Genomic DNA, 56,203 nt, shown 5'->3' on the forward strand with positions numbered 1-56,203 from the left:
TACTGCAGGGGGGACCCTGTGGGAGAGTAGGACGCCGCCGAACTCCTTTTGTGAGAAGCCCCGTGCCCTTGTGGCACGGGGCTTTTCTGCGTTCACGACTTCTTGTGTTACCCCTGTGCGCCCGCCGCCGACGGCGGCGGGTAAGGTCAGGGGGCATCATTGGCACGTTCTTCACACAGGAGGCCCCCGGGTGGAGGTCCAGGAGACTCGGGTTCAGACGGACCGGGTACTCACCATCCCCAACATCCTCAGCATGGCTCGCCTTGTCGGGGTTCCGCTTTTCCTGTGGCTGATTCTTCGCCCTGAGTTCGGCGGGCCCAAGAGCGATGGCTGGGCACTGCTGGTGCTGATGCTCAGCGGGGTCAGTGACTATCTCGACGGCAAGCTCGCCCGCCGGTGGAACCAGATCAGCAGCCTCGGCCGGCTCCTGGACCCGGCAGCGGACCGTCTCTACATCCTTTCCACCCTCGTCGGCCTGACCTGGCGGGAGATCCTGCCGCTCTGGCTCACCGCGGCACTTCTGGCCCGCGAGCTGATGCTCCTCGTGATGGTGGGAATCCTCCGCCGTCACGGCTATCCGCCGCCCCAGGTGAACTTCCTGGGGAAGGCTGCCACGTTCAACCTGATGTACGCGTTCCCCTTGTTGCTGCTCAGCGACGGAAGTGGTTGGCTGGCATCGCTGGCCGCTGTTTTCGGATGGGCGTTCGCAGGTTGGGGTACAACGCTCTATTGGTGGGCAGGGATCCTCTATGTGGTTCAGGTCCGCCGGCTGGTCAAGGCGGATGCAGTAGCCGATTGAGCTCGTTGATGCGGTGCCGCGCAGTGTGGCCGGCCCGCCGCTGATGACCCGGATGGTGCCCCGACGGGCGAAGTCGGCCAAACCGTCGTCTCTTCAAGGAGGACGTTTCCGACATGAAGGCCGTCGTGATGGCTGGCGGCGAAGGCACTCGTCTTCGCCCCATGACCTCAAGCATGCCCAAGCCGCTCCTGCCCGTCGCCAATCGGCCGATCATGGAGCATGTGCTTCGGCTGCTCAAGCGGCACGGGCTGAATGAGACCGTCGTAACGGTCCAGTTTCTCGCCTCGTTGGTCAAGAACTACTTCGGGGACGGCGAAGAGCTAGGGATGGAGCTCAGCTACGCCAACGAGGAGAAACCGCTCGGCACTGCGGGGAGCGTGAAGAATGCCGAGGAAGCGCTGAAGGACGACACCTTCCTCGTCATTTCCGGTGATGCGCTCACCGACTTCGATCTCACTGATCTCATCGCCTTCCACAAGGAAAAGGGCGGGCTGGTGACGGTGTGCCTGACCCGCGTGCCGAATCCTCTGGAATTCGGCATCACCATTGTCGACGAGGCGGGCCAGGTCGAACGTTTCCTGGAGAAGCCCACTTGGGGTCAGGTCTTCTCGGACACCGTCAATACGGGCATCTATGTCATGGAGCCCGAGGTGTTCGACTATGTCGAGGCCGACGTCTCGGTGGACTGGTCCGGAGATGTCTTCCCGCAGCTCATGAAGGAGGGCAAGCCCATCTACGGCTATATCGCCGAGGGCTACTGGGAGGACGTCGGCACCCATGAGAGCTATGTGAAGGCCCAGGCCGACGTCCTTGAGCGCAAGGTCGACGTGGAGATCGACGGTTTCGAGATCTCGCCGGGTGTATGGGTCGCGGAAGGCGCGGAAGTACATCCCGACGCGGTATTGCGGGGCCCCCTCTACATCGGGGACTACGCAAAGGTCGAAGCCGGAGTGGAGATTCGCGAGCACACGGTCATCGGGTCCAACGTGGTCGTCAAGAGCGGGGCTTTTCTGCACAAAGCTGTGGTGCACGACAACGTCTACATCGGCCAGCACAGCAACCTGCGCGGATGCGTGATCGGTAAGAACACCGACGTCATGCGGGCCGCCCGCATCGAGGACGGTGCGGTGATCGGGGACGAGTGTCTGATCGGTGAGGAATCGATCATTCAGGGGAATGTCCGCGTCTACCCGTTCAAGACCATCGAGGCCGGCGCCTTCGTCAACACCTCGGTGATCTGGGAGTCGCGCGGACAGGCCCATCTGTTCGGGGCCCGCGGTGTGTCCGGGATCCTGAACGTCGAGATCACGCCGGAGCTGGCGGTGCGGCTCGCCGGGGCGTATGCCACAACCCTCAAGAAGGGCTCGACGGTCACCACCGCGCGTGATCACTCCCGCGGTGCCCGTGCGCTGAAGAGAGCGGTGATCTCGGCGCTTCAGGCCAGTGCCATCGACGTACGGGACCTGGAGAACGTACCGATGCCCGTCGCGCGCCAGCAGACCGCGCGGGGCAGCGCCGGCGGCATCATGATCCGTACGTCTCCCGGCGTGCCCGATTCGGTCGACATCATGTTCTTCGACGAGCGGGGCGCGGACCTCTCGCAGGCGCGCCAGCGGAAGCTGGACCGGGTCTACGCGCGCCAGGAATACCGCCGGGCTTTTCCCGGGGAGATCGGGGATCTGTACTTCCCGTCCAGCGTCTTCGATTCGTACACCGGATCATTGCTGCGGAACGTGGACACCACCGGGATCGCCGACGCGGGTCTCAAAGTCGTCGTCGACGCCTCCAACGGCAGCGCCGGGCTTGTTCTGCCCAGCCTGTTGGGACGACTCGGCGTGGATTCGTTGACCATCAATCCCGGGCTCGACGAATCACGGCCCACCGAATCCGCCGACACCCGGCGGTCCGGGCTGGTGCGGCTGGGCGAAATCGTCTCCTCGGCCCGGGCCGCGTTCGGTGTGCGGTTCGATCCGGTCGGCGAGCGGCTCTCCCTGGTCGACGAACGGGGCAGGATCGTGGAGGACGACCGGGCGCTCCTGGTGATGCTCGACCTGGTGGCCGCCGAGCGGCGCAGTGGGCGGGTGGCGCTGCCGGTGACCACGACACGGGTCGCCGAGCAGGTCGCGGCGTACCACGGCACGCAGGTCGAATGGACGACGACGTCGCCCGACGATCTGACGCGCGTGGGGCGTGAGGAAGGCACCATCTTCGGTGGAGACGGCCGGGGCGGCTTCATCGTTCCCGAATTCAGCAGTGTGTTCGACGGATCCGCCGCCTTCGTGCGACTCCTCGGGCTCGTCGCCAGGACCCAGCTCACTCTCAGCCAGATCGACGCCCGCATTCCCCGTGCCCATGTCCTGCGCCGTGATCTGGCCACGCCCTGGGCGGTCAAGGGCATGGTCATGCGCCGGGTCGTGGAGGCCGCCGGGGACCGCAGCGTCGATACGACGGACGGTGTGCGGGTCGTCGAGGCCGATGGGCGATGGGTGATGGTGCTTCCGGACCCGGCCGAGGCGGTCACCCATTTGTGGGCCGAGGGCCCGGACGACGCCTCCGCGCAGGCATTGTTGGACGAGTGGGCCGCGGTCGTGGACAGCGCAGGTCACTGAGGGTTCCAGGGGTGTGCCCGGCGGCGTCGCTCGACGCCTTCGGGCACACCGGTGGGGCCATTCGGCGGTAGCAGTGGCGACGTGCGACGATGTGCGGCATGTCGCAGCAGCCCCCCGATCGGAGTACCGCCTCTGCCCCTGCGCGCCCCGACGCGTCCATGTCGCTGCTGACCAATGTGATGGACCACAGCCTGGACGACGGGTACGCCGAGGCGTCGGCGCGTCGCACGGCCGACGGAAGCGCGGGACTGCCCCGCACGCTCAAGGCGAAACTCGGCCTCGCCGCCTGTCTGGTGCTCGCTGCCCTGGTCGTCACGCTCGGGGCCGCGCAGGCGCGCGTCTCCGCGCCGGTCCTCGCCAAGGAGCGCGAGGAGCTGATCGACCGTATCGACGGCGAGACGTCGGCGGCGGACGACCTTGAAGTGGAGGTCGACAAGCTCCGGGACGATGTGGGCAGTCGGCAGCGCAAGGCGTTGGAGAAGCACGGCGGGGACCAGGGGGAGCTGGTGGCGCTGCTCGCCGGGGCGACGCCGGTGGAGGGGCCCGGCGTGAAACTCGTCGTCGACGATGCCAAGGACACCGACCAGGGCGGCGGCGGGCCGAGGGAGACCAGCGGATTCTCCGACACCGGGCGGGTTCGCGACCGGGACCTGCAGCGGGTCGTCAACGGCCTGTGGCAGTCCGGTGCGGAAGCGATCGCGATCAATGGGCAGCGTCTGACGGCCCTGTCGGCGATCCGCGCGGCCGGCGACGCCATACTGGTCGACAACAGACCGCTCGTGCCGCCGTACACGGTACTGGCGGTGGGGGACGGGAAGTCGTTGAGCAGAGAATTTCAGGACAGTGCCGACGGCCAGTATCTGCAGGCGCTCAAGGACACCTTCGACATCCGGACGGGCATGTCCGTCCAGGAGAAGGTGAGCCTGCCGGTCGCGCCGAGCCTGATCGTACGTACAGCAGAGCCTTACAAGGCCGCAGACACCGGCAGTGGTGCGGCAGAGACAGGGAAGGGCACATCGTGATCGCCGTACTGGGCCTCGTCGTGGGAGTCGTGGTCGGACTGTTGGTCCGGCCCGAGGTGCCGGCGGTGGTCGAGCCTTATCTTCCGATCGCCGTCGTGGCTGCTCTCGACGCAGTCTTCGGTGGTCTGCGGGCCATGCTCGACGGCATCTTCGTCGACAAAGTGTTCGTCGTGTCGTTCCTGTCGAACGTCGTCGTGGCCGCTTTGATCGTGTTCCTGGGCGACAAGCTGGGCGTCGGTGCGCAGCTTTCCACCGGCGTGGTGGTCGTGCTCGGGATCCGGATCTTCTCCAACGCCGCGGCCATCCGCCGGCACGTCTTCCGGGCCTGAGGCGTATGAGCAACGAAGAACTTCCCAGCGGCGAGGAGCGCCCCGGCGAGCGGCCGGCCGACCCTGTCAAGGAGCTCACAGGCCGTCAGCGGCTGATCGCCGGACTCTGGCCGCTGCGGGTGACCCGGGCCCAACTCGTCGTCGCGCTGCTGCTGTTCGTCCTCGGTCTCGGGCTGGCCATTCAGGTCCGCTCGACCAGCGACAACAGCGCGCTGCGAGGTGCCCGCCAGGAGGACCTGGTCCGTATTCTCGACGAGCTGGACGACCGTACGCAGCGTCTGGAGGACGAGAAGCAGCGTCTCGACGCTCAGCGCACGGAGCTGGAGAACAGCTCCGACCAGGCTGAGGAGGCGCGTAAGCAGACGGTGGAGAAGGAACGGCAACTCGGGGTCCTCGCCGGTACCGTGGCAGCTCACGGGCCCGGGATCACCCTCACCGTCAACGACCCGGGGAACGGGGTCAAGGCGGACATGCTGCTGGACGCGCTTCAGGAGCTGCGTGCGGCGGGTGCCGAGGCGATCGAGGTCAACGGCGTCAGAGTGGTTGCCAACACGTACTTCTCCGGTGACGGCGGCAAGGTCAAGGTCGACGGCCGTAAGATCACCGCGCCGTACGAATTCAAGGTGATCGGCAAGCCCCAGGATCTGGAGCCGGCACTGAACATTCCCGGCGGTGTGGTGCAGACGCTGGAGAAGGAGCAGGCCACCGTGCATGTGGAGCAGGCCGACGACATCGCCGTGGACGTCTTGCGACCGGCGAAGCAGCCTGACTACGCTCGGTCGTCGTCCCCGTGAAGCCGCGGAGCAGAGGGGGCGACGGATACGGGCAGGAGGTTGCGGGGGGTCGCCGCATCGTAATCGTGGTGCGTGGTGGAAACTGTCGAGTGGATACGGACGTTGTTCAGATGTCCGGGTCGGCAGGTGTGTTCATTCAGGGTTCGTCCTGCCCCACGGGCGGGTCTATTTCGGTCAAGGGGAATCGCCCGTGAAGTTGTTTGGGAAGTTGTTCGGCAAGAGCGCTCGCGATGAGGCTGCCCGCCATCGCGCACCGCGTCATGGCCAGGCAGACGAGCAGGGTGCGGAGCGCCCGCTCTTCCGCGATCAGATGTCGGGTTCGGGCAGTGACAATTCGGGCGCTTCCGGCGCGTCGTCTGTTGACCCTGCCGGTGCCGGCCGCATAGGTTCCGGAGAACCGTCAACCTCAGGTACGGGTGGAGGGTTCACCCCGAGGCAGGAGGGTTCGTCCATGCCGGTCTGTACGAGGTGCGGGCATCGCAACGCCGAGGCCAGTCGTTTCTGCTCCAACTGCGGTGCGCCGCTGAGGGGTGGAATTCCCGAGCGTGCCTCGGAGACGACCTCGACCATCTCCATCTCCGGCCTAGAGGCGTACGAGGCGGAGGCCACCGGGCAGACGCTCCTGCCGTCGCTCTCGCCCGAGGCGCAGGCCGCCGTCGACGCTCTCCCGCTCGGCTCGGCGCTCCTCGTGGTGCGGCGTGGTCCGAACTCCGGCAGCCGCTTCCTGCTGGACGGCGAGCTGACCACGGCCGGCCGTCACCCGCAGAGCGACATCTTCCTCGACGACGTGACGGTGTCGAGGCGGCATGTGGAGTTCCGCAGGGAGCCCGACGGCAGCTTCACGGTCGGGGATGTGGGCAGCCTGAACGGCACCTACGTCAACCGTGAGCGCATCGACTCCGTCGCGCTGTCCAACGGCGACGAAGTGCAGATCGGCAAGTACCGGCTGGTCTTCTACGCGAGCCAGCGGGGCATCTGACCCGTCAGGGAAGGTCCATGCTGAGAACACCGACGGGCGGTGCCGGTCACGGCACCGCCACCGCCGACGACCGCCCGATGAGCATCGGCACGGTGCTCCTGCAGCTGCGGGACGAGTTTCCCGAGGTCACGATCTCCAAGATTCGCTTCCTGGAGGCCGAAGGGCTCGTCGAGCCGCAGAGGACTCCCTCCGGTTACCGCAAGTTCCGTGCGGCCGATGTGGAGCGGCTCGCCCAGGTGCTGCGTATGCAGCGGGACCACTACCTCCCGCTGAAGGTCATCCGCGAGCATCTGGACGCGCTCGCCCGGGGCGAGCAGTCCGCCCTGCCGTCCGGAGGTGGCCCCCGGGACCTGGCCGACGGCGGCTGGGACGCGGAGTCCGGGCGGGCGACCGCGGCCCGGATCGGCCGTGCCGAGCTGCTTGCGGTGACGGAGGTCACCGAGAGTGACCTGGATGAGTGGGAATCGTACGGTCTGGTCACTCCCGGTGCCGAGGGCGGTTACGACGCCGAGATGGTCACGGTGGCCAAGCTTGTGGCGGATCTGGGCCGATTCGGTCTGGAACCCCGTCACCTCCGCGCCATCCGGGCAGCCGCGGATCGCGAGGCGGGGCTCATCGAGCAGGTGGTCGCACCCTTGCGCCGGCACCGGAATCCGCAGACCAGAGCACATGCGGAGGCCACCGCGAGGGAGCTTGCCGAGCTGTCCGTACGGCTTCATTCGGCCCTTGTGCAGACCGCTCTGCGGGTCCGGCTCCACTGATCTCGTCGGTGCCCGACTACCCAAACCTGCCGAGCACGTCCTAGGGTTGCTGTGTGAACGAGCTCGACGTTGTGGGTGTCCGGGTGGAAATGCCCTCCAACCAACCGATCGTGCTCCTGCGTGAAGTGGGAGGCGACCGGTACCTCCCCATTTGGATCGGTCCTGGTGAGGCGACCGCGATCGCCTTTGCCCAGCAGGGCATGGCTCCGGCCAGGCCGCTGACCCATGATCTCTTCAAGGACGTGCTCGAGGCCGTCGGCCAGGAGCTCACCGAGGTCCGCATCACGGACCTGCGGGAAGGGGTCTTCTACGCGGAGCTGGTCTTCGCCAGCGGGGTGGAGGTGAGCGCGCGGCCGTCCGACGCCATAGCGCTCGCGCTGCGCACCGGAACGCCGATCTACGGCAGTGACGGGGTGCTCGACGATGCGGGCATCGCCATCCCCGACGAGCAGGAGGACGAGGTGGAGAAGTTCCGCGAGTTCCTCGATCAGATCTCACCGGAGGACTTCGGTACCAACAGTCAGTGACCGTTCTACGGGGACGCCGTCAGCGCATTCGACAAGCCTTTCCCGCTCACGAGTCACGGGAAACCACCCTCAGGGTGATTATCACTCGGCGTGCCGAGTGTGGCGATCGTTGACGCACCCCGAGTGACTGCCTACCTTCGAGATGGCAGGTCAAGGACGGAGGTCGGCGTGAGAAGCAGCGGCGACGGTACGGCAGCGGGTGGGCCGTATCCGCAGCAGGGGAGTACAGCCGACCACACCATCAGGCAACCGGTTCAACCGGCGGCGGTGGCGGGGGGCGGCGTGGCATCGGCCAACGACATCGGATATCGCGGGCCGACGGCTTGCGCGGCTGCGGGGATCACCTATCGGCAGCTCGACTACTGGGCGCGCACGGGGCTGGTCGAGCCGAGCGTCCGTCCGGCCTACGGCTCGGGCACACAGCGGCTCTACAGCTTCCGGGACGTCGTCCTGCTGAAGATCGTGAAGCGCTTCCTGGACACGGGCGTCGCTCTGCAGAACATCCGCACCACGGTTCAGCACCTGCGGGCCCGCGGTTTCCAGGATCTTGAGCGGATGACGCTGATGAGCGACGGGGCGACGGTCTACGAGTGCTCCTCGCCGGACGAGGTCGTCAATCTGCTCCAGGGCGGCCAGGGAGTCTTCGGCATCGCCGTGGGCGTGGTGTGGCAGGACGTCGACGTCGCGCTGTCGCAGCTGCACGGTGAACGCGTGGACACCGGCGAGACACTGATCGGGAACAACCCCGCCGATGAGCTCGCGCGGCGGCGCAACCGCGCCGGCTGACCGGGACGGCGAGCCGGGCGGGGCCATTGTCAGTGCCATGGGGCAGCATCGGTTGATGTGAGAGCCGCGCCCACCATCCTGCATCTGGACATGGATGCCTTCTACGCCTCTGCCGAGCAGGCGGCGAAGCCCAGCCTGCGCGGAAAACCGGTCGTGGTGGGCGGGCTGGGGCCGCGCGGAGTCGTCGCCACCGCGTCGTACGAGGCACGGCGCTTCGGGGTCCACTCGGCGATGCCCATGGCGCAGGCCAGGCGGCTCGCCCCCAACGCGGCCTACCTGGTGCCCCGTTTCCTGCTGTACCGGACGGTCAGCGACCAGGTGATGGAGCTCCTGGGGCGGCTCTCCCCGCTGGTGGAGCCGCTCAGCCTGGACGAGGCGTTCGTGGACCTGGAAGCCGGCGGGGCGGCCGACGACACGGCTTCCGCGCTGGAGATCGGTGAGCAGCTGCGTACGGCCATCAAGGCGGTCACCGGGCTCACGGGTTCGGTCGGGCTGGCCGGCTCCAAGATGCTGGCCAAGATCGCTTCGGAGCAGGCGAAGCCGGACGGGCTGGTGCTCATCGAACCGGGCACGGAGCGGGAACTGCTCGCGCCGATGCCGGTACGGATCCTCCCCGGCGTCGGGCCCGCGACGGCGGACCATCTGCGCCGTGCCGGGATGACGACGGTCGACGACCTGGCCGAGGCGGGGGAGGCGGAGCTCGTACGCCTGCTGGGAAAGGCGCACGGCGGCTCTCTCCACCGTATGGCGCTCGGGTACGACGACCGGCCCGTGGTCGCGGAGCGGGACGCGAAATCGGTGTCCGTCGAGGACACCTTCGACGCGGACCTGCACGACCGGGTGCGGGTCCGGACGGAGGTGGAGCGGCTGGCCGACCGATGCGTCCAGCGGCTGCGGGGCGCGGGGCGGTCCGGGCGGACGGTGGTGCTCAAGGTGCGCCGGTACGACTTCTCCACCCTTACGAGGTCCGAGACGCTCCGTGGACCCACGGACGACCCCACCGTGGTCCGGGAGGCCGCCGCACGGCTCCTGGAGGCTGTGGACACCACTGGAGGCGTACGGCTCCTGGGCGTGGGCGTCACGGGGCTCACCGACTACACGCAGGAGGACCTCTTCGCGCAGGCCGCCGGTGAGCGCGCCGCGGCCGGGGAAGCGGCCGAAGAGACGACGGAGGCGGGTGACGAAGGGGACGAGCCGGCGGGCGGTGCGCGGGAGGAGACCCCGGAGACCTCCGAACAGCTCGCCGCGCGGCGCTGGCCCGCAGGACACGACGTGCGTCATGAGGTCTACGGCCACGGCTGGGTGCAGGGCAGCGGCGTCGGCCGGGTGACGGTGCGGTTCGAGGAGCCCGAGTCGGCGCCCGGCCGAGTGCGTACGTTCCGGATCGACGACGCGGAGCTGCAACCGGCCGATCCGCTGCCGCTGGTGCGGAATCCGGCGGACTACTCGTCCTGGCCGGCCAGTCTGCCGAAGTCCCTGTCCGGGCCGGTCTCCTCGGGCGGGGAGTCCAGACCGTAGTGCCGGTAGAGCTGGAGCTCCTGTTCCGGTGAGAGATGACGGCCGACGCCGAAGTCGGGTGCGTCCTTGATCAGCGCGCGGTCGAAGGGGACGCGGAGCGAGTCCTCCACGAACTCGCTGGGTTCCAGTGGGACGAACGCGTCCCGGCTGAAGAGTCCGGTGCGTACGGCCGCCCACTCGGGCACACCGGTCGCGTCGTCGAGGTACACCTCGTCCACGGTTCCGATCTTGGTGCCCTTGCGGTCGAAGGCCTTGCGGCCGATCAGGCTGCGCGGATCGATGTCGGTCTGCACGGTCCCTCCCACTCGTCGGGGCTACTCCACAAGCTCTACAGAAGTGCAGATCCGGGGGGTTGGCCACTCGAGAATTCCGCCACGAACCCCGCTGGTAGGCTGGTGACGGCTGCTGACCCCGTGCGGGAGAGTCCTCCGGAGGCAATCCGGAGGCGCCGAAGGAGCAAATCCTCCCCGGAATCTCTCAGGCCCCCGTACCGCACGGACGAGGTCACTCTGGAAAGCAGGGCGGGTTCCGTGCGGCCGAGTGCCGGTACGGTTCCCCTCCTCACCGACGGTGAAAGCCGGTACGCCGCAAGGCGCGCCGGTGAAGCTCTCAGGTCGAGATGACAGAGGGGGAGGCCGTTCGGGCACCCGCGCCGTGGTGCCCCTCGCAGGTCGTGACAGACCAGGAGGCCTCCACCATGACCCCCCGTCGCACTCCGCTCTCCCAGCTGGAGCAGGGCATTCCATTCGAACAGCGCCACATCGGTCCCGATGCCGAGGCGCAGTCGAAGATGCTCGCCCAGGTCGGTTACGGCTCGCTGGACGAGCTGACCGCGGCCGCGGTGCCCGATGTCATCAAGAGCGCGGAGGCGCTCCGGCTGCCGACCGCCCGCACCGAGGCCGAGGTCCTCGCCGAGCTGCGTGCGCTGGCCGACCGCAACCAGGTGCTGGCCCCGATGATCGGGCTCGGCTACTACGGCACCTTCACCCCGCCGGTGATCCTCCGCAACGTCATGGAGAACCCCGCCTGGTACACGGCCTACACGCCGTACCAGCCGGAGATCTCGCAGGGCCGTCTGGAGGCGCTGCTCAACTTCCAGACGATGGTCGCCGAACTGACCGGGCTGCCCACCTCCGGTGCCTCCCTGCTCGACGAGGGCACCGCGGCCGCCGAGGCCATGGCGCTCTCGCGGCGTGTCGGCAAGGTGAAGAACGGCGTCTTCCTGGTCGACGCCGACACCCTGCCGCAGACGATCGCCGTCATCGAGACCCGTGCCGAGCCGTCCGGTGTCGAGGTCGTCGTCGCAGACCTCTCCGACGGCATTCCCGCAGAGGTCGCCGAGCGCGGTGTCTTCGGTGTCCTGGTGCAGTACCCGGGCGCCTCCGGGGCCGTGCGCAACATCCGGCCCGTCGTCGAGCAGGCCCACGAGCTCGGCGCGATCGTCACGGTCGCAGCCGACCTGCTGGCCCTGACCCTGCTCACCTCGCCGGGCGACCTGGGCGCGGACATCGCGGTCGGCACCACGCAGCGTTTCGGTGTGCCGATGGGCTTCGGCGGACCGCACGCCGGCTTCATGGCCGTGCGCGAGAAGTTCGCCCGCAGCCTGCCCGGCCGCCTCGTCGGCGTCTCCGTCGACGCGGACGGCAACAAGGCCTACCGGCTGGCGCTGCAGACCCGCGAGCAGCACATCCGCCGGGAGAAGGCCACCAGCAACATCTGCACCGCTCAGGTGCTGCTCGCCGTCATGGCCGGGATGTACGCCGTCTACCACGGCCCGGACGGGCTGCGGACGATCGCCCGGCGCACCCACCGCTACGCGACGATCCTGGCCGAGGGCCTGCGCGCCGCCGGCATCGACGTCGTGACCGGTACCTACTTCGACACCCTCACCGTGCGCGTCCCGGGGAAGGCCGCCGACGTCGTCGCCGACGCCCGCGGGCGCGGTGTCAACCTGCGGCTCGTCGACGCCGACCTGGTCTCCCTCGCCTGCGACGAGACCACCACGAGGGCGCAGATCGCCGCCGTCTGGGCCGCGTTCGGCGCCGACGGGGACATCGAGGCGCTGGACGCCGCGGCTGCCGACGTGCTGCCCGAGGCTCTGCTGCGCACCGACGAGATCCTCGTCCACCCGGTCTTCCACCAGCACCGCTCCGAGACGGCCATGCTGCGCTACCTGCGCAAGCTCGCCGACCGGGACTACGCCCTGGACCGCGGCATGATCCCGCTCGGCTCCTGCACCATGAAGCTGAACGCGACCACCGAGATGGAGTCGATCACCTGGCCCGAGTTCGGCGCGCTGCACCCCTTCGCGCCGGCCGAGCAGGCGCAGGGCTTCCTCACCCTCATCCGTGAGCTGGAGGAGCGCCTCGCCGAGGTCACCGGCTACGACGCCGTCTCGATCCAGCCGAACGCCGGCTCGCAGGGCGAGTTCGCCGGCCTCCTGGCGGTACGGGCGTACCACCGGGCCAACGGTGACGATCAGCGGACCGTCTGCCTCATCCCGTCCTCCGCGCACGGCACCAACGCCGCCAGCGCCGTGATGGCCGGCATGAAGGTCGTCGTGGTGAAGACGGCCGACGACGGCGAGGTCGACATAGAGGACCTCCGCGCCAAGATCGAGAAGCACCGCGACGAGCTCGCCGTGCTGATGATCACGTACCCGTCGACGCACGGTGTGTTCGAGGAGCACGTCGCCGACATCTGTGCCGAGGTGCACGACGCCGGCGGCCAGGTGTACGTCGACGGCGCCAACCTCAACGCGCTGGTCGGGCTCGCCAAGCCGGGCCGGTTCGGTGGCGACGTCTCGCACCTGAACCTGCACAAGACCTTCTGCATTCCGCACGGCGGCGGCGGCCCCGGCGTCGGCCCGGTCGGCGTGCGCGCGCACCTCGCGCCGTACCTGCCGAACCACCCGCTGCAGCCCGCAGCGGGCCCCCGGACCGGTGTCGGGCCGATCTCGGCCGCGCCGTGGGGCTCGGCGGGCATTCTCCCCATCTCCTGGGCGTACGTACGCCTGATGGGCGGTGAGGGCCTGAAGCGTGCGACGCAGGTCGCCGTGCTCGCGGCCAACTACATCGCCAAGCGTCTCGAACCGCACTACCCGATCCTGTACAACGGCCCGGCCGGGCTGGTCGCGCACGAGTGCATCGTGGACCTGCGGCCGATCTCCAAGGCCACCGGTGTCAGCGTCGACGACATCGCCAAGCGCCTGATCGACTACGGATTCCACTCGCCGACCATGTCGTTCCCGGTCGCCGGAACGCTGATGATCGAGCCGACCGAGAGCGAGAACCTCGCGGAGCTCGACCGCTTCTGCGACACGATGATCGCCATTCGCGGCGAGGTCGAGAAGGTGGCCTCCGGCGAGTGGAGCACGGACGACAACCCGCTGAGCAACGCCCCGCACACCGCGGCGATGCTGGGCGGGGAGTGGAAGCACGACTACAGCCGCGAGGTGGCGGTCTTCCCGGCCGGTGTCTCGGCCGCCGACAAGTACTGGCCGCCGGTGCGCCGGATCGACGGTGCCTTCGGTGACCGCAACCTCGTCTGCTCCTGCCCTCCGCTGGACGAGTACGACAACTGAGTCATGAGCGGCAGGGCGTGACGCGGACATGCGTCGGGGCCGGTGCGGAGAAGTCTCCGGGCCGGCCCCAGTCCGTTCGGGCCGGGGTCAGGCGGCCTTCACCACCCGGCCGGTCTCCAGCGGCCGGTGCGGGGCGATGATCTGCCCGTCCGGGAGCAGCTCACCGGTGTCCTCGAAGAGCAGGACGCCGTTGCACAGCAGGCTCCAGCCCTGCTCCGGGTGGTGGGCCGTCAGGCGGGCGGCCTCCCGGTCGGCTGAGTCGGCGGTCGGGCATGGTGGCTGATGCTGGCACATGGGTGGGTTCTTTCGCTGCGTTGTAGTGAATGTCCTGCGGCTTGACGAAGTGTTCACGGCCGCCCCCCGTATCGATCGGTCCGGTCCCAGTGTTGCCCTACGGGCGTCAATCCGCAGGGATTTCGCGGCAGCACTTCTTCTTACTCCGAGGACGCGTCACCCGGCCGGACGGTTCAGCGCAACTGCACTGTCACTTCGGGTGGTTCGGGGTGACCGGACTGGGCTAGTCCGGATGGGGCGGGATGCGCCCCCCCCGCGCGCTGCGGCGCGCATCTCGGTCCCGCGCAGCGCTGTGCCCCGCCACGGAAGACGGTGGCGGGGCACAGCGCGGTGGTGCGGGGTGCGGTCGCTGTCAGGCGGGTGATCCGAGCAGGGGACCGGGGCCCGGGGTGATGCGCAGCGTCATCACGCGGAGCAGGTCGGCCACCCGGTGCGGGCGATGGGCCGCGATGCCCGGCGGGGCGGGAGCCAGTGGTACGAGGAGATCGGCGGGGGCGAGTGCCCCGCCGGCCGGGTCGGCATCGGCGTCGGAGTGCAGCCACAGGGCCAGCATGTAGAGCTCCGGAATGGACAGCAGCCGTGGCTGGTAGTGAGAGGTCACCGTCTCTGCCTGGCGCAGGGCGAGTTCGGTCGAGGCGACGTAAGGACCCTCGAAGAAGTGCGAGAAGGCCCAGCCGTCCGGAGTGAGCATGGTGTCCGCCGCGGCGACTGCCTGCTCCGAGCCGCGGATCACGAACCGCCACGCGGCGAGCCGGGTGGCGGGTGCGAGCCCGCTCGGGCCGATCCGCTCCATTGCATGGACGGGGAGCGGGAGTTCGGGGCTCAGCGGTCCCTGGGCGGATCGGAGAGCCGGTGTGCGGGCCTCGCGGACTGCGGTGGGTGAACCGAGTGCCGCAAGGACGCTGCGCAGAGCGGGCGCGGGAGCCGGGGGAACATGCAGCGGCATAGTGGGTCGCCTCTCACTTCGGAGACACGGTGGTGCGTGGGCGGGTGCAGACGGCGCTGTCGGCATGCGGGGCCAGAGGAGGCCGGTGACTGGGCCGGTGCGTCAACTCTCTGCCTCGTCTGCAAAGTTTATACGACACGTGTTCACGCAATGATTCCACTAGCCGTCGCAGGTATTGCCGACAAGGCGGTATCAAGACTTTATTATGCGGTGATTCTTCTGATTCGTCGTCAGCGGCGCAGTCACCGCCAGGGATTTTTCCCTCGACGCGGTCGGCCGAAACACGTCGGCGTTTTCACCACACACCGGGCGGCGGAAACTGCGAACTGCACCATGCCGACGGAATGTGCCCCGGACAGTCGTCCACAGATTACTGGGTGAGTGGCGATCGCGGGGCGTTATGGATCACCCCGCCTGGGCATTATCGATCGTGACGCGAGCGGCCTGGGCCGCGGGCCGCCCACTCGAGGGAGGGACGCTTCGATGGGGGAGAAGGTCGTGGCGGGCGCCTTTGATCTGTCCGATCGGCACAGGTACCGGAGGAAGCTCCACCAGTGTCTGGAGGGGCTGGAGAGGCTCCTGGCGGAGCGGAGGTTCGACCGCCCCCGCAACCTCATGGGCATGGAGATCGAGCTGAATCTGGCAGGCGCCGACGGCATGCCGAAGATGATGAACGGGGAGGTGCTCCCTCGGATCGCGAGCCGTGATTTCCAGACCGAACTCGGGATGTTCAATTTGGAAGTGAACATAGTCCCGCACCACCTGGACGGTCGCGTTTTCGATCAGCTGGCCGAAGAGCTCAGGACCGGCCTCGGATATGCCCATCGGAAGGCGGGCGAGGTCGATGCCGGGATCATGATGATCGGAATTCTGCCCACCCTGGGGCGTGCGGACCTCGTTGCCGCGAACCTCTCGAAGGCGGACCGCTACACACTGCTGAACGATCAAATGGTGGCTGCGCGGGGCGAGGATTTCCTCCTCGATATCCACGGTGTGGAGCGATTGGCCTGCACCTCCTCCTCGATCACCCCCGAGGCCGCCTGCACATCGGTTCAGCTGCATCTGCAGGTGACACCGGCGCGCTTCGCGGCCGTCTGGAACGCGGCCCAGGCCGTCGCCGGGGTCCAGATCGCCCTGGGCGCCAACTCACCCTTCCTGTTCGGCAAGGAGCTGTGGCGGGAATCGCGACCGCCGCTCTTCCAGCAGGCCACGGACACCAGACCGCCCGAACTCCGGAACCAGGGGGTGCGGCCCCGGACCTGGTTCGGCGAGCGGTGGACGGGTTCGGCGTACGAGCTCTTCGAGGAGAATCTGCGCTACTTCCCGCCGCTGCTGCCGATCTGCGACGAGGAGGAACCGCTGCGGGTGCTCGACGAGGGCGGCGTACCGCAGTTGCAGGAGCTGGTGCTCCACAACGGTACGGTCTACCGCTGGAACCGGCCCGTGTACGGCCTGGCCGACGGCGTACCCCATCTGCGGGTGGAGAACCGGGTCCTGCCCGCCGGTCCCACCGTCACCGATGTGATCGCCAATGCCGCGCTCTACTACGGGCTCGTGCGGGCGCTCGCCGAGGAGGCCCGTCCGGTGTGGACCAGGCTTCCGTTCGCAGCGGCGGCCGAGAACTTCGACGCCGCCTGCCGCCACGGCATCGACGCGGAGCTGATGTGGCCGCGTCCGGGACGGTCGGGCGGGGTGACCCGGGTGCCGGCCGTCAAGCTCGTACGGGACGAACTGCTGCCGCTGGCTGCCGCGGGGCTCGATGCCTGGAACATCGAGCCCGCGGACCGCGACCGCTACCTCGGAGTCATCGAGGAGCGCTGCAGACGACGGGTGAACGGGGCGTCCTGGCAGGTGGACAGCTACCACCGGGCACGGGAGGCCGGGCTCGAACGGCGTGCCGCACTGGCCGCGACCACTCGCCGGTACGCCGAACTGATGCACAGCGGCGAACCCGTGCACAACTGGCCGACGGGTGTGCCCGCGCGGTGACCCCGCCGACGCGGGTGCCGGTGCCCACCGCCGTTCCCGTCCGTGCGGAGCGCTATTCCTGGGTGGCGTGGTTGCTCTGTCCTGCCGTCATGACGGCCTGCAGGATCACGGCCTGGATGTCGGCAGGGTCGGTGACCTGGTAGCCCCCGCCGCCGGTCACCTTCGCCATCTCGTCGACCTCCTCGCGGTCGGCCTCGGGGCCGACCGCGATGGCGAGGAGCGGTACCGGACGCTCCGGGTCGGCGATCCGCTTCAGTTCCGCGATCAGGGCGCTGCGGGAGATGGAGCGGTCGTCCTGGTTCGATCCGTCGGTGAGGATCACCACGGCGTTGAACTTGCCCTTCACATACGTCGCCTGCGCGTCCTTGTACGCGGCCAGCGCGGTGTCGTACAGGCCGGTCGCGCCGCCCGGCACCGGTTGCAGCGCGGAGAAGGCCGCGGTGAGCTTCTCGCGGTGGGTACCGCCGCCCTTGGCCGGATCGCCGAGCCGGCCGGTCGGTACCAGCCTGCGGTAGTCCTTGTCGCCGTCGAGCGCGGTGGCGAACTCCCAGAGCCCGATCTCGTCGTTCGGGGTGAACTGGTTGAGGGCCTGGATCAGGGAGGCCTTGGTGACATCCATCCGGGACTGGTTGCGCCCCGGCACGATCGTGGCCATCGAACCCGAGGCGTCGACGACCGTCGTCAGCCGCGCGCTCTGCACCGTGATCGTCCACATGCCGAGCGTCTGCTGAAGCTCCTCGGCGGACGGCGCCGCGGCGGCCGGGGCGGCATACGGCTGGGGCTCTCTGCCACCCGCCGACGCGACCACGGACTCCCCGGCCGCCCCGTCCGCGTTCCTGAAGCCGTGCTCCTTCAGGGTGGCTTGCGCGCCCGGCTCGTTCAGCAGCGTCATGAACCGCAGCGCCGCCCGGCCCTCGGACGTACTCATTCTGGTCTCGTCGACCAGCGTGTACGGGTAGTTGAGCAGCGGGGCGCCGTCCTCGGGGTAGAAGAGATCGAGCCGTCCGCCGCCGGTCGACTCCGCGTTGTGGGCGAACGCGGCCTGCTCGGCGAGGAGCACCGCCTGGTTGCGCTCCGGATTGCCCTGCTCGGCGCCCGAATCACTCTGCGCCAGGGTCTCCAGTACCTGGGTGTCGCCGTCCGACATGCGTTGCGCGAGCAGTTTGGCGGTCGCCGCGACCCTGGTGTCGCTGTCACCGCCCTGTTTCTCGGAGGACGTGCCGATGCTGGAGAGCGCGAGCAGCCCGGTGGCACTGCGTCCCGGATCCGCCGAGCCCAGGCGCACCTTGTCCGAGTCCACGGTCGCGGCCGTCAGTTCGGCCCAGGAGTACTTCTTCTTCGGCCAGCCGAGTCTCTTGGCCGCCGACGGCACCATGGCCAGGGTGACGGGGGAGGAGGCGATGGAGTCGCCCGGGGTGATCGGGACGCCTTCGCCGGAGCCCTTGGCCCGGTCGAGCCAGAGGTCGGAGTCGGGCAGCCAGAGCTGGTAGTCCGGAGCACGGGTCCCGGAGGAGAGGGCGTCGGCGACCTTGTAGGAATCGCGTGCGACGACCTGCACGTACAGACAGCGGCCGTCGGATCGCAGATCGTCCTCGCGCGCCTTGTCGGCGACGGCACGCACGGCGGGGGCGATGTCCGGCGAGGCCATCATGGAGAGATGCACGGCGGAGTCCTCGCAGGACTTCGAGAACGACAGCAGACCGCCCTGCGCCGCGACCGCCGTTCCCGCGGCCACCGCGAGGACGAGCGCGGTCGCGATCACCACGGTCCGCCGACGGCGCGGCGGCGGACCGTCCCCGCCTCCGTCGGTCGCGTGGTCGTCGGGCAAGCTGTGACGTCCCATGTCGGTGGTGCCCCTCCTTGAGGATGAACAAGGAAAAGGGGGACCACACCATCGCCCATGGTGGGTGTCCCCCGGCCTGTCGCGCATGATCTTCGTACCTGCATTCGAGACCCTAGCGGGACGGGGAGGGGCATGGGGCGTGAATGCACAACTCAAGGCAGGTGTACAGGTGGAGGCGGGGCGCGTGGCTGATTCTTTTCCCCAAGAGGCTGTTTCGCGACGGATCTTGCGGTCCGAAACGGTACTGGTACTGGCTCTCTCGCTGGGTGCCAGCGGGGTGTCTGCCCTGATCAGTTTTTTCGGATCACTGACGAAACCAGGGGGTTTGAAGGAACAGGCCGCGACGCTCAACAGCTCTTACGCACCAGGGCGTCCATGGCTGGATCTCGCCTGGCAACTCTTCGGTATCGCGACGGCTCTGGTGCCCGTGGCCCTCGTCGCCCATCTGCTGATCAGGGAGGGAACCGGCCTGCGCGCCATCGGCTTCGACCGGACCAGGCCGTGGCCGGACCTGGGGCGCGGCACGCTGGTCGCGGCGGGCATCGGAAGCGCCGGGCTCGCCTTCTACCTGGTGGCGAGGGCGGCCGGTTTCAATCTGACCGTGGTCCCGGAGTCGCTGCCCGGCGTGTGGTGGAAATTCCCGGTACTGATTCTCTCCGCACTGCAGAACTCCGTGGTGGAGGAGGTGATCGTCGTCGGGTACCTGCTGCGCAGACTCGGGCAGTTGGGGTGGACGCCGATGGCCGCCTTGGTGGCGAGTTCCGTGCTGCGCGGCTCGTACCACCTGTATCAGGGCATCGGCGGCTTCATCGGAAACATGGTGATGGGAGTCGTCTTCGTGCTGCTGTACCGGCGCTGGGGGCGGGTCGGTCCGCTGGTGGCGGCGCATGCGCTGCTGGACATCGGGGCGTTCGTCGGATACGCCCTGCTGGCCGGGAAGGTGGGGTGGCTGCCCACGCCGTGAGCCGGCCGGCCGGCGGCCGGGGTCCGGGGTCCGGCGCCGGAGAGGGAGAGGCGGGGCGTCCGTCGGCGGGTGGTGCGACGAGGGCGGTCCGTGAGCGGTGGTCCGTGGGCGGTGTTCGATGCGGGGGCGTACGGGAGTGGTCCGTACGCCCCCGCTGTGCGGTCGTCGGAGGGGTTCAGAGCGCCGCGAGCAGCTCGCCGTCGATGACCGTGACGGCGTTGCCGGTCAGCAGGGTGCGCTCGCCGCGCAGCGAGGTGCGGACCAGGCCGGAGCGGGCGGAGGCCTGTAGTCCGGTCAGCTCGTCACGGCCGAGGCGGGCTGACCAGAAGGGGGCCAGAGCGGTGTGGGCGCTGCCGGTCACCGGGTCCTCGTCGATCCCGACGCGTGGGAAGAAGCCGCGAGAGACGAAGTCGTAGCCGCGGGAGGGGTCCTCGGCGGCGGCCGTGGCGACGATGCCCCGCCGGGAGAGGCGGGCCACCGTGGCGAGATCCGGAGTCAGCCCCCGTACGGTCGCCTCGTCGGACAGCTCCACGACCAGGTCGCCGATGTGCGGGCCGGTGCCGTGGACGGAGAGCGGCTCCGCGCCCAGAGCGGCGGCCAGCCCGGCCGGGACGGCCTCCGGTGTCAGCGGGGCCGTGGGGAAGTCGAGCGTGACCGTGCCGTCCGGGTGGGCGGTCGCGGCGAGGATCCCGCACCGCGCCGCGAAACGCACCGTGCCGCTCGCCGCCCGAGTGGTGTGCAGGACGTGAGCGGTCGCGAGGGTGGCATGCCCGCACATGTCGACCTCGGTGGTCGGGGTGAACCAGCGCAGCGCCCAGTCCGCCTCGCCGCCCGGCGCCAGCGGGTGGGCGAAGGCCGTCTCGGAGAGGTTGACCTCCATGGCGATCGACTGGAGCTGTGCGTCGTCGGGAAATGCGTCGGAATCCAGCAGCAGGACTCCCGCCGGGTTGCCGGCGAAGGGGCGGTCGGTGAACGTATCGACGATTCGGATCCTCATGACGCGACCGTACGTGCGGCGGAAAGCGGCACGACAAGGCCAATTCCGTATCGCTGGACCGAAATGCCCGGCCGGTGGCGGGGAGCGGGTTCCGCCGGGTCCGACAGCGGCCCCGGCGCTCTTGTGCGCGGTGTGCGCCGCCGGGGTGAGGAAGGCGGCCCGTCGACCGGTTCCTCGGCGCGGGCGCCGTCGGGCGCGGTGTGGCTCCCCGTCGTCCGCGATGCCTCCGACCGCGCGTACACCGGCACCGGGGCGCTGCGGTGCGCCTTCGCGTACGACGGTGCCGTGCCGTCGAGCGCCCGACGGATCCAGGAGGCCGCCGGTGCGGGCGGGTCGACCGTGCCGTCACGGCCGTCGTGGTCGTCGGCGCCCGGCCCGTGGCCAGAGTGCCCGAACAGCAACTTCGGCCGGTGGCCGACGATCTGGTCGGCCACCTGGTGTGGGCCCACGGAGGCTTCACCGGGAAGGAGCGGCCCGTTGTCCGTTCTCACCGAAGTCGGTCGCCGTCGCATCCCACCCGGTCGACGAGGTCCGGGCGAGGCGCGCTGTCACCCGCCTGGAGTGCCTGCGGCTGCGCCTGAGGCCGCGCGAGTGTGCGGGGACGCAGACTCGCCCTTGCTCGCATACGCGGGTGTGGTTCAGCAGGCCTCCGTCCCGACTGCCTCGGCAGGGCGGGACGGTCGTGCAATCCGACGCAGAGGCCGTGGCGTGTCGGCACCCTGTCGGCCGTGTGCCGCGGTCCGATCGGTGAGCAAGAGGGCCGCACAGGCCGAACCGTCTTCCAGGATCGAGGTACAGAAATGATGTATGCCGCCCAGGACCGCCCGCGTATCGGCTGGATCGGTACCGGCCGCATGGGCTTCCAGCTCGCCGCCCGGCTGCTGGACGCGGGGCACGACGTAGCCGTCTGGAACAGGACCCGCGCCAAGGCCGAACCGCTGGCCGAACGGGGAGCCGCGATCGTCGACCGGCCGGCCGGTCTGGCCGACCGGGACGTCGTCTTCACCATGGTCTCCGCCTCGGCCGACCTGGAGGCGGTCACCACGGGCCCTGGCGGCTTGCTGACCTCGCCGGATGCCGCACCGGGGGTGCTGGTCGACAGTTCCACGGTCTCCGCGCAGATGTCCGCGCTGATCCGCAGAGCAGCCGCCAGGCGTGGGACCGACTTCCTGGCCGCCCCGGTGAGCGGAAACCCGCAAGTGATTGCCGCAGGCAGGCTGACCGTCGCGGTCTCCGGCCCGCGCGCGGTGTTCGACGAGGCCGAGCCGTTGCTGGCACTGCTGGGGCGCGGGGTGACCTACGTCGGAGAGGACGAGGTCGCCCGCCTCGTCAAGATCGCGCACAACGTCTTCCTCGGTGTCCTCACCCAGTCGCTCGCCGAGATCACCGTTCTCGCGGAGAAGGGTGGTGTCAGCCGTGCCGCCCTCCTGGAATTCCTCAACGGCTCCGTGCTGGGCTCGGTCTACACCCGCTACAAGTCGCCGGCACTGGTCAACCTGGACTTCACGCCGACGTTCACCATGCCGCTGCTGCGCAAGGACTTCGATCTGGGGCTGTCCGCAGCCCGCGAGCTGGAGGTCCCGATGCCGCTCGCCGCCGCCACCGCCCAGCTCGTCGCCGGTGCGATCGGGGCAGGGCATGTGGAGGAGGACTTCGCCGCTCTGATCCTTGAGCAGGCCAGGAACTCCGGCATGACGCTTGAAGCCGAGAACGTCCCCGTGGACGACGGCCTGTCACCGCACGCCTGATCGCCCGTAGCGCGACTGGGCGGGACGAGACGGCGACCGGCTTCGGCGAGAACGGCCCTCCTGACCTGTCTCAACGAAGATTCCGCGAATCTCAACGAAGGTGAACGGATGCCCGTTAGTCTCACCGAAGGTTGAGCACCTGCTTGGCCGTGGGGCTGGGGGTGCAGTGGAAGCACTGTCGCGTGCGTACGGCGACGAGGCGTTATCAGCGTTTGAGCTGGACTTTCTCAGTGGCGGAGAGCTTCGTAGGCTCCCGCTGGGAGCGAGTTGGCAGGTTTCCTTCGAGGCGGTCGAACCTGTCCGGCCGTTCCGTTGGGACAAGGAAACGCCGGGCTTCGCCGGCTGGTACTACTCGGTGACGGCGCGGGATCACGTGGGCTATGAGTCGTGGCTGGAGCGGGACCGGTTGATCCTGCTCGACCGTGATCCGCAGGTGACGGCGATATCGTCGCAGCCCTTCTGGCTGCACTGGGACGACGGCCGAAGACAGCGCCGCCACGCTCCTGACTACTTCGTCCGGCTGGCTGCGGGGCAGGCCCGGGTCGTGGATGTCCGTGCCGAGGACGATATGGACGAGCGGACGCGGGAGGCCTTCGCGGCGACCGAGCGCGCTTGCGAGGCCGTGGGCTGGGAGTTCGAGTGGGTCGGCCGTCCTGATGCGGTACTCATGGCGAACATCCGGTGGCTGTCGCGGTATCGCCGGGCACGGTCGGGTCGGCCAGCGGCTGTGGCTGAGCGTCTCCTGGAGGTGTTCAGCAAGCCGAGGGGCTTATGGGAGGGCGCCGGGGTGGTCGGCGACCGGATCCAGGTTCTGCCGGTGCTGTTCCACCTGCTGTGGTCGGGGACGTTGAAGGCGGATCTGTCGGGAGGGCTGATGGAGACCGGGAGCCTGGTCTGGGCGAAGGGGCGGCAGCGGTGGGTCGGCTGACACGTCCGCCGACCTTGGTGGTTGGTGAGAGAGTCCGATTCGACAGGCAGGTCCGGGGAGTGCTTGAGGTGACCGCCCAGGCCGCGGTCCTGGAGGACGCCGAGGATCCGCACCGGGTGGTGGCCTTGATCGAGCTGTTCGAGGCGGAAGACTTCGAGGTCTTGTTCCGCCCGGAGCGGATGCCGCTGCCGGCCTCATCCGTTTTGGAGGCGCTCCCGGCGGCAGCGGTCAAACAGGCACTGTGGTGGGAGAGCCACATCCTGGAAGTGGTGCATGGACTGCCGCCGGACGCGGAGCCTGGCACGGAGCCGCGCGAGGAGTACGGACCGGGCACGTCGCTGACCGCGCGGGAGAAGGCCAAGGCCTCGGAACTGTCGAAGGCGGGATACCCGGCGACGGCCAGCACAGTCGCCCGGCTGCGTCGCCGCTATCTGAAGGACGGGGTTGCCGGGCTGGCTGATGGCCGCGCGGCCCGCAAGCGGCCGGAGTTCGGGACGGTGGATCCCGGGGTGGTGGACGCGATGCGCCAGGCCATCAAGGAAGGCGTCGACACCTCCACCCGGACCGCGTCCTACCTGATCTGGAGGACGAAGGAGATCCTCAAACAGACCGAGGAAGGACAGGCGGCTCCGTGGCCGTCCAGGGCCACGCTCTACCGGTTGGTGGAGAAGCTGACGGCGGGCACTCACGCGACGGGCTCGGCCGTGACACGCCGGTCGAAGGCGCACACGGCGGCTGTCCCGTTCGGAGAACTGACCGTGAGTGCTCCGGGCGAGGTCATGCAGATCGACTCCACCCCGCTCGATGTGATGGTCAGGCTGGACAACGGGGTCGTCGGAAAGGTCGAACTCACGGCGATGATCGATGTCGCCACCCGGACCCCGACAGCGCTTGTGCTGCGGCCGTCGACGAAGTCGGTTGACGCCAGCGTGCTGCTGGCCAGGACCGTCACGCCAGAATTGATGCGCCCGGGCTGGGTGGACGCGCTCAAGATGTCCCGCTCCGTTCTGCCGCACCGCAGGCTGCTGAACCTGGACGAGCGCCTTGAGTACGCGGCAGCCCGGCCGGTGATCGTCCCGGAAATGATCGTCTGCGACCACGGGAAGGCGTTCATCTCACGCAACTTCCGGGCCTCCTGCCGGTTCCTGGAGATCGACTTCCAGCCGACCCACAAGGGCTCGCCCTTCGAGAAGGGCCACATCGAGAAGATGCTGGGCTCGGTTGCCACGATGTTCGCGCAGTTCCTCCCCGGCCACACCGGCCGCAACGCTGACCGCCGTGGCCGGCACCCAGAGAAGGAGAACCTGTGGTCGCTGCCCGAGTTGCAGGAACTGCTCGACGAGTGGGTTGTCGCCAAGTGGCAGAATCGTCCCCACGAAGGGCTGCGTGACCCTGACCATCCGGGTCGGCTGTTCACGCCGAATCAGAAGTACGCCGCACTGGTTGAGTCCTGCGGTTACGTCCCGGTCGCGCTGAGTGGCCAGGACTACATCGAGCTTCTGCCCGCGGCCTGGCGTGCCGTCAACACCTACGGCCTGCGGATCAACAACCGCACCTACGATGCCCCGGAACTCGGCCCGATGCGACGGCAAGTTTCCGGTGTCGTCGCCAAGCGAGGGCTCTGGGAGGTCCACCGCGACCCCTACGACGTCTCCCGAGTCTGGGTACGCAACCACCGAGGCAATGGCGAATGGGTCCAGGCGACCTGGAAATACCTCAACCGAGCACCCGTCCCCTTCGGCGACCTGGCCTGGGACCACGTCAGCCACCAGCTGCCCAAGGCCACCGAGGAAGAACTCGCTGATGCCGTGTCCGCTCTGCTGACCCGCGCACATGCCGGCCCCACCCAGCCGACGGCGAAGAAGGGCAGGAGGGCCAAGTCGGCCAAGGGCGATCGTCGCGTCGCGGCCCGGACCAGGGCCACCACATCGGCAGCAGCCACGGCTCCGCCGCAACCCAAGACGCAGAACAAGCCCGCGCCGGAACCGCTGGCGAAGGACGAAGAATCGATCGCTGACGTGATCCCGCTGGGCCTGTTCGACCCGCGCGAGGACCCCTGGAGACGTTCATGACCACGCCTCAACTCCTGTCCTCCGAAGAGGGCCGGCACCTGAGTACGCGCCCGGGCTGGCGCGAGTTCGCACAGGACCCGCCAGCTTTGCCGGTCATGTTTACCGAGGACGCGTACGCGGCGCTGAGCGATGCTGACCGCGCCCGGGACGCCGAGGACCGGCTGGACCACCACACCCGCCTGCGGGTAGTGGCTACCTCCACGGTCCGCCACACTGTCACCACCGGTCGTCGGCTGATCCTGCTGAACCGGCACGCTGTCAGCGCCCGCCGCGGCCTGATCGTCTCCGGGCCCGCGGGCACGGGAAAGACCATCGCGATCACCCAGCTCGGCCTTGCCCACGAGCTCCAGGACCAGGCCCGCCACCCGGAGTCTTCCGACCGCATCCCGGTCCTCTACATCACCGTTCCACCGGCCGCGACACCCCGCATGATCGCGGCTGAATTCGCGCGCTTCCTCGGTCTGCCCACGACCCGTCAGTTCAACATCACCGACATCATCGAGTCCGTCGTCGGCGTCTGCACCAAGGGCCGCACCGGCCTGGTCCTGGTCGACGAGATCCACAACATCTCGCTCACCAGCCGCATCGGCGCCGAAGTCGCCGACACCCTCAAGTACTTCTCCGAGCGGATCCCGGCCACATTCGTCTACGCCGGCATCAACGTCGAGCACAGCACCCTGCTCACCGGCACCCGAGGGGCCCAGATCGCCGGACGCTTCACCCTGATCTCCTCCCACCCCTTCCCCTACAACGCCGAATGGAAGGGCCTGGTCAAGACGCTGGAGGAAACCCTGCTCCTGCGCAGTCACCGGTCGGGCACGCTCGCCCGGCTCGACCGGTTCCTCCACGACCGGACCGGCGGGATGATTGGCGCGCTCTCGCACCAGATCCGCGGAGCCGCCATCGACGCGATCCTCAGCGGCACCGAGAAGATCACCAGGAAGGGCCTGGAGAACATCCCTCTCGACGTCGCCGCATCCACCCGGATACCCGCGTCGGGGGACGCCCGTTGACCAGCAGAACATGGACCAGCCCCGCACTCGCCCCGCTGCCCTTCCAGGTCAGGCCCATCGCCGACGAGGGCCGAGACAAGTTCGTCGAACGCCTCGCTGAAGCCAACTGCATCAAGGCCCACTACCTGCGAAAGATCCTCCGAGAACCGCCCGAACACCGGGGCCGCGTCCAATGGGAACGCCTGGGCGCCGTCACCAGCCGCGATCCAGTCCAACTCAGCGACATCCTGGGGCACTCCCGTTGCAGGGGCTGCGGAATCATCCTGCCCTTGGACAACAAAGCCACGAACCGCCGGACGTGCTCGGCTGCCTGCCGGACGAAGGGCTACCGTCAACGACTCCGCCCCACCGATGAGTCACAAACTCATCGCACGATCGTCTGCGCAGGCTGCGGTCAAAGCGTCGAGGTCCCCGCACAGCAACACCGCCGCCGCTACTGTTCACGCACCTGTCGCCAACTGGCCCGCGAGCAGCACCAACGCGAGCTGGGCCAGGTCGCGATCAAGACTTGCGAAGCATGCGGGAAGGTCATTGGGCGACTCCCCGGCAGACGCTGGTGCTCGGAGCGCTGCAGCGACTGGGCATGGAGAAAGCGGAACGGATTCACCACCGCGCCGGCCCCCGACGCTCCCTACCCGGGCCAGCCGAAGACCTGTGCTGGATGCGGCGGCGCACTCACACCAGGAAGCAGACGAATACGCCTGACGTGCTCACCGACCTGCAAGACACGGGCCTCCCGCCGCCGGCGAGAAGCAGCACAACTGACTGCGGAAGCCCTCGGCCCCTGACGCCACCCGATCCAAATTCGGTGGCAACCGGTCCGGATTCGATGTCAGGGGACAGCGAGCACGTGACACAGCCCGGCGCGAACGGCGAGTCGATCGCCAAGCTCCCTTTCCAGATCCGGCCGATCGCCGGTGAAGGCTGCTATCCCTTCATCGCCCGCCTCGCCCAAGCCAACTGCCTCCCACCCGCCCACCTGCGACGTTTCCTCGCCGGACCGCCCGGATATCGCGGCAGCCCGTCCTGGGAACGGCTCGCGGCCGTCACCGGCCGCGACGCCGGACAACTGCGGAAGACTCTCGACACCGCAAAGTGCAAGGAGTGCGGTTCCGTCTTCCTGCTCGACCGCACCTTCGGCAACCTGCCCCGCTACTGTTCCGCTCGATGCCGCAGCCGCCCATCCCTCAAACGCGAGGTCACAGAGCCCTGCCGGATCTGCCAGCAACCCATGAAGATCCAGTTCGGCCAACGCTACCGACTCTGTTCCTCCGCCTGCCGCAGAGTGGCCTACATAGAACGTCAACGTCGCAACAAGGGCACCACCGGACAGCACGAGCCCCGCACCTGCGCCGCCTGCGAGCACCCACTGCCGTCGGCCACTCCGATCACCGAGCGCAGCTGCTCGGAGAGATGCAGCCGACAGGTCTCCCGCTGGGACTGGATGATCGAGCGGCACGGACTTCCCCTGCCCTCACTGACATGCGCGTTCTGCGGTACCCCGATAGGGACGAAATCTCCGCCTGATCCCCACCGGCGCTGGTGCAGCCGCCGATGCCGCACATGGGCATCCCGCGGCCATGACCCAGCCACCTTCTTCAAACCGCTGATCTGCGAACAATGCCAGAAGCCATTCCCACGCCACCCGAACGGCAGAGGCCGGCGGTGGTGCTCACGCAAGTGCTACCGGCTATCCCGAGGCTGGCCTGAGACACCGATGACACACCAGTAACCGAAACGATCGCGAGTGCCCATCGAGCGCGGCCTGTTCTTTCGTATCCGACCTGGCGCAGAGCGTCGCCGATGTGCTGCGGTGCGCCAGATTCAGTAAGACGCAGACCACAGGGTCCGTCTCACCGAACTTGCCGTAGTCGGTTGAACCGGCCGGACGGCCCGTCCCGAGAGCCTGATCTGGCGATCCGTGTCACGACGCCCTGACGGGCTGGGTCCGGTTCTTCGTCTCGGCCCATAAGAACAGAACGAGGACACGTTCGCGGCTCCTCAGTCGATACAGAACTCGTTGCCCTCGATGTCCTGCATCGGGATGCACGAATCATTGCCGTCATAAAGCGTTTGCACGTGTACCGCGCCGAGCGGGACCAGTCGTGCGCATTCGGCCTCAAGTGCGGCGAGGCGCTCTTCACCCACGAGTCCGGTGCCGACCCGCACATCAAGATGCAGCCGGTTCTTGGCGGCCTTCCCTTCGGGGACGCGCTGGAAGTACAGTCGCGGGCCCACCCCTGATGGATCACTGCAGGCGAACCATGAATCTCGCTGTTCAGGTGGCTGCGAGCGCTTGAAATCGTCCCAAGTGGCAAACCCCTCCGGTGGCGGCGGTACGACGTATCCCAACACCTCGCACCAGAAACGAGCGAGGCGCTCAGGTTCTGCGCAGTCGAAGGTGACTTGGAACTTCTTGATCGACGTCATCGGTCCACCATATTGGCGCGTGCTGCCCTGACTCAATCGAGATCCCGGGGCTTCATCGCCATGCGGGTCGAGGTCTCGGTTGACATCACTAGCGCCAACGGACCGGATCGCCTGAGACGACCGGACACGACCCACCGAAACGATCAACCTTCGCTGAGACAAACACTTAGGTCGTCAATCTTCGCTGAGACGAACACCGATTCGTGCAGGTTGCCTGAGATCGAATCAACCTTCGCTGAGACAGGTCACCTCCCCCTCAGAAAAGGAGATTGTCAAGCGATCGGTTCCGATATATCGTTGACGCATCGCGACAGATCAACGACGGAAGGAGCGTGGCGATGCGTTCACGCGGACACGAGCATGAGCACGGGCATGGACATGGGCACTGCGGGCCCGGCCATCAAGGCTGGGGTGGCTTCGAGGGGCGGCGGGCGGCCTTCGGGCAGTTCGGTCCGCCGTTCGGCGGCGGTCCTTTCGGGGGCGGCCCCTTCGGTGGCGGGCGCGGTCGTGGCGGTGGCCGGGGGAGGGCGCGCCGCGGTGACGTACGTGCCTCGATCCTGGCGCTGCTGAAGGACCGGCCGATGCACGGATACGAGATGATCCAGGAGATCGGCGAGCGCAGTGGCGGGGCCTGGCGGCCCAGTCCGGGTTCGGTCTATCCGACCCTTCAGCTGCTGGAGGACGAGGGCCTGATCGTCAGTGCCAGCGAGGGCGGCAAGAAGCTGTTCACGCTCACCGAAACGGGCCGCACCGAGGCGGAGTCGGGTCCCGACGCGCCCTGGGAGGAGGCCGGGCGGGGGGTCGACTGGGAGAGCGTCAACGAGATCCGGCAGGCCGGTTTCGGTCTGATGGAGGCGTTCGGTCAGGTCTGGAAGACCGGCTCGGCCGATCAGCGTCAGAAGGCCCTCGCGGTCATCGGCGATGCCCGTAAGAAGCTCTATCTGATCCTCGCCGACGAGCACTGAGCCCGCGGGTGAAAAGTGCAACGTGCCAGGTACCAGGGGCCTCGCGGCCGAGCCGCGAGGCCCCTTCCCGTCCGTCCGGTGCCCGTCAGGCGGCGACCAGGCCGCCCAGTCTGCGCAGCGACTCGGTGAGGGCGGCGGTCGCCGAGTCCCTGAGCTTGCCGGCCATCAGGGAGACCGCCGCGCCGGTGAACTCCCCGTCGATGCGTACCGTGGTCGCATCGCCGTCGGGCGTCAGTGAGTAGCGCATGGCCAGGTTGACGCCCATCGGTCCCTTGCCCCTGGTGGCCAGCAGGCGCGCGGTCTCCAGCTCCGCCACCGTCCAGGTCACTTCGGCGGGGAAGCCCATGAGCTTCATGTTCTCCTCGTAGGTCGCCGCGAGTTCGAGTGCCGCGGGGGCGCCCTTGGGGAAGCTGGTGTGGGTGGCGTTCCACTGGCCGTACGCGGTGAAGTCCGTCAGCTGGGCCCAGACCTTCTCGGCCGGTGCTTCGATGCGTGCTTCTGCACTGACTTCGGCCATGCGACCACCCCTTCTCGGCGGGTTACGGTGTCGCGGAACGTAGCCGCAGTGACGTGAACATTCAATACTGATGAACCGTCAGATCCGTGGCCCCGTTTCTTCCAGTGCCGCTCGCCAGATCAGTGCGGCATCGAACCGGTCGCAGGCGCGCGGGTGCGGGCCGTCGTCATGGCAGTGGAACGCGGCCCAGAAGAGGTCGGCACGCAGTGCGTCCGCCGGTGCGTGGACCCGGTACACGTACTCCCGTCCGTCGAGTGCCGGCAGGGCGACCAGCCAGGACACGTCCGCAGACCCCTTTCGGCCGCCGTATGGATGGTGTGGCCTCCGGGACGTTCCCGGAGCGGCTCCCGGTTGCTCCGGGGGCGCGGCGCAAGGCGGCGCGCGCCGTTTTTCCGGATCGGATCCCGGAATGGCGAGATCTCATCCGTAAGGAGGAGAAACCGCTCGGGTGTGCCCAACTTGCGTGGGATGCCTAGATGGGCCCCTCTGGCGATGCTCCCGCGCCGCGGGACTGATGGGGTGAGAGATGTGCAAAACCGGACGCCGCGGATCCCTCAGCAGCCCGCACCGAACCGTGCTGAGTTCGACGCCAGACTCACTGTGGAGCTGGCCGCCGTGGTGACGGGTGCCCGCAGGCGCGCACTGCGCGACGGCGACCGGCAGATCGACACGGCGCATCTCCTGCACTCCCTCATCGAATCGGATCCGGAGGTGCGGGCAGCCTTCGAGGGCGGACCGCAACTGGCCAAGGTGCTCGGGTACCTCGTCCAGCGCAGTATCGGATACGGGCTCCGCTGGCAGGGTGCGGTGGAGGACTCCGGTGCCGTTCCGGTCGTCAGGCATCCGGATTCCGCCGTGCGGGACACGGGGGCGGAGGGCTGGTCGCCCTCGGCCGCCTCGGCGATGGCCGGAGCCCGAGAGCGGGCGGAGTCGCGCGGCGACGCGCGGGCCGGCGGGCTCGATCTGCTCGCGGCGCTGGCCACGGACCGCGAGTGCCGGGCCGTCGAGGTGCTGGAGCGGGCCGGCGTCGAAGCGGGGCAGCTCGCGGCCCGGATCGCGGGGGCATCCGGCCAGGGGTGGCAGGGGACCGGGGGCTGAGGCCCGACGCCCCGGGGCCGATTCAGTGCGGCGGTTCCGTCAGGGCCTTGAAGGCCGGACGGAGCAGGGCGGCAATACGGTCGGCAGGAGCGTCGCGCAGGGCGTCGAGGCCCAGGAGCTGGTGGCCGATGGTGACGCCGACCATGGTGGTGACGACCAGCGCGGCGCGCAGTTCGGGGTCTTCGGCCTCCGGCAGCGCCGCACCGATGCTGTCGATCTGCCGGCCGAGTCTCGCGCGGGCCTGATCGGCCGCGGCCGGATCGGTGAGCATGGAGCGCATCATCGCCAGGGCGCCGTCGGGAAGGCCGCCGAGCTTGAGGCCGAGTGTGGTGAGCAGCTGATCCACGAGTGTGTCGGCGTCGGCGCCGGCCGGCAGGGCGGGGGACGCCTGCACGGACTGGGTGAACAATTCGCGTTTCGACCCGAAGTACTGCATGACCAGGGCCGGATCGACATCCGCCGCGGCTGCCACGGCGCGGATGGTGGTGCGGTCGAAGCCCCGCTCGGCGAACAGTTCCCGTGCGCTGTCGAGGATGCGTGCCTCGGTGGCGCGGCGGCGGTCGGCGCGGGTGGTGCGAGGGAGGGTCACGCATTCACTCTACAGGCGTTGACCGAACCTGTGCGGACTCGTACGGTCATGGGGTCAACGCCCGTTGAGTGAGTGAGTGAGCGAGCGAGGAGTGAGCGAGTGGAGTGGAGTGGAGTGGAGCGAGTTCTGTGCCAGGTCCGAGGAAACCCTCGGCCCGTACCCCGCGCGAGGTGCTGGGCTGCTACCACCGGGCCATGCTCGACAAGTCCGCGGACGACCTCGCCGACCTGTACGCCGTGGACGCGCTGCACGAGTTCCCGTTCGCGTCCCCCGGCTTTCCCCCGCGTTTCGTGGGGCGCGAAGAGGTGCGCGCCGGCTATCGGGCGGCCTGGGGTGCGAGTCCCGTCCGGGTGGAAGCCGTCGAGGAGGTGGAGATCCACGAGACCGCCGATCCGGAAGTGATCATCGGCGAGCACGTCGTGGTCGGTGCGCTGCCGTCCGGGAGCGGCACCTTCACCGTGCCCGGCTTGCTGGTCGTGCGTGTTCATGACGGACTGATCACCCGGGTCCGCGACTACATGGACGGCCTGGCCGTCGCAGGGCTGGGGGAGTCGATGGCGAAGGCCGCGGCGGAGCCGAGCGGCTGACGGGGGGGTGCGCGTCAGGGGTCACCGGGGTGACGCTCCTGACGCCAGCTGTCATGATGTGCCGATGCACGCGTCTCAGGGGAGAAGCGCCAGCCTGGGACTTGCCCTGGTGTCGGCGTTCGCATTCGGTGGTTCAGGGGTCGCGGCCAAGCCGCTCATCGAGGCAGGACTCGATCCGCTCCATGTGGTGTGGCTACGGGTGGCGGGCGCCGCCCTCGTCATGCTGCCCGTCGCCTGGCGCCACCGGGATCTCGTGCGCGGCAGGCCGGTTCTGCTGCTGGGGTTCGGGCTGCTCGCCGTCGCGGGTGTACAGGCCTTCTACTTCGCCGCCATCTCCCGCGTCCCCGTGGGCGTCGCACTTCTCGTCGAGTATCTGGCGCCCGCGCTCGTCCTCGGCTGGGTGCGTTTCGTCCAGCGCCGTCCGGTCACCCGGAGTGCCGCGATCGGTGTGGTGCTCGCCGTCGGGGGACTCGCCTGTGTGGTCGAGGTCTGGTCGGGGCTGAGCTTCGACGTGATCGGGCTGCTGCTCGCACTGGGTGCCGCCTGCTGCCAGGTCGGCTACTTCGTCCTGTCGGACCAGGGGAGCGCGGACCGGGCGGAAGGCGTCGAGCCGCCGCACCCGATCGGTGTCATCTCGTACGGGCTGCTGATCGGTACGGTCGTCCTCACCGCGGTCGCACGGCCGTGGAACATGGACTGGCCGGTTCTGGGCGGCAGCGCGGGCATGGACGGCACGGACGTACCGGCATGGCTTCTGCTCGTCTGGATCGTGCTGATGGCGACGGTGGTCGCCTACATCACCGGTGTGATCTCGGTACGGCTGCTCTCGCCCGCGGTGGCGGGTGTCGTCGCGTGCCTGGAGGCGGTCATCGCGACCGTGCTCGCCTGGGTGATGCTCGGCGAGCACCTGTCGGCGCCGCAGCTCATCGGCGGTTCCATGGTGCTGATCGGTGCCTTCATCGCCCAGTCGGCGACGCCGAGGACGCCCTCCGGCCCCGTCGCGTCGCGACGGCGCGAGGGGTATGTGGCGGGACCTGACGAAGGGCGTGGCTCCGCCGAGGGGGAGTTGTCGGCCGGACGCGCCGCGACGTGATCCGACGATCATGGATTCGGCCGTACCTCTGCCGTCTGTCGTCTGCCGCCCAGCGCGGGCAGTCGCTTCTGACGGGGAGTTCGACGAGGCGCGCCGTGCTGTGCACGCCCGCCGCCGGGCGGCCGTACCGGCCTGAGCGGCAGGGGTGGACGGGTCCGTGCCTCCGGCGCCGGACCCGTCCACCCCGGTGGTGGTTCAGAGCGCGGTGATGTAGTCCGGTACTCCGATGGCGGGATCGAGGTCGTCCGCGGGGAGCGGCGCCGTATAGCCGTGGGCGAGCGGAACGACGCCGGCCCAGTGCGGCAGCGCGAGGTCGCGGGGTTCGTCGTTGGGGCCGCCGGTGCGGATCTTGGCGGAGACCTCCTGGAGGTCCAGGCGGATGACCGCCGTCGCGGCCAGTTCCTTCTCGTCGGCAGGCCGCGAGTCCGCGGACCGGCCCGGCACCACGTGGTCGACGATCGCATCGAGGGCGGTCCGCCGCTCCTGCGGGTCGGTCACCGTGCGGGCGATGCCGTGGACCACCACGGAGCGGTAGTTGATCGAGTGGTGGAAGGCGGAGCGGGCCAGCACCAGCCCGTCGACATGCGTCACGGTCAGGCAGACGGGCAGGCCGGGGTCGGTCCGGCCGGCCTCCCGCAGCGGCCGGGAGCCGGTCGAGCCGTGTACGTAGAGACGCTCGCCGACGCGGCCGAAGAGCGTCGGCAGGACGACCGGTGAGCCGTCACGGACGAAGCCGAGATGGCAGACGTACGCCTCGTCGAGTATCGAGTGGACCAGCTCCCGGTCGTACGCCGCGCGTTCGCGGGAACGGGTCGGGACGGTGCGCCCGGTCGGAGGGTATCCGGCTCCGGTGTCCGGGCCCGTGGACTGCGGCGATGCGGTGTCCGACATTGCGTACTCCATTGCACTAGTGCATAATCCAGTTTGTGCTAGGAGAGTATCGGATCGTGGGGCGGCGCGCATCGGAAATTGCCGCCAGTGTGGAGCGCGGGGTCGGCTCGGGGGATCTCACGCCGGGGCAAGTGCTTCCGCCCATGCGGGAGTTGGCGGAACTGCTCGGGGTGAACCCCAATACGGTGGCGGCCGCCTATCGCACGCTGCGCGAGCGCGGAGTGATCGAGACGGCCGGCCGTCGGGGCAGCAGGGTGCGACCGCGCCCCGCGAGTACGGCGCGCGGTTCGCTCCGGGTCGAGGCGCCGCCCGGGGTGCGGGACCTGGGGGAGGGGAACCCCGATCCGGCGCTGCTGCCCGCACTGGGGGAGGCGTTCGCGGCGGCCACGGGCGAGTACGCGCGGAAGCCCGGAATGTACGGACAGGCGCCGGTGGACCCGGAGTTCGCCGCACTCGCGCGCGCCGCCCTGGACGCCGACGGAGTGCCGGCCGGTCCGGTGGTCGCGACCTCCGGGTCCCTGGACGCGATCGAGCGCGTACTGGTCGCGCACCTCAGACCCGGTGACGCGGTGGCGGTCGAGGACCCGGGGTGGGGAAGCCTGCTGGACCTCGTACCGGCGCTCGGGCTGCGCCCCGTTCCCGTCGCGCTCGACGACGACGGACCGCTGCCCGGTGCCGTGGAACGCGCGCTGGACGCCGGTGCCCGCGCGCTCGTGGTCACCGGCCGCGCGCAGAATCCGACCGGGGCCGCGATCGGTGCCGAGCGGGCCCGTGAGCTGCGGCGCGTCCTGGCCGGGCACCGGGGCGTCCTGCTCGTCGAGGACGACCACGGACACGCCATCGTCGACCTGCCGCTGCACCCGCTCGCGGGCGCCACGGACCGGTGGGCGTTCGTGCGGTCCGTGGCCAAGGCGTACGGGCCGGATCTGCGGGTCGCCGTGCTGACCGGCGACCCGGTCACGGTCGACCGGGTGTCGGGTCGGCAGCGGCTCGGCCCCGGCTGGGTCAGCAGGCTGTTGCAACAGGCCGTGGCCCACCTGTGGGCCTCGGGCGCGGTCGACACGGGCGAGGTGGCGCGGGCGTACGGGAAGCGGCGGGACGCACTCGTGCGGGCGCTGGAGCGGCGGGGCGTGGAGGCGCACGGGCGCAGCGGCATGAACGTCTGGGTGCCGGTCAGCGACGAGACCGGGGCCGTGGCCCGGCTGCTGCACGCGGGCTGGGCGGTGGCGCCCGGCGCGCGGTTCCGGATGACCGCGCCCCAGGGTGTCCGGCTCACCGTCTCACCGCTCACCGAGGCCGACATCGAGCCCCTGGCCGACGCGTTGGCGGCGGCGGCCGGACCGGCGGAACCGCTGAACTACGGCTGAGCCCCTGCCCCGGCGCGGCGCGCCCTGCCCTGGGTGAGGGCGGCGCCCGCCAGGACCACGAGGGCGCCGACCGGAGTGTTCCAGCTCAGCCGCTCGCCGAGCACGACGACTCCGGCAGCAGTGGCGATGACCGGGATGAAGTAGGTGACCATCTGCGCGGTCGTCGGCCCGACCTCCTCCACCAGGCCGTACTGGACCAGCACCGCGAGGCCCGTGCCGAGCGCTCCCAGGGCGACCACGGCAAGGGTCGGGAGCAGGGGGAATCCGTCGGGTGCCGAGGTGAACAGCGGGGTCACCAGAGCGATCTGCGCCGTACCGAGGAAGAGCTGACTGCCGGCCAGGGAGAGGGTGGACGAACTGCTGCCCGCCAGCGTTCTGCGGACGTAGATCCAGCCGATCGGATAGCTCAGGGCGGCGAGCAGCGCCATGGCCGTACCGCTGAGGTCCAGTCCGGAGAAGCCCTGCCAGGCACCCAGCACGGTCAGTACACCCAGGAAACCGAGCCCGAGTCCGGCGACGCGGCGACGGGTCGGCCGGTCCTCGGAGAGCGCGACGAGCGACAGCAGCATGCCCCACAGGGGCGAGGTCGCATTGCAGATTCCGGCCAGCGTCGAGGGAATGGTCAGCTCGGCATAGGCGAAGAGCGAGAACGGCAGCGCGTTCAGGAAGAACGCGGCGACGGCCAGATGCCCCCACGTGCGGATGCCGCGCGGCAGCCGCTCCCGCCGTATCGCCATCGCGACGGCCAGCACCGCCGTGCCCGACAGGAGGCGGCCGAGGGTGACCTGGAACGGGGCGTATCCCTCGGTGCCGACCTTGATCAGGAGGAAGCTGAAGCCCCAGATGAGCGAGAGCGCTCCGAAGCGGATCCGCCAGTCCAGCCGCGGACGCGCGGCAGGCGCCGAAGCGGGCGCCGAAGCAGGCGTCGCAGCGGGGGCGGGGGCGGCCGTCCCGGCAGGCCGGGACGGGGCGGGGAACTCGGCGGGAGGTGGGGTGCTCGGATTGGCGGGCGCGCTCATGCCGTCAACGATGGCGAAAACAACCACGTAGGACAAGTGAGATTTTGTGCGGGAATCCACGTAGCATTGCTTACATGTTGAATCTGGAGCGCCTGCGTACCCTGGACGCCCTCGCCCGGCACGGTTCGGTCAGCGGCGCCGCCGAGGGGCTGCATGTCACCACGTCCGCGGTCTCCCAGCAGATGTCGAAGCTGGAGCGGGAGGTGGGGCAGCAGCTCCTCACCAAGAACGGGCGCGGTGTCCGGCTCACCGACGCCGGTCAGTTGCTCGCCGACCACGCGGCCCGGATTCTGTCCCAGGTCGAGCTGGCCCAGTCCGACATCGAGGCGCAGCGCGGCGAGGTGGTGGGCGAGATCCGGCTCTCCGCCTTCCCGACCGCGGCGCGCGGGCTCTTCCCCGCAGTGCTCCGCACGCTCCAGGCCGACCACCCCGAACTGCGCGTGCGGACCCGGGAATTGGAGCCCGAGGACGGGATCCGTGCGGTCATCAGGGGAGATGTCGACCTGGCGGTGGTGCTCGACTGGAGCAACAAGCGGCTGCCGGTGCCCGGCGGACTGGCCAGGGCCGAACTCCTCGATGACGCACCGGACATCGCGATGCCGGCCGGTCACCGGCTCGCGGACCGGGCGGAGGTCGACCTGGAGGAGTTCGCCGACGACGACTGGGTGTCCTGGCCCGAGGGCGAGTTCTGCTACGACTGGCTGATGTTCACCCTGCGCTCGAAGGGCATCGAACCGCGCATCGCGCATCTGGCGGGCGAGCACCATACCCAACTCGCCCTGATCGCGGCGGGGATGGGAGTCTGCGTCGCCCCTCGGCTGGGCCGTGGTCCGGTGCCCGACGGGGTGCGGCTCGTGCCCGTGCGGCAGCAGATGCGACGGCACGTCCACGCCGTGTGGCGTACCGACGCGGACCGGCGCCCGTCGATCAGGGCGGCGGTGGCGGCGCTGCGGATGGCCGGCCGGGAGATGCACGCGCCAACTCGTTGTTGAGAAGCACGTCGAGATCCAAGCGCGACGGTGCCGACTGCCTGCTCCTGATGGGATCTTGAGGAGCCGGCAGTCCGGATGCTTGACTTTCCCGGTGACTGGTAACGAAGGAATGGACGCGTTCGAAGACCTCGGCCCGGTGGTCAGTCGGCACGCGGTGGACCACCGGAAGCGGTGGGTGAACGCGGGCTGTGCGCTGCTCATAGCCATCCCGCCGGGCTGGCTGGGTGCGTGGGGCGTGTCCGCAACCGGCGACGGGTCGGCAGGCAGCAACAAGGCGATCGGCCTGCTGCTCGGCCTCTCGCTGGGCGCCGTAGCAATTGCGGTGTCCCAGATCGCGCGGGCCGTGCGTGGCGAGCCCGGGGAGTATTTCGAGGTGCGCCAGGGCGGTCTGGTCCACGGATCCCGGCGCGGGACCGCGGGCTGGTCCTGGAACCGCGTCACCTCGCTCCACGTCGACGGCGATGCGGTGAACGCCCTCGCGACCCGGCTCGGCAACGGGTACCGCATCGAGATCGACCTCGACGACGGCACTCGGCTTCGGACGGACGGGCTCGCCGGACGTGCCGCGGGCCTGGGGCGCGCCCTGCTGACACGGTGCCCGCACGTCGCTCTGAAACCGCGGGTCCCCTGGTACGGCAGGGCGGGTGGCTGGCCGCTGGCCGGGGCCGCGGTGTGCGCGGCGGCGGTCGCCGCGATGATCCTCTACGTCGCGGACCACCCGGACAAGGAACGCCGGATCCCCGGTGGCGGCGGAATGACCGTCGTCGAGACCGAATCGGGCATCAGCGAAGCCGGCTACGCCTTCCTGGCCATCGGCATGCTGGTGTGCGCCATCACCGCGGTCACCCTCGTCATCGCTTACGTACGCGGCAGGGCTTATCGCTGAACCGCCTGGTGCGCGGCATCGCGTCCTCGCGGTCACGGAGGAGACGCCGGCTGGAACGATCAGTTGGGGCGGGCCCTTCTCCCGGGCCGTTGGGTGCTCAGGTCGAGGGCGGGCCCGCGAGCTTGCGGAAGTCCCAGGAGGTGATGGTCTCCGGGGTGAGCCGCAGCCAGGCGTGCCGCCCGTCGTGCGGCATGGTGTCCATCGCGAAGTACTTCGCCGCGAACAGCCTCTCCGGCGCTTCGAGTTCGGGGTAGGACTCGCCGGTACGGGGCGCCTCGCCGACCGGGACGGCCTCGCCGGACAGTTCGATGCCGCGCAGATCCGCGTACTCCACCCCGTCGTCCACAACCACCGCGATCCTCGGATCGCCGCGCAGCTGGGACCAGCGCAGGCTGCGGGTGATCGAGTACAGCCAGAGCGAGGTGCCGTCCCAGGCGAACCAGAGGGCGCCGATGTGCGGGCGGCCGTCCGCGGACACGGTGGCGACCCGGCAGGTGCGCTGCTCGGCGAGATAACTGTCGCGTTCCTCGTCCGTCATCATGATCCGACGGCCCCGTCGCTGAATGGCGGCCATGGGCGCCCCCTCCCGATAGCTGACTATGTGTCAGAAATCATGGGGCCTCTTCCCTCATCACGCAATGGCGGTTAGCCTCGCGCGCCCGATCCGCCACCGAAGGGGGCAGCCGTGCCGTCGAAGGAACAGCTCGCCGAGCAGCTCGATCCGGCCATCACCGTGCTTCTGACGGTCGAATGTCAGCAGGGCGTCGTGGGCCCCGGCAGCGCACTGCCCGAACTGGCCGAGGAAGCCAGGTCCTCCGGCGCCCTCCACCGCGTCGCCCGGCTGGTGGCGGCCGCCCACGAGGCCGGGGTCCAGGTACTGCACGCGGTGGCCGAACGCCGCCCCGACGGGCGGGGCGCCAACCACAACGCCCGCCTCTTCCGGGCCGCCGGACGGCTGCCCGTGCAACAGCACTCGGGCACCACGGCGGTACGGATCGCCGCGCCCATCGAGGTGGCGGACGAGGACCTCGTCGTGCGCCGGCTGCACGGCCTCTCGCCCATCGCCGGCACGGATGTGGACGCGTTGCTCCGCAACCTCGGCTGCCGGACGCTCGTCGTCACCGGGGTCTCGGCCAATGTGGCTGTTCCCAACGCCGTGTTCGACGCGGTGAATCTCGGTTACACGGCGGTGGTGCCGTCCGATGCCATCGCGGGGGTGCCGGCCGACTACACCCCCGCGATGATCCGCAACACACTCGCCCTGGTCGCCACCCTCACGACCACCGATGAGGTGCTCGGCTGCTGGCGCGGCCGAGGGCGGACGAAGACCCGTCCGGCGGAGCGCGGCCGGCCGGGCCCAACCTCACAGGGCAATAGCCCTTAGGCCGGGAGAGTGATCGAACCGCCCTCGACCGTGATGGCCCTGGTGGGCAGCGGCTGGGGCGCCGGACCCGCTGTCACGCTGCCGGTCGCCATGTCGAACTTGCTGCCGTGGCACGGGCAGTTGATGGTGCCGCCCGACACGCTCGACACAGCGCATCCCTGGTGGGTGCACTTCGACGAGAACGCCTTGAAGGAACCGGCCTCTGGCTGTGTCACCACGACGCCGCGGTCGGCGAAGATCTTTCCGCCACCCTTCGGGATGTCGGTGGTCTTCGCCAGCACGTCCCCACCGCGGTTCCTTTCGGCAGCGGTCGGTTCGACCGCGTCCGATCCGCTTGAGCCGCCCGAGCCGCCCGAGTCCTTCTGACTGCCGCACGCGGTGATTACGGCCGTCACCGAGACGGCCCCGACCGCTGCGACAACGGCCCGACGCCCGGGGCGGACCTCGTGGTCCTGCGATGCGTTCATTCCGGCATTCCCTTCCGCGACGCTCGCGACCTGGATGTTCGCGAGCTCTCTGTTCACGACCTCGGTGGTCACCACGTCCGTGCCCGAGCGGGGGTACGCGCAGCGGGACCCCCGTGTTCAACTCCTCAAAGACTTCTTGAGAAAGTCTCGCTCCAGCAGCAGCAGATTGCTCGCCGTCTCCTCCTGGGTGACCAGATGGCCGGCCCCGGACAACGGCAGCACCGTGTGCGGCCGGCCCGCGGCCAGCAGCGCGGCGGAGAACCGCACCATGTGGGCGACGGCCACATTGTCATCGGCAAATCCGTGCACCAGCATGAGCGGGCGCGTCAGCCCGGACGCCTCCGGGAGCAGTGAACTGCGCTCGTAATTCTCCGGAAGTACATCCGGGTGGCCGAGGAACCGTTCCTCCCAATGGGTGTCGTAGAGCCGCCGGTCGGCCGGCGCGGCACCGGCGACCGCCGCGTGGAAGACCTCCGGACGACGCAGCACGGCGGCAGCCGCGAGGTAGCCGCTGAACGACCAGCCGCGCATGGCGACCCGCGTCAGGTCCAGGGCCGAATACCGTGCGGCAGCCGCGTGCAGCGCGTCGACCTGGTCCTCCAGCACGGCCGTCAGCCGGTCGCCGTGCACCGATTTCTCCCATGCCTCCCCACGCCCCGGAGTGCCGCGACCATCCGTGACCAGCACCGCGAAGCCCTGCTCGGCGAACCACTGGGCGACCGCGACCCACCAGGTACGCACGTTCAGGACGACCTGCATGCCATGACCCGCGTACGGGCTGAGCAGCACCGGCAGCGGGGCGTCGCCCGCCCGGTGCCACGACGGCAGATACAGCCTGCTGCGCAGCTCACGCTTCCCGAGGCTCAGCATCGCGGCCCGTGGGGTGACCAGTGGCGTCTCGGCGAGAACCGCGATCCGCCCCACCGGAACCCCGTCGCGCAGCACGGACACCGTCTGACCGTCCGGGGTCCTGCTGTCCAGCACCACGGTGGGGCCACCGACCGACGCCGTGTGCACACCGGGTGCCGCACTGACCCGGACGAGACCGTGGAGACCGTCTTCGGGCGGCCGGTTCGCGCAGGACCAGACGTGGACCTCGGTCGGTTCCTCGCTCGCGGTGAAGAACACCCTGTCACCGACGGCGCCGAGCACCTCACGGACCTCAAGTCCCGGAGGCGTCGTTCCGCCACCGACCGCCAGCCCCTGCGTGTCGCCCCCCGGCCGCGCGGGAACGACGAGCGCTCCGGAGCAGAGCCGCAGCGGTGTACCCGGCCTCAGCGCCACCCACGCACGGTCATGGGCACGGCTCAGGGTCCGCGTCTCTCCCGTGGCGGGATCCACCGCCAGGACATGCACCGAACGCTGATCGCGTGTCTGCACGGAGACCAGCGGGCCGCGCCGGTCCCATGCCGCCGTCACCACGTACTCGAACGACCGGTCCGTCCACACACCCCCGGGGTGGTCCTCCCCGGCGGCCGCGGGCAGTCGGACCGTGATCCGCTCCCCGGACACCCGCACGAGGTGCAACGACACTTCCGCGTTCGCGGTCCCCGCCGCCGGATACGCGAGCTCGCGCGGAGGCCGCTCCGGGTGGGCCGGATCGCTGATGTAGCGGCGCTGCACCATCGAGGTGTCCACCCGTGCCACCAGAAGCGCATCGCTCCGCGGCGACCACCAGTGGCCGCGCGGGCGTCCGATCGACTCGGCCGATACATGGTCGGACAGTCCGTACGTCACCCGCTCGCCGTCCGGGGCGGCGAGCGCGCGGTCGCCGGCCCCTTCCACCGGCACGATCCGCAGCGCACCTCCGGAGACGTACGCGATCAGGGTGCCGTCCGGCGACGGCCGGGGATCGACCACCGGACCGGCGGTGACGATCCGGCGCGGAGCGCCTCCGTCCGTCCGCACCACCCAGAGTTCGCCGCCGAGCGCGAAGGCCGCGATCCGCACTTGGGCGTCGGTGGCGTAGGACACCACGCCCGACGAGGTCTCCCTGGCCCGTTCGCGGCGCGCCAGCTCCTCCGGCGGCACCGCACCGGAGGACGCGTTGCCGTGGCCCGGCCCGAGCGGATCGGCGAGCATCCGCTCCTGGCCGTCCTCGTACAGCCAGAGCCGGCTCACCTGATCCGTACCGGACGTGGACCGCACGAAGAGCACCCGCGCGCCGTCCGGCGAGACGGTGAACTGCCGGGGCACACCCAGCGAGAAGCGGCGGGTCCGGGCGAACTGCCGGGGGAAGCGCCGGGTTTCGTCCGGAAGGTCGTCAATCGTGGAGTCGAACGGTGTCGTCATGGAGACACCATGACAGGCGGGTCCCGGACAATCCGGCTGCGGACAACCCGGCCCTGGACCACCCGGCCCCGGTTCCGGCTGCGGCCCGGACCGGGGGAGACTGCGCGTCGGGTGCGATCGGCCGTGCGTGATTGTCAGAGGCGCCTGCGAGGCTGAGCGACATGACACTGAGCAACTTCAACGAGTTCGAGCAGGCCATCCGCGGCGGTTGGGGCGCGGACACCACGACGCCGGACCACCGCCCGGACTGGAGCCCGGACAACCCGGCACGCGACCAGTGCGGTGTCACCGCCCTGGTGGTGCACGACCTGTTGGGCGGTGAGCTGATCCGCGGCGAGGTCCATGTCGACGGCGAACAAGTGGACTATCACTGGTGGAACCGCCTGGGCATGGGGATCGAAGTCGATCTCACACGCGAGCAGTTCGGCCCCCACGAGAGGGTTGTCGGCGGCGAGGTGATCGAACGGCCCGCGGAGATCGTGCGGCTCCGCGCGGAGTACGAGCTCCTCCGCAGCCGAGTGCTGGCGGCGCTGCGTCCGTAGGCGCCACGCCGCCCGGTCGCCCCTGGCGGCGTACGGCGGTCAGCGGGCCGCCGCGTCCCCGGCTCGCCGCTGCGCAAGCGGGCGAAGAGGAGCGTCCGGTCCAGCTGTCCCTTCACCACGAGGTCGCCGTGGTGGAAGAACGGCAGGCGGATCTCCTGGTCGCCGGTCAACGTGCCCCGTCGGCGGGCATCCCCCGCCCGGACTGCAACCCTTGTCGGTCGCTCGCGAAGTGACCGTCCGTCAGATATCCGCGTCGCGGTGCGTGGTGTGTCCGTCGAGGACGGTGAGCAGTACGGGCAGCCGGGGCAGATCCGTGGCGGCCACGGTGAGCGGGCTGTCCGCGAACACGGTGAGGTCGGCACGGTGGCCGACGGCGAGGCGACCGGCATGCGCTTCCTCACCCGCGGCGTATGCGGGGTTGAGAGTCATGGCCCTGCTGCTCGATGAGTGAGCGCAGTGCCTCCGCGTCGGCACCGGGCCGGCACCAGGGGGCCACCCGCAACCGCAGCGGGAGCGCGCCATCGGCGTCGAGTTCGCCGTACAGGGCGAGGCTCTCGCCGTTGGCGTCCATCGCGTGGCCGCCGGTGAGTCCGGCGGCCGCCATGTTCCGCAGGGTGTCGGTGAGGCGGGCGCGCAGTTCGGCGCGGGTGGGCTGCGGGGCCGCGGCTTCGACGACCGCGCACGCCGCGTCCTCCAGCGGCAGACCGGTGGGCCGTCCTTCGTCGTCGCAGACGATCTGGGACGCCTCGGCGAAGCGGCGCGGCCCGTCCACACCCGCGAGTTCGAGTGCGCGGGCGCTGGCCAGCATCGAATGCGCGTCGAAGAGCTGGAGGAGGGCCGGGACGCCGTCGAGCACCGGGGCGAGGGCGGCCGCGGCGACCGGCCGGTCGCCGAACACCTTCGGGTCCAGGCCCCAGCCGTGCAGCCATGCGCCGGGTGCCAGCGTCCGGACCTCGCCGGCCAGGGCCTGCTTGACCTCGTCGAGGCCGGTGCAACCGGAGAGGTCCAGGCCGCGGGTGAGATCGGCGCCGGACAGCGGATGAAGGTGCCCGTCGACGAGCCCGGGCGTCACCACGGCACCCTTCAGATCGATCACCGTCGTCGCAGAGTCCGCGAGCCTGCGGATCCGGCGGTCGTCGCCCAGATCGGAGATGCGTCCCCCGGACACGGCCAGGGCGGTGTTTGGTAGCAGCTCGCCGGAGAGCGGGTCCAGTAGGCGGGCGGAAAGCAGGACGAGGCTGGTGCGCACGGTGGCTCCTTCGATGCTGGTCGGCTCGTTGCGGCCGGGGCGGGCCGACCCGGCACGGTTCGGGCCGGCATTCTTCGGGCCGGTCGGTCGGTTCGGCGGTGGGGCGGGGTGGCCCGGTCGGTTCGGTGGTGGGGGCGGGCGGACCGGTTGGTTCGCCGCGCGGGCCGAGGCGGGCCGAGGCAGGCCGGGGTGGGCCGGGGCGCCCGGTGGTTCGGCGCGCGGGCCGGGCCCGGGTGGGCCGGTTGTGGGGTGCGGCGGGTCGGCCCCCCGGTCCGGCACGGGGGAGGCTCGTTGTCGGCCCCGTGCGCCCCGGCGAGGGGCCCGCACGGGTGGTTCGGCCCGGGGACCGGCCTCCGCGCCCGGTTGCCGAGCCCGGCCCCCGGCCTCAGTCGCGGGACCCGGCAGTGGTGGTGGCGTCCTCGCCGGCGGCAGCCGCACCTGTAGGGGGCCGGTTCGTCGCGTGCGCACCGGCATGGTCCATGAGCGTGCCGCTCTCCAGGCCCAGTTCGCGTTCGGCCGTGCTGACGGCCATCCGTGTCACCGCCTCGGGGCGGTCGCCGGTTTCGGTGTTGGCGTGGGCACCGAGACCGTCGATGACGACAAGGATCTGAATGGTCGTCACATATGGGTCGGCGGTGCGGAATTCCCCCCGGTCGACGCCCTTGCGAATGAGGCCCTCCAAGCGGCCGCGCCACATGCCCTCCTGGTGGCCGACCCTGTCACACAGTACGGGGCGGTAGCGGCTGAGGTGCCGGGCGTTGATCCAGAGGCGGCTGATGTCGTCGTATGTGTCACCCGTGGCGAGGGCGAAGAAGCGCGCGAGGTACTCCGTGGCCGTTCCCGCCGCCCTGTCCAGTGGCAGGAGCGTGTCCAGCTCGGTACCGGCGGCGGTGCCGAAGGCCTCGGCCACCAGGTCCTCCACCGCGGGGAAGTAGTGGCTGATGAGACCCGGGCGGACATCGAGCTGTTCGCCGATCCTGCGCAGAGTGATGCACTCCAGGCCCTCGGTCAGGGCAATGGCGGCAGCCGCGTCGACGATTTCCGCACGCCGGTCCGACGGCGATTTCCGAATCCGCTTCCGCTGAATGCTTGACGACATGCCCCGATGTTATTGAGTGTGCGACCAATAAGCAGGCAGGCGGACGTGCCGCCGGCCCGGCCGGTCGCTCCCGTACTCCTCGCGGGTCCCGTGGCGGATCCCGCCGGAGGCCCCGCCCCCGGCCCCGCCCCCCGGCCCGGGCGCGGATCGTGCTGCCGGAGCGCCGGACAGCCTGGGAAATGGCTCACCGAAGTCACCGCGACCCGCTACGCCACGTCCCTGCGGGAGGGCGTTCGCTGCCCGGAACGGTCGAGGCCGACGACTCTGCAGAGGGGGCGAGTACGGGAACGGACGGGTGACGCAGACCTTCTGCCTGCCCTCCTCGGAGGGATTCCGCCCCCATGGCCACCCGGGAGAGCCCTCGCGGAACACGGTTCCGGGCCCGCGGGTCGCGAACATGCGACAGGGGGCCTGGCACTCGCGTGCGACGGCAACGGCGTACGGACCAGGCGCCGCACGCCCATGGTGCAGCGCCTCATGGGGAACCCCTACTGCCTCGAACCGCACCCCGGGCAGAACGCGGCGCCTTGCGGCACGGTCGCGCTACAAGAACCGCACTGCGGGTTCTGGGCGAGGCGGTGGCCGCACCCTGGGCAGAACGCGCCGCCGCGGGTCTCCGTACGGCACTGCGGGCAGACCAACTGCCGGGGTGCGCTCACGTCGTAGCCCTGCCCGGCGATCTGCCCGGCGGCGTAGGATCGATCCGCCACGAAGTCGTTCATCCCACGCCGACGGGCGGCCTCCGCCTCGGCGGCGGTGTCGGGGGCGCACTGCAGGCAGAGGCCCTGCTCGACGTTCCAGCACTGTCCGCAGACGTGCGAGGTGCAGCGGGGGCACCGGTTGAAGTGCCCCTGCGCGTTGTCGATCGCGCGCTGGAACGCGGTGTCCCTCGCTCCGCCCCAGGTGGCACCGGCCAGGCCGTCGGCGGCATTGTGGATGGTGCCGGCGTTGCCGCCCAGCAGACTCCAGGCGGCATTGGCTCCCTTGCCGATCCAACTGGCCGCCTGGCCCGATCTGAACGGCTCGAACGGCGAACGCCAGGTGTCCGAACAGCGCGAGCACCGGAACTCGAACTGAAAACCCGCACCGGTGCCGTGCTGCTGTGACAGGTCGTTGTAGTTGTTGCTGAAGTAGATTTCGTCGGCCACGTCTGAACCTCACGTATTCGATCAGATTCTTCCAATCGTATGATTGCAACGTTCGGTCACCCCGGCAGGAGCGGCAGGGTCACCGTTTGGTAATTCCTCCGCAGGTCAGACCCGAGCCTCCCCATCCGCTGCGGGACGTGGACGGTGGGGTGCGCCACCCCCTCGCCCGTCACTGCGCGCACATCTGGCCGGGAGGGCGGAGTTCATTCGAGGATGTGGGGCGTCGGCCGCCGTCTAGGCGCCGAGCTGTTCCAGGCGTCATCTCCCCGGCCCTGCACGGCTGTTACAAGACAGCGACAAACTCCGATGAACGCCTGCCTCCGCTGTGCCGTCGTTTCTAGTGACTACGCCAATCGACACGTAGGTGCCCTTTGGCGCGAAAGGCTGTTCTCACCATAGAAAGGGACAGATCTGTGATGATCTCGAAGCGGCGCTCCCTGCGCCTGGCCGTCGTCGGTGTTCTCGGTGCGGCTTCCCTCGCCCTCGCGGGCAGCGCGATGGCAGCAACCCCGGCCGCGCACACCGCAACCCCGGCCGTCGCGCAGAAGGCCGTGCCCGCCAAGGCCAGCATCACGGCCAAGCCGTCGGTGTCCTCCGTCCGCGCCTGGCAGCTGTTCCGGGTCACGGGCAAGACCACCGGACTCAAGGCGGGCAGCAAGGTGACCCTTCAGCAGAAGCAGCACGGCAAGTGGGTCAGCCTGCCCGCGTCCGTGAGCATCGCGCGGGACGGCTCCTACTCGCTCGGCGTCAAGCTCGGGCTGAAGGGCAAGAACGACCTGCGCATCGTCAGTGGCACCACGGCCTCGCCGGTCTTCAACGTGACGGTCCGCTGAGGCGCGCTGTCACCGCGGCGGAGGTGGACTGTCGGCACCGGGGTGGTCTCACCTGCCCCGGTGTCCCACCGGACGGAATCGTCGGTGACACCACCTCCTCCGGCCCACGGGAATCAACCGTTGTCGGCGGGGATTTGTCTTCGCCGCGTCCGGCCCGTACGCGCAGGGGATGACCGTGTGACCGCCAGGGCAACCTGACCGGCGCCGCGTCCGGCCCGCGCGCGCACGGTGCCGCATCACCCCCGCGCCGCCCGGGTGGTAGGCGACAGGTCCGGCCCGCGCGCACGGTGCCGCACGCCTCGTGGTTGCTGTCGCGGGGGCTTCGCGGGTGAGAGCTGTGCGGAAGTTCTCCAGGGCGCGCGGGGAACGTGACGAGGCCCTTCCCCCGGCGGGGGAAGGGCCTCGTGAGTGAGCGCTGGGCAGGCCTTGCACCTGCATTTCCCCGCAGGAAGCGGGGCGTCTTTCCTTGGACCACCAACGCAGCGCCAGCCGCCGCGGGTTGCGGCGAACTTGCAAGATCAACTATAGCGCATGCGACCGTCGGTCGGCGCCGGCCCTCACAGAGGCGAACGGCCATAACGCCGCCTCTGCGCCATGGAGCTCCTCAGCCCTCGGGGCCGTGAGCGGACCCGGAACCGATCGATGACGGTACGCAGGATGCTGCGAGGGGGGTTGGTGGCGCGGTCGACGGTCTGCTGTGCAGGGCGGTCGACGGCCTGTGCTCGCGGGGCGATGCACCACGTCGGGCCGGTGACACACGTGGACTTTGCTGTCACCCTGAGCGTACGAGTAACGGTCCCAGCCGCTGAGCAAGAACGTGGCTTCAAGAAGGCAGCGCCACTTCCAGCCAATCCGCCCACGAATTACGCCTACGGCCGAGACGTACCGACCTACCGACGTCGCAGCTTCGGATGCCTCGCCGTTCGACCTGGTTTCCGGCGCCGTTGCAGCCATGGCCGCCGGGCCATTCACCCCAGCTTCGGCAACGAACTTCAGGACCAGGTCGATGGGGCCATCAACGAGCCAACTCGCGTGGTTTGAAGAGAACTTCGAAGAGATTTCCTCATGATGAGGTCTCACCGATCGTTGTCTCTCGGGGAGGTACGGTGGCTGGTCGAGTCATCTACGCGTCGTTCGAGTTCCAGTTTCCGCTGGGCGGCATTCGCGTACTGAACCAACAGATCTCGCTGCTGCGGGCTGCCGGCGTCGAGGCGTTCCGCTGGACCCCCACGCCGGGATTCCGCTACACATGGTTCGACGACGATGTGCCGACGCTGTCCGGCATGACCTTGAATCTGGGGCCCGAGGACGTGCTCGTGCTGCACGAGGTCAGCGTGGTGCCGGGCCACGACCCGGCGCCCGGCGGGCACAAGGTCATCTATTCGCAGGGGCATTACCTCAACTTCCTGACCTGCCCCGACCCCGGCCCGTACCCGGGCTGGCCGGTGCGGCCGGCTCTGTGGGCGATCTCGCAGGCGGGCGTCGAAATGCTCCGCCGCGCCCTGCCTGAGTTCGAACCGCACCTGGTGCCGAACATCATCGACACCGAGCTGTTCCGGCCGGCATCGACCGGGCGGGTTCGACGCATCGCATGGATGTCCCGCAAACGTCCGATCGAAAGCACGCTGCTTCGCCGCCTGCTCCACACCGACCCGCGGTCCACCGACATCGATCTGTACGACATCCACGCGGTTCCCCACGAGGAAGTCGCTCGCGTGTTGTCGGAAACGTCGGTGTTCATCGCGTTGGGAGCGCCCGAGGGCGAGGGCTTCGGCCTGCCCCCGGCCGAGGCGATGGCCAGCGGCTGCCTGGTGACCGGATACGCAGGTGGCGGCGGCGCGGAATTGTTCGACTCGCCGTCTGCGTGGCGCATTCCGGAGCTCGAAACGGCTCAGTTGGCCGACAAGGCGCTTGAGCTGCTCGACCTGCCCGACCAGGACGAGATACGGCGGGCGGGCCGCCAGTGGGTCGCCGACCGCTACACCACCAGGGCCGCCACCGCGGCGCTGATCGAGGGCATCCGCAAAGCACGTGCCCTCCCCGGGGGCGCGGCGTCGGCCACCCATCCGGCCGCCTGGATGGAGGAGCTGCTGAGACGCTTCCCGGTGCCGCCGGAGACGTACACGAGGGTGGAGCCATCGGCCGCCTCTTGAGACTCGGCAGAACCAGGAGCGCCGAGCGTGGCTCCACACGGCTCCGCATCTGGGCCAACTCCCGATCGGGGCATCACGGCGGCGGACTTGCGGGCCTGCGCGGCGACTCCGGAGTCCACCGCCCCTTCGGTGGACTACCGGCGCGGCTCCTGTCCGAACCGTGGGCCGCTGCTTCACTCCGCCCGAAGAGGGGGAGACGCGTACCGTCGGCATCCCCTCCTCGGCGGCCCTGGAGCTGATGCACCGCGTCGGGGTGTTCTCCCCGGTGAAGGTGGAGCTTCTTTGAGGCCGGTGTAACCGGTGAAGCCGTTTGGGCCAGCGGGCCTCCAGCACGCCGGAGGCGGGAGAGCCCGTGGTGGCGTTGGCGCGGGGCTCGGACACTCATCGCCGACTGTCACTCTCGGTTACTATGCTCACTTCATGCCGGAGGTCGGACGCAGGGGAGCGCGCCGTCATCGAAGGAATGCCGGGGAGCCGGAGGGGCCAAGGCGCCAACCGGACTCCCCGGATTCTCCCCAGGGCTGATCGGGGCCGGCTCCGAGGGTAAGCGAGCAAGGAGCAGATCGTGGATTCCAAGGTTGAAGCGTTTGGCGGTCTGGGAAAATGCTGACAGAAGTGAGTGCTACCCGGTACGTCACACCCCTGCGGGAGGGCGGATCGCTGCCCGGAATCGTCGAGGCCGACGACCTCGGCACCTATGTCATGAAGTTGTCTACCACGTCGCGCTGACCTGGAGCGATTCAGCTTCAGTCGCCTCTGACCAGCGCAGATGAATCTTTCAGGGTCTTTCAGGGGCGTGCCGTCTTACGTAGTCGATTCTCCCCAGACGCTCCCCAGCAGCGCTGATCCTCCCCAGATTCTCCCCAGGGAGGGCCGCCGTGACGGACGGCGGGAGACGAAAATTGGCGCTGCCGCAGGCACGCTGAGTGACTGTAGCGAGCGCTGCCAGAATCCTAGGGGTGATCTCGGCTCCAAAATCTCCGCCCTGTGCGGACCCGTCCCTTCGAAGGCACTGCGTCCGGCCACTGATAGCGAGACGGCTGCCCGACCTGGGCCGTGACGGTCCCACCTGGCACAGGTTGTAGATCGCGTCTTGTGCGGTACAGGGTGGTCTAGGTGACGCGCGTAAGTGCAGGTCAGGCCCCTGTGGTCCAGGAGCGTCTACGGTGTTGGTGATAGCCATGTGAGAGATGGCGTACCCCCGTCGGCAGGTGCCGGCGGGGGTTCTGCGTGTCGCGGCGGGTCTCTCTGCGGGGCGATCGATGTGGCCTGTCGGGTCGGGGTGTCTACGTCCCTTCTGCTGGGGGCGGGCGTTGACGACGCTTTCGGGTGCGTTCACTGAGGTTGCCGTCTGCGGATGGGGAGGACGCTCAGGGCCATGACGGTGCCGTCGTCGTGGAAGGAGATCGGCCCGTTCCATCTGCCGGTTCCGTGGGGGTCTTGCGGGGTGGAGCGGCTTTGGAAGGCGCGGTATTCCTCCACGCGGCCCTTCTTGATGAGTTCGTACAGGTGCTCGGCCATGCCGGAGAATGCCTCGATGCGTACGGACCCCATACGGAAGACATGGTCCGTGCCGACGAATTTCGTGCCGCCGACTTGGATGTCTGCGTCGTCAACGCTTGATGTGGCGGCGAAGGGGGGCACGTCGTAGTGCTGTCGTCCCTGGCGCGTGGTGAGGTACTGGGCGGTTCGGGGTCCTCCGCCGACCAAAGCGGTCAGGTTGGCAGCTCCGGTACGGGCCAGGAGCTGACCGAACCAACCGCGGTCGGCCTCGGCTACTTGGAAGCCGTCGGCGGTCCGTGCGCGTTTCCCGTCGCGGGCGGGTATGTGAATGGCGTTCGGGTAGGAGATGCCGGCCTTGTCTCGGATCTCTATATCGGCGCTTCCCGGGGCACCCGGTGTACGGAGAGGGAGAAGGGATTCGCCTTGTCCGACTGGAAGCTCGAATGCCGCACCACGGGCCGTGCCGCGCCCGCCGTGTCCGCGGTGGGCAGCTCCAGTTCGTAACCGCCCTGGTTCTGCGGGTCCGTGGGATCCGGCGCGTACCGCACGGTGAAGGCGCTGTTGACCTCGCCTTCCGCCGATAGGATGGTGACCTTCTTCTGCGGGCGTGCCGCGGTGTTCACCCAGGCGGTTGCGGTGAAGCTTGAGGTGTCCCCCGGAGTGTGGACACGGGGGTTCATGCTGCGAGTGTGAGTGTACGTTCTCTTTGGTGCCGTTGTTCGAATTCGGCTGGTGATAGATAGTCGAGGGCGCTGTGCCGCCTGCGAGCGCTGTAGTACGTCAGCCACTGGAAGATCTCCAGCCTCGCCTGACGCATCGTCGAGAACAGCCTCTGGTGCATCGTTTCTCGCTTGAGGCCCTGCCAGAAACTCTCGGCGAGGGCGTTGTCATAGCTCGAGCCGACCCGGCCCATGCTCCTGCGGATCCCGAAGCCGTCACAGACCTGCGCGAACGCGGCGGAGGTGTACTGCCCGGACTCAATCGGTTGTCGCAACACCGGCTTCTTGAGTCAAGAGTAGGTGTTCGTTGAGGGCTTCAGCGGGTGTCTTCCATCCGAGGGTTTTGCGGGGGGGCCTGTTGAGGGCGAGTGCAACGGCTGCGAGGTCGTCTGTCTGCCATCGGGACAGGTCCGTGCCCTTCGGAAAGTACTGCCGCAGCAACCCCGGCAGGGGATCTGGCGGCCTACGCCGACGCCGGCCACCTCGCCTCCGCCGCCGGACTGGTACCCGTGCCCCGGGACTCCGGGCGTCGGACCGGGAATCTGCACCGGCCCAAGCGCTACAGCCGCCGCCTGCGCCGAGTGTTCTACCTGTCCGCACAAACCAGCATCATCCGCGACGGCCCCAACCGAGATTTCTACCTCAAGAAGCGCGGCGAGGGATGCAAGCACGCCCAGGCTGTCATCGCCTTGGCCCGCCGACGCGCCAGCGTGCTATGGGCCCTCCTGTGCGACCACCGGGTCTTCACCCCCCGCTCCACCGCTCGCACAGGTGGCTTGACTTCGTCATTGAAACTCCTGGCAGACGGTGGATCTTGGTCGTGACACCGTCTGCCAGGAGCTTCGCCTTCCCGTCAGACCGTCCAACTCGTGGGCAACCACGTCAGGGTGGAAGCGGCTCAGAGAGTTAATCTTGAGACTGGGCCCCTCAGAAAACCCCCAAAGGGAGTCGAAGCTAGCCTGACCGAAGCACCTTCATCTGAGGGTCAAAACAGTTCAATCCAAACCTGTTGGCAACCTGTGCCACATAGGCAGACGCCATATCTGCGCTACTCCACGCAAGCGTGATGTAAACGTATGGCCCACCTGCCCCTCTGGAAAGTGGCGTTGCAGCCCAGGGCGTATCGTCTCCGGTATCCCTATCAGGCCAACGCTCAGTAAGGGCAGCCAGGAAGTCGGCGATGACGCTTACCACCGGGAACAGCTCGTCGCCATCGAGATACTCATCGTACAGGCGATTATGCACCCTAGCCGCTTCGCGATCACTGGACGGCACATCCCCTTGCCAAACCGCCAGGTCATAGCTCATCTTTCACTAACCTCGTCTCGCAGGCAATGGAACTCAACGCTTACCAATACTCCCTTCCTGACTCCTCTTACCATACCTTTGCCCCGCCATATAGGATCATGTTGACGTCGGCCCGCGGGAGCAAATCGCCGCTCTTCAAGCCCCAACTACCCATTTGGTCGGACCGTAGAATTACCCTCCCCCTGTCCCCAAGCTGCCCATACACAGTTTTCTGCTGCGGTGACAGTCTGGCCGAAGGACCATTCTTCACTTCAAAATACTCGGGCGCACCCAAGCCGGGACCATTCCTGGTTGCGACGACATCAACATACGATATCGTCCCGTCTTTAGCTTCAAGCTTCACGTGCGTCCCCATGATCGTGTAACCCCGGTCCTGAAGCTCCTGGACAGCTCGTGCTTCGCCCGCCGCTCCCTTGGCCGGGCCACACGGTCCGCTGTTGTGAACGAGTACCGGCGTCTCGCCTGCCAGCACATAGTACGTGTGCAGGCCGTCGACCGTGAGGTTGTAGGTCCGGGCATGCTTGATGAATGAGCGGTTGGCCTTGACGAGCAGGGAGCTGCCGTCGTCGGAGCGCAGCGTCATGCCCGATCTGAGCTGACCAGCCTCTATCCAGCGGTGCTCCGACGGCGACCAGAAGGGGTGCTCATGGGTGGCAGTCAGCTTTTTGTTGCCGTCGGGTGTTTCGATGGTGAGTTCGTTGAATTTCTTGTCACTATCAGTGGTGATGAGGCGGGTTACTTTCCTCGCCTCGGTCTCGCCTGTCTCCGGATCAGTGGCGATGACTTCGTCTCCCACATCAATGGCTTCGATGCTCTTGTGCTTGCCATTGGACATGAGTACCTGAGTACCGGCCAGGAAGCATTTGCATCCGCCGGTGCTTTTCATTCTTCCGCCGGTGATCCCGCTCAGAATCGCAGCGAAACCAATATTGCCGCATATCGGGCACGTGTCGAGCGTCGGAATTCTATCCAGATGCTTCCAGCCGTCGTAAAATTTTCGGAATTCCGCGCATCCATCAGTGAAGCTGAAGCTGCAGCGTTCTCGAAGGTACAGCTCGACATTCAGTTCGTCGCTGATTTGGGGGGAATAGTATCCCCACCCTTTTGCCTGCTTCAGAAGGGTCGAAACGTCGCCTGCCTTCCCAGTGAAAAGCTTCACGTCTTTCGTTGAGGGGAAGCCTCGCGGTGCGCCGTTCCCGAGGTCCGTCAGAGGGCCGGGCCCTCCTTTGTTCGTCGTCGGTGCTATATTTCCGGACCTTCCCGGGATGGGACTCTTCGTCCCGGTGGGGCCATCGTCGCGCCTGGGCTCGCTGTGCCCCGTGCCATCGTCGATCCATAGTCCGGTGGGGTCACTATGCGTCGCAGGGCTGTTGTTGGAATAGGTGTAACCGTTCATCTGCTGGGGGTCGGTCAGGTCGAGGACCGGGTCGACGGAGATGAAGCGGCCGAGGTCGGGGTCGTATTCGCGGGCGCCGAGGTGGGTGAGGCCAGTGGTCTTGGTGTCGTCGGTGCCGCCGACGAAGCCCTTGGTGCTGGGCCAGGTCGTGGGGGTCTGGCCGCGCATCGCGCCGAAGGGGAGCGTGCGGCGCTGGGTGAGGGCCAGGTTTGTGGCTTGGATGGCGAGTTCGCCGGTTCCGTGGTGGTCGGCGATGGTGAAGGTGAAGGTGCCGTCGTCCTGACGGATGGCCGTCTGGCCGCCGCCGAGGTCGAAGTAGCGGGTGGCCTTGGCCTTGTCGGCTCCGGTGGGGAGTGTGACCTCGGTGTTGCCGAGGTAGAGCGTGGCTTCGGTGCTGGTGCGGCTGATGAGCCGGTTGCCTGTTGCGTCGTAGAGGTAGGTGGTGGTCTTGCCGTTCTCGGTGACCGTGGCGAGGTGGCCTTCGGCGTCCCAGGTCAGGTCCTGGCCGGGGCGGGTTGTGGTGTTGCCGCTCGGGTCGTAGGCGTAGTCGTTGGTCGTGGTCCCCGATGGAGCCTGCGTGATGACGGAGGTGAGGGAGTGTGCCTTCGGCTGGCCCGGGTCGGGGTAGTCGAAGTTCCGCTTGGTGTCCTTGGTGGCGTCACCGGCGGTGTTGTGCTGGATTTCGGTGGAGCGGTTGCCGGACTTGTCGTAGGTGAAGCTCTGCCAGTACGGGGCGGGGCCACCGATCTGGCTGCCGGACGGAACCTCCGCGCAGGTGGCGGTCGGCTGCGTCCATGCCTCGGTGACGCGGCCGAGGTAGTCGTTGATGAAGCACTGGTTGTCCGTGCCGGTGCGTGAGACGTCCGCCATCGACCGGACGTTGCCGGCCTCGTCGTACCGGTAGGTGACGTTGCGGTCGACTCCAGGCTGGTCCTGGCGGTCGACGCGCGAGGTCGCGAGCCGCTGCGTGCCCCACTCGTAGGTGTTGGTGACCTGAGTCTTCTTACCCCCGGTGGTCAGGCCCATCGTGTACTGCAGAGGCTTGCCCGTCAGGCTGTAGGAAACACCTGACGTCATGCCCTCGCCGAAGGCCGTGATCGGCCGGAGCGTTTCGTCCTCGTAGGTGTAATTCAACGAACCTCCGGGCAGCGAGCCGGCAGCGGAGTAGTTGATGG

52 protein-coding genes, 4 pseudogenes and 1 riboswitch (1 of these 57 cut by a window edge) are annotated in these 56,203 nt (G+C 68.9%); of the genes and pseudogenes, 30 read left to right on the forward strand and 26 right to left on the reverse strand.

Annotation, left to right across the window (positions count from 1 at the left end):
* Positions 1–190 precede the first annotated feature (190 nt).
* From ACIOMQ_RS38030 to ACIOMQ_RS38075, 10 genes are all read left to right on the forward strand, one after another.
* Positions 191–799 carry a CDP-alcohol phosphatidyltransferase family protein gene (locus ACIOMQ_RS38030; RefSeq protein ID WP_362207353.1) on the forward strand — a complete coding sequence of 203 codons (609 nt, stop codon included), beginning with the start codon at positions 191–193 and terminating at the stop codon, positions 797–799.
* Between the two features lie 113 nt (positions 800–912).
* Positions 913–3,408, forward strand: a complete 2,496-nt coding sequence (locus ACIOMQ_RS38035) for a mannose-1-phosphate guanyltransferase (protein ID WP_362207356.1) — start codon at positions 913–915, stop codon at positions 3,406–3,408.
* A gap of 98 nt (positions 3,409–3,506) precedes the next feature.
* Complete coding sequence (locus tag ACIOMQ_RS38040; protein ID WP_362207359.1) at positions 3,507–4,430, forward strand: DUF881 domain-containing protein; 924 nt, start codon at positions 3,507–3,509, stop codon at positions 4,428–4,430.
* Complete coding sequence (locus tag ACIOMQ_RS38045; RefSeq protein WP_003970459.1) at positions 4,427–4,759, forward strand: small basic family protein; 333 nt, start codon at positions 4,427–4,429, stop codon at positions 4,757–4,759. The genes ACIOMQ_RS38040 and ACIOMQ_RS38045 overlap by 4 nt, the downstream gene beginning before the upstream one ends.
* A 5-nt stretch (positions 4,760–4,764) precedes the next feature.
* Entirely contained in the window at positions 4,765–5,553 is a 789-nt protein-coding gene (locus ACIOMQ_RS38050) for a DUF881 domain-containing protein (RefSeq protein ID WP_362207362.1), read from the forward strand.
* Positions 5,554–5,743: 190 nt separating this feature from the next.
* Positions 5,744–6,532, forward strand: coding sequence for an FHA domain-containing protein (locus ACIOMQ_RS38055; RefSeq protein ID WP_362207365.1), 789 nt, complete (start codon positions 5,744–5,746; stop codon positions 6,530–6,532).
* A gap of 17 nt (positions 6,533–6,549) precedes the next feature.
* Positions 6,550–7,293 (forward strand): MerR family transcriptional regulator, encoded by a 744-nt coding sequence (locus ACIOMQ_RS38060; protein WP_362207368.1) that lies wholly within the window; start codon positions 6,550–6,552, stop codon positions 7,291–7,293.
* A gap of 53 nt (positions 7,294–7,346) precedes the next feature.
* The gene (locus ACIOMQ_RS38065; RefSeq protein ID WP_006123076.1) at positions 7,347–7,820 is read left to right on the forward strand and encodes a bifunctional nuclease family protein; all 474 of its coding nucleotides are present in this window, start codon (positions 7,347–7,349) and stop codon (positions 7,818–7,820) included.
* A 168-nt stretch (positions 7,821–7,988) separates the two neighbouring features.
* Positions 7,989–8,606 carry a MerR family transcriptional regulator gene (locus ACIOMQ_RS38070; RefSeq protein WP_362207371.1) on the forward strand — a complete coding sequence of 206 codons (618 nt, stop codon included), beginning with the start codon at positions 7,989–7,991 and terminating at the stop codon, positions 8,604–8,606.
* Positions 8,607–8,663: 57 nt separating this feature from the next.
* A complete protein-coding gene (locus ACIOMQ_RS38075; RefSeq protein WP_402192364.1) occupies positions 8,664–10,124 on the forward strand; it encodes a DNA polymerase IV in 1,461 nt (486 codons plus the stop codon).
* Here the strand turns inward: ACIOMQ_RS38075 and ACIOMQ_RS38080 are convergent.
* Complete coding sequence (locus tag ACIOMQ_RS38080) at positions 10,049–10,417, reverse strand: PRC-barrel domain-containing protein (protein WP_327276384.1); 369 nt, start codon at positions 10,415–10,417, stop codon at positions 10,049–10,051. The two genes, ACIOMQ_RS38075 and ACIOMQ_RS38080, sit on opposite strands and share 76 nt — an antisense overlap.
* A 113-nt stretch (positions 10,418–10,530) precedes the next feature.
* Positions 10,531–10,627, forward strand: a riboswitch (glycine riboswitch).
* A 194-nt stretch (positions 10,628–10,821) separates the two neighbouring features.
* On the opposite strand from ACIOMQ_RS38080, the gene gcvP reads away from it, so the two are divergent.
* Entirely contained in the window at positions 10,822–13,707 is a 2,886-nt protein-coding gene (gene gcvP, locus ACIOMQ_RS38085; protein ID WP_401266628.1) for an aminomethyl-transferring glycine dehydrogenase, read from the forward strand.
* A gap of 87 nt (positions 13,708–13,794) precedes the next feature.
* On the opposite strand, the gene ACIOMQ_RS38090 is transcribed toward gcvP, so the two are convergent.
* A complete protein-coding gene (locus ACIOMQ_RS38090; protein ID WP_323183800.1) occupies positions 13,795–14,001 on the reverse strand; it encodes a DUF5999 family protein in 207 nt (68 codons plus the stop codon).
* A gap of 352 nt (positions 14,002–14,353) precedes the next feature.
* Positions 14,354–14,947, reverse strand: a complete 594-nt coding sequence (locus ACIOMQ_RS38095; protein ID WP_362207380.1) for a hypothetical protein — start codon at positions 14,945–14,947, stop codon at positions 14,354–14,356.
* A gap of 483 nt (positions 14,948–15,430) precedes the next feature.
* Here ACIOMQ_RS38095 and ACIOMQ_RS38100 point away from each other — a divergent pair, with 483 nt between their 5' ends.
* Positions 15,431–16,936 carry a glutamate-cysteine ligase family protein gene (locus ACIOMQ_RS38100; RefSeq protein ID WP_402128964.1) on the forward strand — a complete coding sequence of 502 codons (1,506 nt, stop codon included), beginning with the start codon at positions 15,431–15,433 and terminating at the stop codon, positions 16,934–16,936.
* A 52-nt stretch (positions 16,937–16,988) separates the two neighbouring features.
* Here ACIOMQ_RS38100 and ACIOMQ_RS38105 read toward each other — a convergent pair whose 3' ends face one another.
* Complete coding sequence (locus ACIOMQ_RS38105) at positions 16,989–18,779, reverse strand: substrate-binding and VWA domain-containing protein (RefSeq protein ID WP_402192367.1); 1,791 nt, start codon at positions 18,777–18,779, stop codon at positions 16,989–16,991.
* Positions 18,780–18,963: 184 nt separating this feature from the next.
* Here ACIOMQ_RS38105 and ACIOMQ_RS38110 point away from each other — a divergent pair, with 184 nt between their 5' ends.
* Positions 18,964–19,743, forward strand: a complete 780-nt coding sequence (locus ACIOMQ_RS38110) for a CPBP family intramembrane glutamic endopeptidase (protein WP_402192407.1) — start codon at positions 18,964–18,966, stop codon at positions 19,741–19,743.
* Positions 19,744–19,918: 175 nt separating this feature from the next.
* Here the strand turns inward: ACIOMQ_RS38110 and ACIOMQ_RS38115 are convergent, their stop codons facing one another.
* Positions 19,919–20,740: a PhzF family phenazine biosynthesis protein gene (locus ACIOMQ_RS38115; RefSeq protein ID WP_402192370.1), complete on the reverse strand. Its 822-nt coding sequence runs from the start codon at positions 20,738–20,740 to the stop codon at positions 19,919–19,921.
* On the reverse strand, positions 20,737–21,189 hold the full coding sequence (locus ACIOMQ_RS38120; RefSeq protein WP_402192373.1) for a hypothetical protein: 453 nt from the start codon (positions 21,187–21,189) through the stop codon (positions 20,737–20,739). The genes ACIOMQ_RS38115 and ACIOMQ_RS38120 overlap by 4 nt, the downstream gene beginning before the upstream one ends.
* Positions 21,190–21,540: 351 nt before the next feature.
* On the opposite strand from ACIOMQ_RS38120, the gene ACIOMQ_RS38125 reads away from it, so the two are divergent.
* The 4 genes from ACIOMQ_RS38125 (at position 21,541) to ACIOMQ_RS38140 (ending at position 26,501) form a co-directional block, all read left to right on the forward strand.
* On the forward strand, positions 21,541–22,488 hold the full coding sequence (locus ACIOMQ_RS38125; RefSeq protein ID WP_362207392.1) for an NAD(P)-dependent oxidoreductase: 948 nt from the start codon (positions 21,541–21,543) through the stop codon (positions 22,486–22,488).
* A gap of 166 nt (positions 22,489–22,654) precedes the next feature.
* Entirely contained in the window at positions 22,655–23,416 is a 762-nt protein-coding gene (locus tag ACIOMQ_RS38130) for a TnsA-like heteromeric transposase endonuclease subunit (RefSeq protein WP_402192375.1), read from the forward strand.
* On the forward strand, positions 23,404–25,488 hold the full coding sequence (locus ACIOMQ_RS38135) for a Mu transposase C-terminal domain-containing protein (protein WP_402192377.1): 2,085 nt from the start codon (positions 23,404–23,406) through the stop codon (positions 25,486–25,488). The genes ACIOMQ_RS38130 and ACIOMQ_RS38135 overlap by 13 nt, the downstream gene beginning before the upstream one ends.
* Entirely contained in the window at positions 25,485–26,501 is a 1,017-nt protein-coding gene (locus tag ACIOMQ_RS38140; RefSeq protein WP_402192379.1) for an AAA family ATPase, read from the forward strand. The genes ACIOMQ_RS38135 and ACIOMQ_RS38140 overlap by 4 nt, the downstream gene beginning before the upstream one ends.
* 832 nt (positions 26,502–27,333) lie before the next feature.
* Here the strand turns inward: ACIOMQ_RS38140 and ACIOMQ_RS38145 are convergent.
* Together ACIOMQ_RS38145 and ACIOMQ_RS38150 are read right to left on the reverse strand one after the other, a co-directional pair.
* The gene (locus ACIOMQ_RS38145; protein ID WP_402192381.1) at positions 27,334–27,753 is read right to left on the reverse strand and encodes a hypothetical protein; all 420 of its coding nucleotides are present in this window, start codon (positions 27,751–27,753) and stop codon (positions 27,334–27,336) included.
* Positions 27,754–28,502: 749 nt separating this feature from the next.
* Complete coding sequence (locus tag ACIOMQ_RS38150) at positions 28,503–28,931, reverse strand: VOC family protein (RefSeq protein WP_402192383.1); 429 nt, start codon at positions 28,929–28,931, stop codon at positions 28,503–28,505.
* 338 nt (positions 28,932–29,269) lie between these two features.
* Here ACIOMQ_RS38150 and ACIOMQ_RS38155 point away from each other — a divergent pair, with 338 nt between their 5' ends.
* The gene (locus ACIOMQ_RS38155) at positions 29,270–29,896 is read left to right on the forward strand and encodes a PadR family transcriptional regulator (RefSeq protein WP_362207409.1); all 627 of its coding nucleotides are present in this window, start codon (positions 29,270–29,272) and stop codon (positions 29,894–29,896) included.
* 85 nt (positions 29,897–29,981) lie between these two features.
* Here ACIOMQ_RS38155 and ACIOMQ_RS38160 read toward each other — a convergent pair whose 3' ends face one another.
* Together ACIOMQ_RS38160 and ACIOMQ_RS38165 are read right to left on the reverse strand one after the other, a co-directional pair.
* Complete coding sequence (locus tag ACIOMQ_RS38160) at positions 29,982–30,413, reverse strand: SRPBCC family protein (protein WP_401266641.1); 432 nt, start codon at positions 30,411–30,413, stop codon at positions 29,982–29,984.
* A 78-nt stretch (positions 30,414–30,491) separates the two neighbouring features.
* Entirely contained in the window at positions 30,492–30,695 is a 204-nt protein-coding gene (locus ACIOMQ_RS38165; protein ID WP_362207415.1) for a hypothetical protein, read from the reverse strand.
* Between the two features lie 246 nt (positions 30,696–30,941).
* Between ACIOMQ_RS38165 and ACIOMQ_RS38170 the strand changes: the two genes are divergently transcribed.
* Positions 30,942–31,511 carry a Clp protease N-terminal domain-containing protein gene (locus tag ACIOMQ_RS38170; protein WP_362207543.1) on the forward strand — a complete coding sequence of 190 codons (570 nt, stop codon included), beginning with the start codon at positions 30,942–30,944 and terminating at the stop codon, positions 31,509–31,511.
* A 22-nt stretch (positions 31,512–31,533) separates the two neighbouring features.
* On the opposite strand, the gene ACIOMQ_RS38175 is transcribed toward ACIOMQ_RS38170, so the two are convergent.
* Positions 31,534–32,100 (reverse strand): TetR family transcriptional regulator, encoded by a 567-nt coding sequence (locus ACIOMQ_RS38175; protein WP_401759010.1) that lies wholly within the window; start codon positions 32,098–32,100, stop codon positions 31,534–31,536.
* Positions 32,101–32,228: 128 nt separating this feature from the next.
* Here ACIOMQ_RS38175 and ACIOMQ_RS38180 point away from each other — a divergent pair, with 128 nt between their 5' ends.
* Both ACIOMQ_RS38180 and ACIOMQ_RS38185 read left to right on the forward strand, forming a co-directional pair.
* Complete coding sequence (locus ACIOMQ_RS38180) at positions 32,229–32,687, forward strand: nuclear transport factor 2 family protein (protein ID WP_362207421.1); 459 nt, start codon at positions 32,229–32,231, stop codon at positions 32,685–32,687.
* Positions 32,688–32,751: 64 nt separating this feature from the next.
* The gene (locus tag ACIOMQ_RS38185) at positions 32,752–33,780 is read left to right on the forward strand and encodes an EamA family transporter (RefSeq protein WP_401759007.1); all 1,029 of its coding nucleotides are present in this window, start codon (positions 32,752–32,754) and stop codon (positions 33,778–33,780) included.
* A 195-nt stretch (positions 33,781–33,975) separates the two neighbouring features.
* On the opposite strand, the gene ACIOMQ_RS38190 is transcribed toward ACIOMQ_RS38185, so the two are convergent.
* Complete coding sequence (locus tag ACIOMQ_RS38190) at positions 33,976–34,671, reverse strand: pyridoxamine 5'-phosphate oxidase family protein (protein WP_362207427.1); 696 nt, start codon at positions 34,669–34,671, stop codon at positions 33,976–33,978.
* Positions 34,672–34,706: 35 nt separating this feature from the next.
* Between ACIOMQ_RS38190 and ACIOMQ_RS38195 the strand changes: the two genes are divergently transcribed.
* Positions 34,707–36,038: an aminotransferase class I/II-fold pyridoxal phosphate-dependent enzyme gene (locus ACIOMQ_RS38195; protein ID WP_401266648.1), complete on the forward strand. Its 1,332-nt coding sequence runs from the start codon at positions 34,707–34,709 to the stop codon at positions 36,036–36,038.
* Here ACIOMQ_RS38195 and ACIOMQ_RS38200 read toward each other — a convergent pair.
* Entirely contained in the window at positions 36,029–37,057 is a 1,029-nt protein-coding gene (locus ACIOMQ_RS38200; protein WP_401988670.1) for a DMT family transporter, read from the reverse strand. The genes ACIOMQ_RS38195 and ACIOMQ_RS38200 overlap by 10 nt on opposite strands.
* A gap of 74 nt (positions 37,058–37,131) precedes the next feature.
* On the opposite strand from ACIOMQ_RS38200, the gene ACIOMQ_RS38205 reads away from it, so the two are divergent.
* Positions 37,132–38,049, forward strand: coding sequence for a LysR family transcriptional regulator (locus ACIOMQ_RS38205; protein ID WP_362207437.1), 918 nt, complete (start codon positions 37,132–37,134; stop codon positions 38,047–38,049).
* A 91-nt stretch (positions 38,050–38,140) separates the two neighbouring features.
* The gene (locus tag ACIOMQ_RS38210; protein ID WP_362207440.1) at positions 38,141–38,935 is read left to right on the forward strand and encodes a hypothetical protein; all 795 of its coding nucleotides are present in this window, start codon (positions 38,141–38,143) and stop codon (positions 38,933–38,935) included.
* Between the two features lie 97 nt (positions 38,936–39,032).
* Here ACIOMQ_RS38210 and ACIOMQ_RS38215 read toward each other — a convergent pair whose 3' ends face one another.
* Positions 39,033–39,509, reverse strand: coding sequence for a pyridoxamine 5'-phosphate oxidase family protein (locus tag ACIOMQ_RS38215; protein WP_402192386.1), 477 nt, complete (start codon positions 39,507–39,509; stop codon positions 39,033–39,035).
* 111 nt (positions 39,510–39,620) lie between these two features.
* On the opposite strand from ACIOMQ_RS38215, the gene ACIOMQ_RS38220 reads away from it, so the two are divergent.
* Positions 39,621–40,319: a cysteine hydrolase gene (locus tag ACIOMQ_RS38220; protein ID WP_362207446.1), complete on the forward strand. Its 699-nt coding sequence runs from the start codon at positions 39,621–39,623 to the stop codon at positions 40,317–40,319.
* Here the strand turns inward: ACIOMQ_RS38220 and ACIOMQ_RS38225 are convergent.
* Positions 40,316–40,786, reverse strand: coding sequence for a Rieske (2Fe-2S) protein (locus ACIOMQ_RS38225; protein ID WP_362207449.1), 471 nt, complete (start codon positions 40,784–40,786; stop codon positions 40,316–40,318). The two genes, ACIOMQ_RS38220 and ACIOMQ_RS38225, sit on opposite strands and share 4 nt — an antisense overlap.
* 117 nt (positions 40,787–40,903) lie before the next feature.
* Positions 40,904–43,078 carry a prolyl oligopeptidase family serine peptidase gene (locus ACIOMQ_RS38230; RefSeq protein ID WP_401944498.1) on the reverse strand — a complete coding sequence of 725 codons (2,175 nt, stop codon included), beginning with the start codon at positions 43,076–43,078 and terminating at the stop codon, positions 40,904–40,906.
* 161 nt (positions 43,079–43,239) lie between these two features.
* Between ACIOMQ_RS38230 and ACIOMQ_RS38235 the strand changes: the two genes are divergently transcribed.
* Complete coding sequence (locus tag ACIOMQ_RS38235) at positions 43,240–43,620, forward strand: hypothetical protein (RefSeq protein WP_362207455.1); 381 nt, start codon at positions 43,240–43,242, stop codon at positions 43,618–43,620.
* A gap of 240 nt (positions 43,621–43,860) precedes the next feature.
* On the opposite strand, the gene ACIOMQ_RS38240 is transcribed toward ACIOMQ_RS38235, so the two are convergent.
* From ACIOMQ_RS38240 to ACIOMQ_RS38255, 4 genes and pseudogenes are all read right to left on the reverse strand, one after another.
* A complete protein-coding gene (locus ACIOMQ_RS38240) occupies positions 43,861–44,049 on the reverse strand; it encodes an amidohydrolase family protein (protein WP_401266657.1) in 189 nt (62 codons plus the stop codon).
* Position 44,050: 1 nt separating this feature from the next.
* Positions 44,051–44,869, reverse strand: a pseudogene (locus ACIOMQ_RS38245) (amidohydrolase family protein); the annotation flags it as partial.
* Between the two features lie 385 nt (positions 44,870–45,254).
* Positions 45,255–45,968, reverse strand: a complete 714-nt coding sequence (locus tag ACIOMQ_RS38250) for a TetR/AcrR family transcriptional regulator (RefSeq protein ID WP_402192390.1) — start codon at positions 45,966–45,968, stop codon at positions 45,255–45,257.
* 488 nt (positions 45,969–46,456) lie between these two features.
* On the reverse strand, positions 46,457–47,116 hold the full coding sequence (locus tag ACIOMQ_RS38255; protein ID WP_402192392.1) for a zinc ribbon domain-containing protein: 660 nt from the start codon (positions 47,114–47,116) through the stop codon (positions 46,457–46,459).
* Between the two features lie 416 nt (positions 47,117–47,532).
* On the opposite strand from ACIOMQ_RS38255, the gene ACIOMQ_RS38260 reads away from it, so the two are divergent.
* The 3 genes from ACIOMQ_RS38260 (at position 47,533) to ACIOMQ_RS38270 (ending at position 50,388) form a co-directional block, all read left to right on the forward strand.
* Positions 47,533–47,949, forward strand: coding sequence for a hypothetical protein (locus tag ACIOMQ_RS38260; protein WP_402192395.1), 417 nt, complete (start codon positions 47,533–47,535; stop codon positions 47,947–47,949).
* A 1,106-nt stretch (positions 47,950–49,055) separates the two neighbouring features.
* A complete protein-coding gene (locus ACIOMQ_RS38265) occupies positions 49,056–50,102 on the forward strand; it encodes a glycosyltransferase (RefSeq protein WP_401988675.1) in 1,047 nt (348 codons plus the stop codon).
* Between the two features lie 160 nt (positions 50,103–50,262).
* Positions 50,263–50,388: a hypothetical protein gene (locus ACIOMQ_RS38270; RefSeq protein ID WP_362207473.1), complete on the forward strand. Its 126-nt coding sequence runs from the start codon at positions 50,263–50,265 to the stop codon at positions 50,386–50,388.
* A gap of 1,049 nt (positions 50,389–51,437) precedes the next feature.
* On the opposite strand, the gene ACIOMQ_RS38275 is transcribed toward ACIOMQ_RS38270, so the two are convergent.
* The 4 genes and pseudogenes from ACIOMQ_RS38275 to ACIOMQ_RS38290 form a co-directional block, all read right to left on the reverse strand.
* Entirely contained in the window at positions 51,438–51,656 is a 219-nt protein-coding gene (locus ACIOMQ_RS38275; protein WP_402192398.1) for a hypothetical protein, read from the reverse strand.
* A gap of 317 nt (positions 51,657–51,973) precedes the next feature.
* Positions 51,974–52,285 (reverse strand): hypothetical protein, encoded by a 312-nt coding sequence (locus ACIOMQ_RS38280; protein ID WP_362207478.1) that lies wholly within the window; start codon positions 52,283–52,285, stop codon positions 51,974–51,976.
* Positions 52,282–52,575 (reverse strand): annotated as a pseudogene (locus ACIOMQ_RS38285) (integrase core domain-containing protein); the annotation flags it as partial. The pseudogene ACIOMQ_RS38285 and the gene ACIOMQ_RS38280, both read right to left, overlap by 4 nt.
* Before the next feature lie 7 nt (positions 52,576–52,582).
* A pseudogene (locus ACIOMQ_RS38290) lies at positions 52,583–52,768 on the reverse strand (IS30 family transposase); the annotation flags it as partial.
* Positions 52,769–52,773: 5 nt separating this feature from the next.
* Here ACIOMQ_RS38290 and ACIOMQ_RS38295 point away from each other — a divergent pair.
* Positions 52,774–53,104, forward strand: a pseudogene (locus tag ACIOMQ_RS38295) (transposase); the annotation flags it as partial.
* 174 nt (positions 53,105–53,278) lie between these two features.
* Here ACIOMQ_RS38295 and ACIOMQ_RS38300 read toward each other — a convergent pair.
* Both ACIOMQ_RS38300 and ACIOMQ_RS38305 read right to left on the reverse strand, forming a co-directional pair.
* Positions 53,279–53,632 carry a hypothetical protein gene (locus tag ACIOMQ_RS38300; RefSeq protein ID WP_362207481.1) on the reverse strand — a complete coding sequence of 118 codons (354 nt, stop codon included), beginning with the start codon at positions 53,630–53,632 and terminating at the stop codon, positions 53,279–53,281.
* A 67-nt stretch (positions 53,633–53,699) separates the two neighbouring features.
* A protein-coding gene (locus tag ACIOMQ_RS38305) for a polymorphic toxin-type HINT domain-containing protein (RefSeq protein WP_362207484.1) crosses the window boundary here: on the reverse strand, positions 53,700–56,203 show its 3' portion. The gene runs 4,375 nt beyond the window's last position; 2,504 of the gene's 6,879 nt are visible here — the last part of the coding sequence; the start codon falls outside the window, past its right edge — the gene reads right to left on this strand; its stop codon occupies positions 53,700–53,702.

The organism is Streptomyces sp. NPDC087845 (assembly GCF_044742755.1).
In the GTDB taxonomy this organism is placed as follows: domain Bacteria; phylum Actinomycetota; class Actinomycetes; order Streptomycetales; family Streptomycetaceae; genus Streptomyces.

What these genes read in the sequence shown, in the direction of transcription:
- ACIOMQ_RS38225 (WP_362207449.1), bottom strand. Translation starts at nt 40,786, where the DNA reads ATGAACGCATCGCAGGACCACGAGGTCCGCCCCGGGCGTCGGGCCGTT.
- ACIOMQ_RS38200 (WP_401988670.1), bottom strand. Translation starts at nt 37,057, where the DNA reads ATGAGCGCGCCCGCCAATCCGAGCACCCCACCTCCCGCCGAGTTCCCC.
- ACIOMQ_RS38230 (WP_401944498.1), bottom strand. Translation starts at nt 43,078, where the DNA reads ATGACGACACCGTTCGACTCCACGATTGACGACCTTCCGGACGAAACC.
- ACIOMQ_RS38150 (WP_402192383.1), bottom strand. Translation starts at nt 28,931, where the DNA reads ATGACGTCGATCAAGAAGTTCCAAGTCACCTTCGACTGCGCAGAACCT.
- ACIOMQ_RS38160 (WP_401266641.1), bottom strand. Translation starts at nt 30,413, where the DNA reads ATGGCCGAAGTCAGTGCAGAAGCACGCATCGAAGCACCGGCCGAGAAG.
- ACIOMQ_RS38100 (WP_402128964.1), top strand. Translation starts at nt 15,431, where the DNA reads ATGGGGGAGAAGGTCGTGGCGGGCGCCTTTGATCTGTCCGATCGGCAC.
- ACIOMQ_RS38060 (WP_362207368.1), top strand. Translation starts at nt 6,550, where the DNA reads ATGCTGAGAACACCGACGGGCGGTGCCGGTCACGGCACCGCCACCGCC.
- ACIOMQ_RS38275 (WP_402192398.1), bottom strand. Translation starts at nt 51,656, where the DNA reads ATGGGGTCCGTACGCATCGAGGCATTCTCCGGCATGGCCGAGCACCTG.
- ACIOMQ_RS38105 (WP_402192367.1), bottom strand. Translation starts at nt 18,779, where the DNA reads ATGGGACGTCACAGCTTGCCCGACGACCACGCGACCGACGGAGGCGGG.
- ACIOMQ_RS38215 (WP_402192386.1), bottom strand. Translation starts at nt 39,509, where the DNA reads ATGGCCGCCATTCAGCGACGGGGCCGTCGGATCATGATGACGGACGAG.
- ACIOMQ_RS38125 (WP_362207392.1), top strand. Translation starts at nt 21,541, where the DNA reads ATGATGTATGCCGCCCAGGACCGCCCGCGTATCGGCTGGATCGGTACC.
- ACIOMQ_RS38300 (WP_362207481.1), bottom strand. Translation starts at nt 53,632, where the DNA reads ATGAGCTATGACCTGGCGGTTTGGCAAGGGGATGTGCCGTCCAGTGAT.
- ACIOMQ_RS38260 (WP_402192395.1), top strand. Translation starts at nt 47,533, where the DNA reads ATGATCTCGAAGCGGCGCTCCCTGCGCCTGGCCGTCGTCGGTGTTCTC.
- ACIOMQ_RS38240 (WP_401266657.1), bottom strand. Translation starts at nt 44,049, where the DNA reads ATGACTCTCAACCCCGCATACGCCGCGGGTGAGGAAGCGCATGCCGGT.
- ACIOMQ_RS38115 (WP_402192370.1), bottom strand. Translation starts at nt 20,740, where the DNA reads ATGAGGATCCGAATCGTCGATACGTTCACCGACCGCCCCTTCGCCGGC.
- ACIOMQ_RS38185 (WP_401759007.1), top strand. Translation starts at nt 32,752, where the DNA reads ATGCACGCGTCTCAGGGGAGAAGCGCCAGCCTGGGACTTGCCCTGGTG.
- ACIOMQ_RS38190 (WP_362207427.1), bottom strand. Translation starts at nt 34,671, where the DNA reads ATGTCGGACACCGCATCGCCGCAGTCCACGGGCCCGGACACCGGAGCC.
- ACIOMQ_RS38155 (WP_362207409.1), top strand. Translation starts at nt 29,270, where the DNA reads ATGCGTTCACGCGGACACGAGCATGAGCACGGGCATGGACATGGGCAC.
- ACIOMQ_RS38050 (WP_362207362.1), top strand. Translation starts at nt 4,765, where the DNA reads ATGAGCAACGAAGAACTTCCCAGCGGCGAGGAGCGCCCCGGCGAGCGG.
- ACIOMQ_RS38140 (WP_402192379.1), top strand. Translation starts at nt 25,485, where the DNA reads ATGACCACGCCTCAACTCCTGTCCTCCGAAGAGGGCCGGCACCTGAGT.
- ACIOMQ_RS38205 (WP_362207437.1), top strand. Translation starts at nt 37,132, where the DNA reads ATGTTGAATCTGGAGCGCCTGCGTACCCTGGACGCCCTCGCCCGGCAC.
- ACIOMQ_RS38280 (WP_362207478.1), bottom strand. Translation starts at nt 52,285, where the DNA reads ATGAACCCCCGTGTCCACACTCCGGGGGACACCTCAAGCTTCACCGCA.
- ACIOMQ_RS38235 (WP_362207455.1), top strand. Translation starts at nt 43,240, where the DNA reads ATGACACTGAGCAACTTCAACGAGTTCGAGCAGGCCATCCGCGGCGGT.
- gcvP (WP_401266628.1), top strand. Translation starts at nt 10,822, where the DNA reads ATGACCCCCCGTCGCACTCCGCTCTCCCAGCTGGAGCAGGGCATTCCA.
- ACIOMQ_RS38090 (WP_323183800.1), bottom strand. Translation starts at nt 14,001, where the DNA reads ATGTGCCAGCATCAGCCACCATGCCCGACCGCCGACTCAGCCGACCGG.
- ACIOMQ_RS38250 (WP_402192390.1), bottom strand. Translation starts at nt 45,968, where the DNA reads ATGTCGTCAAGCATTCAGCGGAAGCGGATTCGGAAATCGCCGTCGGAC.
- ACIOMQ_RS38035 (WP_362207356.1), top strand. Translation starts at nt 913, where the DNA reads ATGAAGGCCGTCGTGATGGCTGGCGGCGAAGGCACTCGTCTTCGCCCC.
- ACIOMQ_RS38095 (WP_362207380.1), bottom strand. Translation starts at nt 14,947, where the DNA reads ATGCCGCTGCATGTTCCCCCGGCTCCCGCGCCCGCTCTGCGCAGCGTC.
- ACIOMQ_RS38040 (WP_362207359.1), top strand. Translation starts at nt 3,507, where the DNA reads ATGTCGCAGCAGCCCCCCGATCGGAGTACCGCCTCTGCCCCTGCGCGC.